Annotated in this window: 52 protein-coding genes (2 of these 52 cut by a window edge); 31 read left to right on the top strand and 21 right to left on the bottom strand. The window is 71.8% G+C overall.

The window, feature by feature from the left end; all coding sequences use genetic code 11:
- On the bottom strand, positions 1-258 hold the 5' end (the start) of the coding sequence (locus NRK68_RS11500) for an MBL fold metallo-hydrolase (protein ID WP_183065331.1). 462 nt of this gene lie to the left of the window's left edge; 258 of the gene's 720 nt are visible here — the first part of the coding sequence; its start codon is at positions 256-258; its stop codon lies beyond the left edge, outside the window.
- A 153-nt stretch (positions 259-411) separates the two neighbouring features.
- Here NRK68_RS11500 and hrcA point away from each other — a divergent pair, with 153 nt between their 5' ends.
- The 12 genes from hrcA (at position 412) to NRK68_RS11440 (ending at position 11021) form a co-directional block, all read left to right on the top strand.
- Positions 412-1428, top strand: coding sequence for a heat-inducible transcriptional repressor HrcA (gene hrcA / locus NRK68_RS11495; protein ID WP_030027783.1), 1017 nt, complete (start codon positions 412-414; stop codon positions 1426-1428).
- Entirely contained in the window at positions 1429-2568 is a 1140-nt protein-coding gene (gene dnaJ / locus NRK68_RS11490) for a molecular chaperone DnaJ (RefSeq protein WP_030840893.1), read from the top strand.
- Positions 2569-2725: 157 nt separating this feature from the next.
- Positions 2726-3817, top strand: coding sequence for a nitronate monooxygenase (locus NRK68_RS11485; protein ID WP_183065329.1), 1092 nt, complete (start codon positions 2726-2728; stop codon positions 3815-3817).
- The gene (locus tag NRK68_RS11480; RefSeq protein ID WP_183065327.1) at positions 3814-4557 is read left to right on the top strand and encodes a 16S rRNA (uracil(1498)-N(3))-methyltransferase; all 744 of its coding nucleotides are present in this window, start codon (positions 3814-3816) and stop codon (positions 4555-4557) included. Before NRK68_RS11485 ends, NRK68_RS11480 begins: the two co-directional genes overlap by 4 nt.
- 78 nt (positions 4558-4635) lie before the next feature.
- On the top strand, positions 4636-4995 hold the full coding sequence (locus NRK68_RS11475; protein ID WP_183065325.1) for a histidine triad nucleotide-binding protein: 360 nt from the start codon (positions 4636-4638) through the stop codon (positions 4993-4995).
- A gap of 3 nt (positions 4996-4998) precedes the next feature.
- Positions 4999-5904 (top strand): ribonuclease Z, encoded by a 906-nt coding sequence (locus tag NRK68_RS11470; protein WP_183065323.1) that lies wholly within the window; start codon positions 4999-5001, stop codon positions 5902-5904.
- A 181-nt stretch (positions 5905-6085) separates the two neighbouring features.
- The gene (locus tag NRK68_RS11465) at positions 6086-7180 is read left to right on the top strand and encodes a PfkB family carbohydrate kinase (protein WP_257855721.1); all 1095 of its coding nucleotides are present in this window, start codon (positions 6086-6088) and stop codon (positions 7178-7180) included.
- Between the two features lie 192 nt (positions 7181-7372).
- Positions 7373-8410, top strand: a complete 1038-nt coding sequence (locus tag NRK68_RS11460) for a PhoH family protein (protein WP_079025385.1) — start codon at positions 7373-7375, stop codon at positions 8408-8410.
- A gap of 13 nt (positions 8411-8423) precedes the next feature.
- A complete protein-coding gene (ybeY, locus tag NRK68_RS11455) occupies positions 8424-8921 on the top strand; it encodes an rRNA maturation RNase YbeY (protein ID WP_030957671.1) in 498 nt (165 codons plus the stop codon).
- Positions 8918-10222, top strand: coding sequence for a hemolysin family protein (locus NRK68_RS11450; RefSeq protein WP_183065319.1), 1305 nt, complete (start codon positions 8918-8920; stop codon positions 10220-10222). Before ybeY ends, NRK68_RS11450 begins: the two co-directional genes overlap by 4 nt.
- Entirely contained in the window at positions 10219-10572 is a 354-nt protein-coding gene (locus NRK68_RS11445) for an MmcQ/YjbR family DNA-binding protein (RefSeq protein ID WP_183065317.1), read from the top strand. Before NRK68_RS11450 ends, NRK68_RS11445 begins: the two co-directional genes overlap by 4 nt.
- Positions 10573-10664: 92 nt before the next feature.
- Entirely contained in the window at positions 10665-11021 is a 357-nt protein-coding gene (locus NRK68_RS11440) for a cytidine deaminase-like protein (protein WP_183065315.1), read from the top strand.
- 166 nt (positions 11022-11187) lie between these two features.
- Here NRK68_RS11440 and NRK68_RS11435 read toward each other — a convergent pair whose 3' ends face one another.
- Entirely contained in the window at positions 11188-12495 is a 1308-nt protein-coding gene (locus NRK68_RS11435; RefSeq protein ID WP_257855720.1) for an MFS transporter, read from the bottom strand.
- 71 nt (positions 12496-12566) lie between these two features.
- Here NRK68_RS11435 and NRK68_RS11430 point away from each other — a divergent pair, with 71 nt between their 5' ends.
- The 3 genes from NRK68_RS11430 to era all read left to right on the top strand — a co-directional run bounded on the left by NRK68_RS11430 (position 12567) and on the right by era (position 16893).
- Positions 12567-13610: a GlxA family transcriptional regulator gene (locus tag NRK68_RS11430; protein ID WP_257855719.1), complete on the top strand. Its 1044-nt coding sequence runs from the start codon at positions 12567-12569 to the stop codon at positions 13608-13610.
- Positions 13611-13726: 116 nt separating this feature from the next.
- Positions 13727-15019, top strand: coding sequence for a WxL domain-containing protein (locus tag NRK68_RS11425; protein WP_257855718.1), 1293 nt, complete (start codon positions 13727-13729; stop codon positions 15017-15019).
- Between the two features lie 923 nt (positions 15020-15942).
- Positions 15943-16893, top strand: a complete 951-nt coding sequence (era, locus tag NRK68_RS11420; protein WP_030649798.1) for a GTPase Era — start codon at positions 15943-15945, stop codon at positions 16891-16893.
- Between the two features lie 34 nt (positions 16894-16927).
- On the opposite strand, the gene NRK68_RS11415 is transcribed toward era, so the two are convergent.
- From NRK68_RS11415 to NRK68_RS11400, 4 genes are all read right to left on the bottom strand, one after another.
- Positions 16928-17629 (bottom strand): SAM-dependent methyltransferase, encoded by a 702-nt coding sequence (locus NRK68_RS11415; protein ID WP_257855717.1) that lies wholly within the window; start codon positions 17627-17629, stop codon positions 16928-16930.
- Between the two features lie 146 nt (positions 17630-17775).
- Positions 17776-18603, bottom strand: coding sequence for a GNAT family N-acetyltransferase (locus tag NRK68_RS11410; RefSeq protein WP_183065306.1), 828 nt, complete (start codon positions 18601-18603; stop codon positions 17776-17778).
- 27 nt (positions 18604-18630) lie between these two features.
- Positions 18631-18900: a protealysin inhibitor emfourin gene (locus tag NRK68_RS11405; RefSeq protein WP_183065304.1), complete on the bottom strand. Its 270-nt coding sequence runs from the start codon at positions 18898-18900 to the stop codon at positions 18631-18633.
- A gap of 10 nt (positions 18901-18910) precedes the next feature.
- The gene (locus NRK68_RS11400) at positions 18911-19984 is read right to left on the bottom strand and encodes a M4 family metallopeptidase (protein WP_183065303.1); all 1074 of its coding nucleotides are present in this window, start codon (positions 19982-19984) and stop codon (positions 18911-18913) included.
- A 405-nt stretch (positions 19985-20389) separates the two neighbouring features.
- Here NRK68_RS11400 and leuA point away from each other — a divergent pair, with 405 nt between their 5' ends.
- Entirely contained in the window at positions 20390-22153 is a 1764-nt protein-coding gene (leuA, locus tag NRK68_RS11395) for a 2-isopropylmalate synthase (RefSeq protein ID WP_183065302.1), read from the top strand.
- 114 nt (positions 22154-22267) lie between these two features.
- Here the strand turns inward: leuA and NRK68_RS11390 are convergent, their stop codons facing one another.
- A complete protein-coding gene (locus NRK68_RS11390) occupies positions 22268-23026 on the bottom strand; it encodes an SDR family NAD(P)-dependent oxidoreductase (RefSeq protein ID WP_183065300.1) in 759 nt (252 codons plus the stop codon).
- Positions 23027-23176: 150 nt separating this feature from the next.
- Between NRK68_RS11390 and NRK68_RS11385 the strand changes: the two genes are divergently transcribed.
- The 6 genes from NRK68_RS11385 to NRK68_RS11360 all read left to right on the top strand — a co-directional run bounded on the left by NRK68_RS11385 (position 23177) and on the right by NRK68_RS11360 (position 29672).
- Positions 23177-23872 (top strand): TerB family tellurite resistance protein, encoded by a 696-nt coding sequence (locus tag NRK68_RS11385; protein WP_183065298.1) that lies wholly within the window; start codon positions 23177-23179, stop codon positions 23870-23872.
- Positions 23873-24419: 547 nt separating this feature from the next.
- The gene (locus NRK68_RS11380) at positions 24420-25943 is read left to right on the top strand and encodes a nucleobase:cation symporter-2 family protein (protein ID WP_257855716.1); all 1524 of its coding nucleotides are present in this window, start codon (positions 24420-24422) and stop codon (positions 25941-25943) included.
- A gap of 186 nt (positions 25944-26129) precedes the next feature.
- The gene (locus NRK68_RS11375) at positions 26130-27431 is read left to right on the top strand and encodes a phospholipase D-like domain-containing protein (protein WP_257855715.1); all 1302 of its coding nucleotides are present in this window, start codon (positions 26130-26132) and stop codon (positions 27429-27431) included.
- A 63-nt stretch (positions 27432-27494) separates the two neighbouring features.
- Complete coding sequence (gene recO / locus NRK68_RS11370) at positions 27495-28241, top strand: DNA repair protein RecO (protein ID WP_183065293.1); 747 nt, start codon at positions 27495-27497, stop codon at positions 28239-28241.
- A gap of 11 nt (positions 28242-28252) precedes the next feature.
- The gene (locus tag NRK68_RS11365; protein WP_183065291.1) at positions 28253-29080 is read left to right on the top strand and encodes an isoprenyl transferase; all 828 of its coding nucleotides are present in this window, start codon (positions 28253-28255) and stop codon (positions 29078-29080) included.
- Between the two features lie 25 nt (positions 29081-29105).
- On the top strand, positions 29106-29672 hold the full coding sequence (locus NRK68_RS11360; protein WP_183065289.1) for a YcxB family protein: 567 nt from the start codon (positions 29106-29108) through the stop codon (positions 29670-29672).
- 85 nt (positions 29673-29757) lie between these two features.
- Here NRK68_RS11360 and NRK68_RS11355 read toward each other — a convergent pair whose 3' ends face one another.
- The 4 genes from NRK68_RS11355 to NRK68_RS11340 are packed head-to-tail and all read right to left on the bottom strand — an operon-like array spanning position 29758 to position 32942.
- Positions 29758-30183: a Fur family transcriptional regulator gene (locus tag NRK68_RS11355; protein WP_308296129.1), complete on the bottom strand. Its 426-nt coding sequence runs from the start codon at positions 30181-30183 to the stop codon at positions 29758-29760.
- A gap of 52 nt (positions 30184-30235) precedes the next feature.
- On the bottom strand, positions 30236-31099 hold the full coding sequence (locus NRK68_RS11350; protein WP_183065287.1) for a metal ABC transporter permease: 864 nt from the start codon (positions 31097-31099) through the stop codon (positions 30236-30238).
- A complete protein-coding gene (locus tag NRK68_RS11345; protein WP_373023512.1) occupies positions 31099-31917 on the bottom strand; it encodes a metal ABC transporter ATP-binding protein in 819 nt (272 codons plus the stop codon). Before NRK68_RS11345 ends, NRK68_RS11350 begins: the two co-directional genes overlap by 1 nt.
- The gene (locus tag NRK68_RS11340; protein ID WP_183065285.1) at positions 31917-32942 is read right to left on the bottom strand and encodes a metal ABC transporter substrate-binding protein; all 1026 of its coding nucleotides are present in this window, start codon (positions 32940-32942) and stop codon (positions 31917-31919) included. Before NRK68_RS11340 ends, NRK68_RS11345 begins: the two co-directional genes overlap by 1 nt.
- 155 nt (positions 32943-33097) lie before the next feature.
- On the opposite strand from NRK68_RS11340, the gene NRK68_RS11335 reads away from it, so the two are divergent.
- Positions 33098-34480, top strand: a complete 1383-nt coding sequence (locus tag NRK68_RS11335) for a glycine--tRNA ligase (protein WP_183065283.1) — start codon at positions 33098-33100, stop codon at positions 34478-34480.
- A gap of 345 nt (positions 34481-34825) precedes the next feature.
- Here the strand turns inward: NRK68_RS11335 and NRK68_RS11330 are convergent, their stop codons facing one another.
- The 3 genes from NRK68_RS11330 to NRK68_RS11320 are packed head-to-tail and all read right to left on the bottom strand — an operon-like array spanning position 34826 to position 36961.
- Complete coding sequence (locus NRK68_RS11330; RefSeq protein ID WP_183065281.1) at positions 34826-35419, bottom strand: TetR/AcrR family transcriptional regulator; 594 nt, start codon at positions 35417-35419, stop codon at positions 34826-34828.
- Positions 35420-35440: 21 nt separating this feature from the next.
- Entirely contained in the window at positions 35441-36529 is a 1089-nt protein-coding gene (locus NRK68_RS11325) for an aldo/keto reductase (RefSeq protein ID WP_257855714.1), read from the bottom strand.
- Between the two features lie 54 nt (positions 36530-36583).
- A complete protein-coding gene (locus NRK68_RS11320; RefSeq protein WP_257855713.1) occupies positions 36584-36961 on the bottom strand; it encodes a DoxX family protein in 378 nt (125 codons plus the stop codon).
- Positions 36962-37019: 58 nt separating this feature from the next.
- On the opposite strand from NRK68_RS11320, the gene NRK68_RS11315 reads away from it, so the two are divergent.
- Positions 37020-37475: a MarR family winged helix-turn-helix transcriptional regulator gene (locus tag NRK68_RS11315; protein ID WP_183065277.1), complete on the top strand. Its 456-nt coding sequence runs from the start codon at positions 37020-37022 to the stop codon at positions 37473-37475.
- Between the two features lie 281 nt (positions 37476-37756).
- Here NRK68_RS11315 and NRK68_RS11310 read toward each other — a convergent pair whose 3' ends face one another.
- On the bottom strand, positions 37757-39214 hold the full coding sequence (locus tag NRK68_RS11310) for an NF041680 family putative transposase (RefSeq protein ID WP_257857822.1): 1458 nt from the start codon (positions 39212-39214) through the stop codon (positions 37757-37759).
- Between the two features lie 304 nt (positions 39215-39518).
- Entirely contained in the window at positions 39519-40967 is a 1449-nt protein-coding gene (locus NRK68_RS11305) for an MFS transporter (protein WP_183065276.1), read from the bottom strand.
- 51 nt (positions 40968-41018) lie between these two features.
- Here NRK68_RS11305 and dusB point away from each other — a divergent pair, with 51 nt between their 5' ends.
- The 3 genes from dusB (at position 41019) to NRK68_RS11290 (ending at position 46621) form a co-directional block, all read left to right on the top strand.
- Positions 41019-42161 carry a tRNA dihydrouridine synthase DusB gene (gene dusB, locus NRK68_RS11300; RefSeq protein ID WP_257855712.1) on the top strand — a complete coding sequence of 381 codons (1143 nt, stop codon included), beginning with the start codon at positions 41019-41021 and terminating at the stop codon, positions 42159-42161.
- Positions 42162-42525: 364 nt separating this feature from the next.
- Positions 42526-45234, top strand: coding sequence for a pyruvate, phosphate dikinase (gene ppdK, locus NRK68_RS11295; protein WP_183065271.1), 2709 nt, complete (start codon positions 42526-42528; stop codon positions 45232-45234).
- Positions 45235-45622: 388 nt separating this feature from the next.
- Positions 45623-46621 (top strand): ArsR/SmtB family transcription factor, encoded by a 999-nt coding sequence (locus NRK68_RS11290; protein WP_079025389.1) that lies wholly within the window; start codon positions 45623-45625, stop codon positions 46619-46621.
- Between the two features lie 108 nt (positions 46622-46729).
- Here NRK68_RS11290 and NRK68_RS11285 read toward each other — a convergent pair whose 3' ends face one another.
- Positions 46730-47890, bottom strand: coding sequence for an alkaline phosphatase PhoX (locus NRK68_RS11285; protein WP_183065270.1), 1161 nt, complete (start codon positions 47888-47890; stop codon positions 46730-46732).
- A 442-nt stretch (positions 47891-48332) separates the two neighbouring features.
- Here NRK68_RS11285 and NRK68_RS11280 point away from each other — a divergent pair, with 442 nt between their 5' ends.
- Positions 48333-48788 carry a group III truncated hemoglobin gene (locus tag NRK68_RS11280; protein WP_183065269.1) on the top strand — a complete coding sequence of 152 codons (456 nt, stop codon included), beginning with the start codon at positions 48333-48335 and terminating at the stop codon, positions 48786-48788.
- Between the two features lie 122 nt (positions 48789-48910).
- Positions 48911-49324, top strand: a complete 414-nt coding sequence (locus NRK68_RS11275) for a VOC family protein (RefSeq protein WP_183065268.1) — start codon at positions 48911-48913, stop codon at positions 49322-49324.
- Between the two features lie 22 nt (positions 49325-49346).
- Here NRK68_RS11275 and nirD read toward each other — a convergent pair whose 3' ends face one another.
- From nirD to NRK68_RS11260, 3 genes are read right to left on the bottom strand one after another with little or no spacing between them, the layout of a single operon-like run.
- Positions 49347-49679 (bottom strand): nitrite reductase small subunit NirD, encoded by a 333-nt coding sequence (gene nirD / locus NRK68_RS11270; protein WP_046774974.1) that lies wholly within the window; start codon positions 49677-49679, stop codon positions 49347-49349.
- Entirely contained in the window at positions 49676-52201 is a 2526-nt protein-coding gene (nirB, locus tag NRK68_RS11265; RefSeq protein ID WP_257855711.1) for a nitrite reductase large subunit NirB, read from the bottom strand. Before nirB ends, nirD begins: the two co-directional genes overlap by 4 nt.
- A gap of 1 nt (position 52202) precedes the next feature.
- On the bottom strand, positions 52203-53486 hold the full coding sequence (locus tag NRK68_RS11260) for an NAD(P)/FAD-dependent oxidoreductase (protein WP_257855710.1): 1284 nt from the start codon (positions 53484-53486) through the stop codon (positions 52203-52205).
- Positions 53487-53643: 157 nt separating this feature from the next.
- On the opposite strand from NRK68_RS11260, the gene NRK68_RS11255 reads away from it, so the two are divergent.
- Both NRK68_RS11255 and NRK68_RS11250 read left to right on the top strand, forming a co-directional pair.
- The gene (locus tag NRK68_RS11255) at positions 53644-54939 is read left to right on the top strand and encodes a ferredoxin reductase family protein (protein ID WP_257855709.1); all 1296 of its coding nucleotides are present in this window, start codon (positions 53644-53646) and stop codon (positions 54937-54939) included.
- 506 nt (positions 54940-55445) lie between these two features.
- Positions 55446-56222 (top strand): sulfite exporter TauE/SafE family protein, encoded by a 777-nt coding sequence (locus tag NRK68_RS11250; protein WP_046774978.1) that lies wholly within the window; start codon positions 55446-55448, stop codon positions 56220-56222.
- Positions 56223-56237: 15 nt separating this feature from the next.
- Here NRK68_RS11250 and NRK68_RS11245 read toward each other — a convergent pair whose 3' ends face one another.
- Positions 56238-56240, bottom strand: the end of a protein-coding gene (locus tag NRK68_RS11245; protein WP_183065264.1) for a class F sortase. 627 nt of this gene lie beyond the right edge of the window; 3 of the gene's 630 nt are visible here — the last part of the coding sequence; the start codon falls outside the window, past its right edge — the gene reads right to left on this strand; it ends in the stop codon at positions 56238-56240.

Here is a 56240-nt window from a genome sequence, read left to right as displayed (position 1 = left end):
CCCCGGGAAGGCCGCCGCACCCAGGACGTGATCGAAATGGCCGTGCGTGAATGCGATATGGGTCACGCTCCGGCCCGTCAGCCGCTCGGCCTCGGCCCGCACCCCGGCACCCTCGCGCAGGCACGAGCCCGGGTCGATCAGGAGCACGGAATCGTCCCCCACCACCAGCCCCACCGTGCAGTCCCACACCGGCAGACGCCGTCGGCCGGCCCGCCCGGTGAGCCGTTCCCAGCCCGCCTCTTCCCATCGCACGTCCATGCCGCGACGCTACCCTGGCGGGCCTCCCTTGCCAGGGTCTTACTACCCGGCCGTACACTGAGCGGGGGCTCTCTGGCACTCGAACCCACAGAGTGCCAACGAACGTCAGAACACGTCGGAACACGGCAACGGATCACGCTGGAGGTGTGCGCGATGCTCAGCGAACGCAGACTCGAAGTGCTGCGCGCCATCGTCCAGGACTACGTCGGGACGGAGGAGCCGGTCGGCTCCAAGGCGCTCACCGAGCGGCACCGGCTCGGCGTCTCGCCCGCCACCGTGCGCAACGACATGGCGGTGCTGGAGGAAGAGGGCTACATCGCCCAGCCCCACACCAGCGCCGGCCGGATCCCCACCGACAAGGGCTACCGCCTCTTCGTCGACAAGCTGGCGGGGGTCAAGCCGCTGTCCACGCCCGAGCGCCGGGCCATCCAGAACTTCCTCGACGGCGCCGTCGACCTCGACGACGTCGTCGGCCGCACCGTGCGGCTGCTCGCGCAGCTCACCCGGCAGGTGGCGGTCGTCCAGTACCCGAGCCTGACCCGGTCGACCGTCCGGCACGTGGAGCTGCTCTCGCTCGCTCCCGCACGCCTGATGCTCGTACTGATCACGGACACCGGACGCGTCGAGCAGCGGCTCGTCGACTGCCCGAGCCCCTTCGGCGAGGCCTCGCTGGCCGACCTGCGGGCCCGGCTCAACAGCAGGGTCGTCGGCCGTCGCTTCACCGACGTGCCCCCGCTCGTCCAGGACCTGCCGGAGTCCTTCGAGGCCGACGACCGCGGCACGGTCTCCACCGTGCTGTCGACCCTCCTCGAAACGCTGGTGGAGGAGGCGGAGGAGCGGCTGATGATCGGCGGCACCGCCAATCTCACCCGCTTCGGACACGATTTCCCCCTGACGATCAGGCCGGTGCTGGAGGCGCTGGAGGAGCAGGTCGTGCTCCTCAAGCTGCTCGGCGAGGCCAACGAGTCGGGGATGGCCGTAAGGATCGGGCACGAGAACGCCTACGAGGGGCTCAACTCCACGTCGGTCGTCTCGGTCGGTTACGGTTCGGGCGGCGAAACCGTCGCCAAACTCGGCGTGGTCGGACCGACCCGCATGGACTACCCCGGAACGATGGGAGCGGTACGCGCAGTGGCACGTTACGTCGGACAGATCCTGGCGGAGTCGTAAGTGGCCACGGACTACTACGCCGTTCTCGGCGTGCGCCGCGACGCATCGCAGGACGAGATCAAGAAGGCCTTCCGGCGCCTCGCGCGTGAACTCCACCCGGACGTGAATCCGGATCCGAAGACGCAGGAGCGCTTCAAGGAGATCAACGCGGCCTACGAGGTGCTCTCGGACCCGCAGAAGAAGCAGGTCTACGACCTCGGCGGCGACCCGCTGTCCGCCTCCGGCGGTGGCGGCGGAGCCGGCGGCTTCGGCGCGGGCGGCTTCGGCAACTTCTCCGACATCATGGACGCCTTCTTCGGCCAGGCCTCGCAGCGCGGCCCGCGCTCGCGGACCCGGCGCGGCCAGGACGCCATGATCCGCCTCGACCTCGAGCTCGACGAGGCGGCCTTCGGGACCACCAAGGACATCCAGGTGGACACGGCCGTCGTCTGCACCACCTGCTCCGGCGAGGGTGCCGCCCCCGGCACCTCGGCGCAGACGTGTGACATGTGCCGCGGCCGCGGTGAGGTCTCGCAGGTCACCCGGTCCTTCCTGGGCCAGGTCATGACCTCGCGCCCCTGCCCGCAGTGCCAGGGCTTCGGCACCGTCGTCCCGACCCCGTGCCACGAGTGCGCGGGCGACGGCCGGGTCCGCTCCCGCCGCAGCCTCACGGTCAAGATCCCGGCCGGTGTCGAGAACGGCACCCGGATCCAGCTCGCGGGCGAGGGCGAGGTCGGCCCCGGCGGCGGCCCCGCCGGCGACCTGTACGTGGAGATCCACGAGCTGGCGCACCCGACCTTCCAGCGCCGCGGGGACGACCTGCACTGCACGGTCACCATCCCCATGACGGCGGCCGCGCTGGGCACCAAATGCCCGCTGGAGACGCTCGACGGGCTGGAGGAGATCGACATCCGGCCCGGCACCGGGTCCGGCCAGGCGATCCCGCTGCACGGGCGCGGCGTCACCCACCTGCGCGGCGGCGGGCGCGGCGACCTGATCGTCCACGTCGAGGTCACCACCCCGACCAAGCTGGACGCCCAGCAGGAGGAACTGCTGCGCCAGCTGGCGAAGCTGCGCGGCGAGGAGCGGCCCATGGGCCAGTTCGCGCCGGGCCAGCAGGGCCTGTTCAGCCGTCTGAAGGACGCGTTCAACGGTCGCTGACCGAAGGCCGCGCACCGCTTCGAGCCCGGTCCGGGGACGCCCCCGGCCGGGCTCTTCGCGTGCCCCCGGCAGCCGCCCGCGGGGCCGCCGGGAGCGGACTATGCCAGGCGAATGCGGTGATTCGGCCCCATGGGCGGGACGTGGCACGATGCAGTGCATGTCCACCGCCGCGAACGGTCTCTCCCCCCACCCGATCGTGCAGGCTCCCATGGCGGGCGGCGCCTCCTGCCCGCCGCTCGTCGCCGCCGTGTGCGAGGCGGGCGGACTGGGCTTCCTCGCCGGGGGCTACAAGACCGCCGACGGGATGTACCAGGAGATCAAACAGGTGCGCGCCCTCACCCGGTACCGCTTCGGCGTGAACCTCTTCATGCCGCAGACCGGGTACGCCGACCCGGCCGCGGTGGAGGCGTACCGCGGGCAGCTGGCCGGCGAGGCGAGCTGGTACGAGATCTCGCTCGCCGAGGAGGACATCATCGGCACCAGCGACGACGGCTACGACGCCAAGCTGGCCATCCTCCTCGAGGACCCGGTCCCGGTGGTGTCGTTCACCTTCGGCTGTCCCGACCCCACGGCCCTCGCCGCCCTGCGCAAGGCCGGTACGTACACCGTCGTCACGGTGACCTCCGTCGAGGAGGCCCGCAGCGCCCAGCAGGCGGGCGCCGACGCCGTCTGCGTCCAGGGCGTCGAGGCGGGCGGCCACCAGGGCACCCACCGGGACGACCCGCAGATCGACGGCACGGCGGCCGTGGGACTGCTCGCGCTGGTGGCGCAGGTACGGGAGGCCGTGGCCCTGCCGATCATCGCCGCGGGCGGAGTCATGCGGGGCGCGCAGATCGCCGCGCTGCTGGCGGCCGGCGCGGCGGCGGCGCAGCTCGGCACGGCCTTCCTGGTGTGCCCCGAATCGGGGGCGGACCCCGTCCACAAGAAGGCGCTGACCGATCCGCTCTTCGTCCGGACGGAACTGACCCGGGCCTTCTCCGGGCGGCCGGCCCGGGGACTGGTCAACCGCTTCGTGCGGGAGCACGGCCCCTACGCCCCGGCCGCCTACCCCCAGGTCCACCACCTGACCTCGGGGCTGCGCAAGGCGGCCGCCGCGGCCGGGGACCCGCAGGGCATGGCCCTCTTCGCGGGCCAGGGGCACCGGCTGGCCAGAGCGCTGCCGGCGGCGCAGCTGGTCGAGGTGCTGGCGGCCGAACTGGCCGAGGCACAGAACACGTTGAAGGACATGCAGATGAGGAGTGCGTCATGACGGCCCCGGTGTTCGTGGTCGAAGAGGTCCCCGCAGGGGCGGAGTTCGTCCTGGACGGCCCCGAGGGCCGGCACGCCGTGTCGGTGAAACGGCTGAACCCGGGCGAGCAGGTGGTCCTCACCGACGGCCGCGGCGGCTGGGCGGAGGCGGTCGTCAAGGCCGCCGAGGGCAAGGACCGGCTCGTCCTGGCCGTCGCCGCCGCCGGGCAGGAGGCGGAGCCCGGCGTCCGCATCACCGTGGTCCAGGCCCTGCCCAAGGGAGACCGGGGCGAGCTGGCCGTCGAGACGATGACCGAGACCGGCGTGGACGCGATCGTTCCCTGGCAGGCCTCGCGCTGCATCACGCAGTGGCGCGGCGACCGCGGGGCCAAGTCCCTGGCCAAGTGGCGGGCCACCGCCCGCGAGGCGGGCAAGCAGTCCCGCCGCGTCCGCTTCCCGGAGGTGGCCGAGGCCATGTCCACCAAGCAGGTCGCCGCGCTGCTGGCCGGCGCCGACCTGGCGATGGTCCTGCACGAGGACCGCGACACCCCGTCGCAGGCCCTGGCCACGGCCGAGCTGCCCGCCTCCGGTTCCGTCGTCCTGGTGGTCGGGCCGGAAGGCGGGGTCTCCCCGGAGGAGCTGGCGGTCTTCGCCGCGGCGGGGGCGCACCCGTACCGCCTCGGCCGTTCCGTCCTGCGGACCTCCACCGCCGGCACCGCGGCCGCGGCGGTCCTGCTCGCCCGTACCGGACGCTGGGCCTGACCGGCCGGAACGCGCGCCCGCGGCGGGCCCCGGCTGGATACGATGCCCGGACCGATCAACATCACGGGAGGGTGAGCAATGGCCGGGGAACCGCAGGCCGACTGCCTGTTCTGCAAGATCGTCGAGGGCGCCGTCCCGGCGACGGTGGTCCGGGAGACCGAGACCACCGTCGCCTTCCGGGACATCAACCCGCAGGCGCCCACGCACGTGCTCGTCATCCCCAAGGTGCACTACCCCGACGCGGCCTCCCTCGCGGCCGCCGAGCCGGGCATCGCCGCCGACATACTGCGTGAGGCCGCACAGGTCGCCGCCGACGAGAAGATCGACGACCACGGTTACCGGATCGTCTTCAACACCGGCTCCGGCGCCGGCCAGACCGTCTGGCACGCGCACGCGCACGTCCTGGGCGGCCGCGGCCTCCAGTGGCCCCCCGGATAGCACGTGTCCGTCAGAGAGTTCGTGGTGCTGGGCACCGCCAGCCAGGTGCCCACCCGCCACCGCAACCACAACGGCTACCTGCTGCGCTGGGACGGCGAGGGCATCCTCTTCGACCCGGGCGAGGGCACGCAGCGCCAGATGCTGCGTGCCGGCGTGGCCGCGCACGACATCAACCGGATCTGCATCACCCACTTCCACGGCGACCACAGCCTCGGCCTCGCCGGGGTGATCCAGCGGATCAACCTCGACCAGGTCCCGCACCCCGTCGCCGCGCACTACCCGGCGTCCGGACAGAAGTTCTTCGACCGGCTCCGGTACGCCACGGCCTACCGGGAGACCGTGGAGCTCCTGGAGGAACCGGTCTGCGAGGACGGACCGGTGGCGCAGGGCGCCTCGTACGTCCTGGAGACCCGGCGGCTCTCGCACCCCGTGGAGTCCTTCGGCTACCGGATCACCGAGCCCGACGGGCGCCGGATGGTGCCCGAGCTGCTCGCCCGGCACGGGATCAAGGGCCCCGACGTGGGCCGGATCCAGCGGGACGGGCACCTCGGCGGGGTCACGCTGGAAGAGGTCAGCGAACCCAGACCCGGGCAGCGCTTCGCCTTCGTCATGGACACCCGGCTCTGCGGCGGCGTGGACGAGCTCGCCGAGGGCTGCGACATGCTGGTGATCGAGTCGACCTTCCTCGACGAGGACGAACGCCTGGCCACCGACCACGGGCACCTCACCGCCGGCCAGGCGGCCCGGGTGGCGCGGGACGCGGGCGTACGCCACCTCGTGCTGACGCACTTCTCGCAGCGGTACACCGACCCCACCGAGTTCGAACGCCAGGCGCGGGCGGCCGGTTTCGAGGGGGAGCTCACCGTGGCCGCGGACCTGATGCGGGTGCCGTTGCCGAAGCGGGGCTGACACGGGCGGCGGCCCGGGGCGCGCACACGCGTCCCGGGCCGCGGCGCGGCTTCCGGGGACCGGCCCGGAGGGCATCGTGCGGGTGATCTGCGCCACACTGGGTTTTGATCCCGCCCGGGGCGGGGAGACCTGGCAGCTTTCACCGAGAAACGGCCCTTCGAGACCGACAGGGGAGACCACCGTGGCCAGTGGGGACCTCGACAGCCGCACCGCAGCCCTGGACCCGCTCGGTCCGCTGCGCGACCCGGAGGAACCGGGCTGCGACGTCTTCCTGACCGGGACGGTCTTCCTCGACATCATCTTCACCGGCCTGGACTCGGCGCCGGTGCGCGGTACGGAGTCCTGGGCGCGCGGCATGGGCTCCAGCCCCGGCGGCGTCGCCAACATGGCCACCGCCCTGGCCCGGCTCGGTCTGCGCACCTCGCTGGCCGCAGCCTTCGGCGACGACCACTACGGCGAGTACTGCTGGGACGCCCTGGAGCAGGGTGAGGGCATCGACCTGGCCATGTCCCGGACCGTCCCCGGCTGGCACAGCCCCGTCACCGTCTCGATGGCCTACGAGGGCGAGCGCACGATGGTCTCCCACGGCCACGAGGCCCCTCCGCCGGCGGGCCCCGGCCCCTTCCCGCAGTGCCCGCCGAGGGCCCGCGCCGCCGTCGCCTCGCTGGAGCCCGGCCGCGGCGAGGAATGGATCGGAGAGGCCGCCCGGCGCGGTTCGCGGATCTTCGCGGACGTGGGATGGGACGAGAGCGGACGGTGGGACCTGGGGGCCCTGGCCGACCTGGAGCACTGCGAGGCCTTCCTGCCGAACGCGGGCGAGGCCATGCGGTACACACGCACCGACTGCCCGCGGGCGGCGGCCCGCGCGCTGGCCGAGAGGGTCCCGGTCGCGGTGGTGACCATGGGCGCGGAGGGCTCGTACGCGGTCGACAGCCGCACCGGGGAGACCGCCCACGTCCCCGGGATCGCCGTGGAGGAGCTGGACCCGACGGGGGCGGGGGACGTCTACGTGGCGGGCTTCGTCACCGGCACCCTGGCGGGCTGGCCGCTCGCGGACCGGCTGGCCTTCGCCGGGCTGACCGCGGCCCTGTCGGTCCAGGAGTTCGGCGGGTCCCTGTCGGCGCCCGGCTGGCCGGAGGTGGCCCACTGGTGGCGGGCCGCCCCGCACGCGCTCCGCGGCCGCTACGGCTTCCTGGACGAACTGATCCCGCCGGCCGCGACCCCGGCCGCCCGGCGCAGAGCTGTGCCGACCATCGGCTTCCGGCACTCCGCGTAGCCGCGGGACCGCGGACGCGGTCCGGGGGCGGGGCCGGGCCGGTGCGGGGCGGGGGCGGGGCGGGGGCCGGGCCGGGGCGGCGCTGAAAACCTCTCGGGGAAGCGGCGGCGGCGACGTACGCTTGGTACTCCGGAGGTCGTCGATCGGCGCGGCCCCTCAGCGGGAGGTATGCGCAGGCCACAGTGCCGGCCCATGACTCAGACATCGACAGCCCACATCCCCGCGCCGGGGCAGGCGCGAGCACATTTCACCGTACCGGCGACACACCCGATGGTGACGGTGCTCGGCTCGGGTGACGCCCTGTTGCGCGTGATCGAGAAGGCCTTCCCGAAGGCCGACATCCATGTTCGGGGCAATCAGGTCAGCGCGATCGGAGAAGCGGCGGAAGTCGCCCTGATCCAGCGACTGTTCGACGAGATGATGCTGGTGCTCCGCACCGGGCAGCCGATGACGGAGGACGCAGTGGAACGCTCGATCGCCATGCTCAAGGCGAGCGGCAACGGCAACGGGCCGGAGGAGACCCCGGCGGAGGTGCTCACCCAGAACATCCTCTCCAGCCGCGGCCGGACCATCCGCCCCAAGACCCTCAACCAGAAGCGGTACGTCGACGCGATCGACAAGAACACGATCGTCTTCGGCATCGGCCCCGCCGGGACCGGCAAGACCTACCTCGCCATGGCCAAGGCGGTCCAGGCGCTCCAGTCCAAGCAGGTCAGCCGGATCATCCTGACCCGGCCCGCCGTCGAGGCGGGGGAGCGGCTCGGCTTCCTGCCGGGCACCCTCTTCGACAAGATCGACCCGTACCTGCGCCCGCTCTACGACGCGCTGCACGACATGCTCGACCCCGACTCGATCCCGCGGCTCATGGCGGCGGGCACGATCGAGGTCGCGCCGCTGGCGTACATGCGGGGTCGCACGCTCAATGACGCGTTCGTGGTTCTCGACGAGGCCCAGAACACGACCACCGAGCAGATGAAGATGTTCCTGACCCGGCTCGGCTTCGACTCGAAGATCGTGATCACCGGTGACATCACCCAGGTCGACCTGCCCGGCGGGGCCAGGAGCGGTCTGCGCCAGGTTCAGGAAATCCTCGACGGGGTACCGGACATCCACTTCTCCAGGCTCACGTCCGAGGATGTCGTCCGGCACAAGCTGGTCGGCCGTATCGTCGACGCGTACGAGAAGTACGACGACGGCCAGCAGGCCGCCAACGGCTACCAGCGGAAGTAGAACCCAGCGCACCATGTCGATCGACGTCAACAACGAGTCCGGAACCGAGGTCGACGAGCAGGCGATCCTCGACATCGCCCGCTACGCGCTCACCCGGATGCGGATCCACCCGCTCTCGGAGCTCTCCGTCATCGTCATCGACGAGGACGCCATGGAGCAGCTCCACATCCAGTGGATGGACCTGCCCGGCCCGACCGACGTCATGTCCTTCCCGATGGACGAGCTCCGTCCGCCGTCGAAGGACGACGAGGAGCCCCCGCAGGGACTCCTCGGCGACATCGTGCTCTGCCCCGAGGTCGCGAAGAAGCAGGGCGAGGAAGCCCCGACGCAGCACTCCATGGACGAGGAGCTCCAGCTCCTGACCGTCCACGGAGTGCTGCACCTGCTCGGCTACGACCACGAGGAGCCCGACGAGAAGGCCGAGATGTTCGGCCTCCAGGCGGCCATCGTGGACGGCTGGCGCGGTGAGCGCGGGCTGACCGGCCCGTCCCCGGCTCCGACCGTCTCGTGAGCGCCCCGCAACTGATCACCGGCGCGGTGCTGCTGGTGGTCGTGGCCTGGTTCGCGGCGTGCGCGGAGTCCGGCATCGCCCGTATCTCGATCTTCCGCGCCGAGCAGGCCGTACGGGAGGGCAGGCGCGGCAGCGAGAAGCTCGCCCAGGTCGCCGGCGACCCCACCCGCTACCTCAACGTGGCGCTGCTGGTCCGGGTCACCTGCGAGATGGCGGCCGGGGTCCTCGTCACCTACGTCTGCCTCGACGCGTTCGGCGAGAACTGGACCGCCCTGCTCGTGGCCATCGCCGTGATGGTGCTGGTCTCCTTCGTCGCCGTGGGCGTCTCCCCGCGCACGATCGGCCGCCAGCACCCGCTGAACACGGCGACGGCGGCCGCGTACGTCCTCGTACCGCTCGCGAGGATCATGGGGCCGATCCCGCAGCTGCTGATCCTCGTCGGCAACGCGCTCACGCCGGGCAAGGGCTTCCGCAAGGGCCCCTTCGCCTCCGAGGCGGAGCTGCGGGCGATGGTCGACCTCGCCGAGAAGGAATCGCTGATCGAGGACGACGAGCGCCGGATGGTGCACCAGGTCTTCGAACTCGGCGACACCCTCGTGCGCGAGGTGATGGTGCCGCGCACCGACCTCGTCTGCATCGAGCGCTACAAGACGGTCCGTCAGGCGACCACACTCGCCCTGCGGTCGGGTTTCTCGCGCATCCCGGTCACCGGGGAGAACGAGGACGACATCGTCGGGATCGTCTACCTCAAGGACCTGGTCCGCAAGACGCACATCAACCGTGAGTCCGAGGCCGACCTGGTGTCGACGGCGATGCGGCCGGCCGTCTTCGTGCCGGACACCAAGAACGCGGGCGATCTGCTGCGCGAGATGCAGCAGGTGCGCAACCACGTGGCCGTCGTCATCGACGAGTACGGCGGCACGGCCGGCATCGTCACCATCGAGGACATCCTCGAGGAGATCGTCGGCGAGATCACCGACGAGTACGACCGGGAGCTCCCGCCGGTCGAGGACCTGGGCGAGGACCGCTACCGGGTCACGGCGCGCCTGGACATCACCGACCTCGGTGAGCTGTTCAAGGTCGAGGCCTTCGACGACGAGGACGTCGAGACGGTCGGCGGGCTGCTGGCGAAGGCGCTGGGCCGGGTGCCGATCGCGGGAGCCTCGGCGGTCGTGGAACTGCCCGACGGCCGTCCGCTGCGGCTGACGGCGGAGGCGCCGGCGGGCCGGCGGAACAAGATCGTGACGGTGCTCGTCGAACCGGTGGCCGCGGCGGAGGCCGCGGGGGAGGAGGGGGAGTGACCCCGGCGCAGCTGCGGGAGTTCTGTCTGGGCTTCAACGCGGCGGTGGAGGAGTTCCCCTTCACCCCGGAGACCTCGGTGTTCAAGGTGAAGGGCAAGATGTTCGCGCTCAGCACGCTGGACGCCGAGCCGCTGAAGGTCAACCTCAAGTGCGAGCCGGAGCTGGCCGTGCGGCTGCGCGAGGAGCACGAGGCGATCACGCCGGGCTATCACATGAACAAGCGGCACTGGAACACGGTGACGGTGGGCGGGATCCCCGACGCGATGCTGCGCGAGCTCGTCGAGGACTCGTACGACCTGGTGGTCGCGGGGTTGCCGCGGGCGGAGCGCCTGAAGCTCGACCGGCCCTGACCCCCGGCCCGATCCGGCCCGATTCGGCCCGCTCCGGGCCGGGGCCGGGGTCGTTGCGCGGCCCGGGCGGGGGGCTCCCTATGCTTTCGACCATGACGGAGAGCACCGGGATCGACCCCGAGGACAGCAAGATCATCACGCTGGCGCGCAGCGCCCGGGCCCGCAACGGGGTGCCCGAGGGGGCGGCGGTGCGGGACGAGACGGGACGGACGTACGTCGCGGGCACGGTGGAGCTCGACTCCCTGAAGCTGAGCGCGCTGCAGACCGCGGTCGCGATGGCCGTGGCCAGCGGGGCGCGGTCCCTGGAGGCCGCCGCCGTGGTGAGCGCGGCCGACGCCCCGGCCGAGGCCGACCGGGCGGCGGTCCGCGACCTCGGCGGCCCGGACACCCCGGTCCTCCTGGCGTCCCCGGACGGCACCCTGAGGTCCACGACCCCGGCCGGTCAGTAGCCTCGGGCCTCCCGGCGACGGTCGCCGGGAGGCCCGCGTTCGGCCGCCGGGCCACATCCAGCCCGGTCGGCGTTCGAGGCGCGGGTCCGGGCGGAGCCCGGTGCCCGGCGGCGCCCGGTGCCCGGCGGAGCCGGGTTTCCTGAGGCGCCGCCCCGGACGCCGCCTCTCAAACGCCGGCGAGGCTGGATCTGCCCGGCCGGCGGCGGATGACCATCGCCATCAGCGCCGCCATCGCGCACAGGGCACCCGACGCGTACCAGACGACGTCGTACGAGCCCGTCAGGTCACGGGCCAGGCCGCCCAGGAAGGCCACCACCGCCGCACCGATCTGGTGCGAGGCCAGCACCCAGCCGAAGACGATCGCGCCGTCGTCCCCGTAGTGCTCGCGGCACAGGGCGATCGTCGGAGGGACGGTCGCGACCCAGTCCAGGCCGTAGAAGACGATGAAGAAGACCAGCGGCGGCCGCACCGACGGCGCCAGCAGGATCGGCAGGAACAGCAGCGACACCCCGCGCAGGGCGTAGTAGACGGCCAGCAGCCGCCGGGACTCGTAGCGGTCCGTGAACCAGCCCGAGGCGATCGTGCCGACGACGTCGAAGACGCCGATCACCGCCAGCAGCCCTGCGGCAGCCGTCACCGGCATGCCGTGGTCGTGCGCGGCGGGCACGAAGTGCGTCCGTACCAGCCCGTTCGTCGAGGCCCCGCAGATCGCGAAGGTGCCCGCGAGGAGCCAGAAGGGGCCGGTCCGGGCCGCGCCGACCAGGACCTTCAGCGCCCGCCGGGCGGCGCCCGGCGCCGGGGCGGGCCTGGGCGCGTACGTGCCGCCGTACGGCGCGAGACCCACGTCCGCCGGATGGTCGCGCAGCAGCAGCCAGACGAAGGGCACGACGGCCAGCGCGGCCACGGCGACCGTCACCGTCGCCGGGCGCCAGCCGTGCCGGTCCACCAGCCACGCCAGCAGTGGCAGGAAGACCAGCTGCCCGGAGGCGCCGGCGGCGGTCAGGATCCCGGTGACCAGGCCGCGCCGGGCGGTGAACCAGCGGCCCGTCACCGTCGCGGCGAAGGCCAGGGCCATCGAGCCGCTGCCCAGTCCCACCAGCAGGCCCCAGCACAGCACCAGCTGCCAGGGTTCGGTCATCCGGACGGTGGCCACCGCACCGCCCGCGATGACGGTCAGGGCCACCGCCACGACGCGCCGGATGCCGAAGCGGTCCATCAGGGCCGCGGCGAAGGGCGCGGTGATCCCGTAGAGGGCCATGTTCACGGAGACGGCCACGCCGATGGTGCCGTGCGACCAGCCGAACTCCTCGTGCAGCGGCTCGATGAGCAGTCCCGGCAGGGAGGCGAAACCGGCGGCGCCGATGATCGTCACGAAGGTGACGGCGGCGACGAACCAGGCGCGGTGGACGCGTGCAGTGCGCGGCGGGGGCGGGGGATGGGGGAGCGTGCCGGGGGCGGCGGCTGTCTGGGTCACGCGAGAAGCTTCCGGCCGGCGGGCCACCGTCCGACAGTGGCCCGACTGTCATGCTTCGATACGATCGGGCCATGGAGCCTTCGCCCCACCGTGTCGTCGTCCTGGCCCTCGCGGGGCTGCTGCCCTTCGAGCTCGGCATCCCGCACCGGATCTTCGGCCGCGCCGAGGACGGGGCCGGGCGGCCGCTGTACGAGATCCTCACCTGCGGGCTCGCCCCCGGCCCGGTCCCCACGGACGCCGACTTCGACATCCACGTCGCACACGGCCCCGAGCTGCTCGCCACCGCCGACACGGTGGTCGTGCCGGCCTCGTACGAGCTGGGCCCGGCCCACGAGGAGGGCAGGCTGACCGAGGAGCTCGCGGCGGCCCTCGCGCACATCCGGCCCGGGACCCGGCTCGTTTCCATCTGCACGGGGGGCTATGTGCTGGCCGCCGCCGGGTACCTGGACGGCCGGAGGGCCACCACCCACTGGGCCTCCGCCGCCCACTTCCAGCGGCTCTTCCCGGCCGTGCGGGTCGACCCCGACGTGCTCTACACCGACGACGGGGACGTGCTGACCTCGGCGGGCGTCGCCGCCGGCATCGACCTGTGCCTGCACATCGTGCGCCGCGACCACGGTGCGGCCGTCGCGAACGACGCAGCCCGGCGGACCGTCGTACCGCCCCACCGCGAGGGCGGGCAGGCACAGTTCATCGAACGCCCGATGCCGGAGCCGCAGCTCGCCACCACCACCGCGGCCCGCGCCTGGGTGCTGGACCGGCTGCACGAGCCGCTCCGGCTCACCGACATGGCCCGGCAGGAAGCCATGTCGGTACGGACCTTCACGCGCCGCTTCCGGGAGGAGGCGGGCATCAGCCCGGGCCAGTGGATCACCGGCCGGCGGGTGGAGCGGGCGCGGGAGCTGCTGGAGCAGACGGAGCTGTCGATGGAACAGGTCGCGCGGGAGAGCGGCTTCGGGACGGCGCAGTCGCTGCGCAAGCACGTGCAGGCGGCGCTCGGGGTGAGCCTGACGGCCTACCGGCGGACCTTCCGGGCCACCGGAGGAGCGGGAGGGAGCGGTGCCACACCGCCATCTCCTGATGGGCCATCAGTTGATGCCGGGTCCTTGCATTGACTTCTCCCGTCGCCCGCTCGTGAATGGCCCCCAGCGCGGGGCGCGGCGCGAGGCAACCCAGGGGGCGGGCAGTGCGGACACGGGCGCGGAACCGGAGATGGTCGGCAGCCGTCGGCATGGCCGCTCTCGCGGCCACGGCCGGGGGCGCTCTCGGCGCACCCGCCGCGGCCGAGGGGGAGACGCCCCCGGGACAGGTGGACTTTCCCACGCAGTGCCTGGAGCCCCAGGAGGCGGGTCTCCCGCCCGCCGACGGGCGGACCACCGCCAGGATCACCGTGGACGACCCGGCGCCCCGGGTCGGCGACACCGTCACCGTGACCTATCAGGTGCTCCGAACCCCGGCCCTGAACCCGGTCGGCGGCGAACTCCCCGCCGACACGCTCACCCCGGCCGGCCGGATCCTGCTGGCGGGCGCCCAGAGCGGCGAGGTCACCGTCGTCGGCGCCCGGCGCAACGACCCCGTCCCGGCCGGCACGCCCCTGCCCGCCGTCATCATGACCGGCACGTTCACCGTGACCGCGCCCGGCGAGATCACCCTGGCCCCGGGTGCCTACAGCCTGCACACCGGCCACCTCGTGGACCTCGACACCACCTGCACCGCCGCCGCCCCGGCCGGCGCGCCCGTCTCCGCGCGCCTCACCGCCACCGGACTGCCCACGGCCAACCTGCGCACCGTCCGCCTGGCCGCCGCCCACGGCAGACCGGGAGCCGGGGTGGAGGTCACCGCCGTCGGCTTCCCGCCGGGCGCGGCCGTGACCGTCGCGGGGCGGGCCGGCGCCGCCCAGACCGCCGACCGGGTGAGGGCCACCGCCGACGACCTGGGCACGGCCGTGGTGGAGCTGCCGGTCACCGACCGGGCCACCACCGCCGTGATCGCCTACGAGGGCGCGGCCTGGTCCGCGGGGCGGGGCTCCGGCCCGGCCGCGTACACGGTCGTCGACGCGGCGCCGCCGACGTCCGGCACGCAGAAGGTCACCGCCACCGTCGAACCGGGCGCGCTCGGCATGACCCAGGCGGGCGAGGAGATCACCCTCGGCACGGTCACGTACGGCGACGGGGGAGCCGCCCCCGGCCGGATCGGCACCGTGACTGTCACCGACGCCCGCGGCGGTCCGGCGGGCTGGTCGCTGACCGGCAAGGTCACCGACTTCACCGGACCGGGCGGGATCCGCATTCCGGGCGCGTCCCTGTCCTGGACCCCGTCGTGCGTGGCGGCCCCGGGCAGTCTCAGCCCCTGTACGCCGGGCAGTGCGGGCGTCGTCGGCCCCCAGGGCGCCCTCCTGGCCGCCACTCCCGACGCCCCGCTGGTCGGCGGCACCTTCACGATCGACGCGGCGGTCACCCTGCACGTGCCGCCGTACACCCCGCCGGGCGCCTACACGGCGGTCCTGACGCTGACCCTGTCGTGAGCCTCCGGTCCCGGACGGCCGCCGTGCTCGCAGCGGCCGTGCTTGCGGCGGCCGTGGCCGCGGCGGGCCTCGTCCTGCTGTCCGCCGGGACGGCAGAGGCCGAGGACGGCCGGTGGTCCGTGCTGCCCGCCGCGAGCACCGTCGGCCGGCGGCCCTGCTTCTACCTCGCCGCCGCCCCCGGCCGGAGCGTCTCCGACGCCGTCACCGTCACCAACGGGACCGACCGCCCCCGTACGTTCCGCCTCTACGCCGCCGACGCCCACCACACCGCCCGCGACGGCGGCTTCGCCCTCCGCGGGCCCGACGAGCCGCGCCGGGCCGTCGCCGCGTGGACGAAGCTCGACCGGGAGCGGATCACCGTCCCGGCCGGTGGCACGGTCCGCGTCGGCTTCACGCTCACCGTCCCCGACCGCGCCGCCCCGGGGGACCACCCCGGCGCCGTCGCCGCCCTGGAGGAACGGCCGGCCGAAGCCGCCGCCCCGCGGGGCATCGGGGTGCGGCAGGCCGTCGCCGCCCGGCTGTACCTGCGGGTCGCCGGCCCCACCGCGCCCGCCCTCGCCGTCCGGGACGTCACCGTGGACCGCCGCGGCGCCGCGGCGGAGGTCTCGTACACCCTCCACAACACCGGCAACGTCACCCTCCGGCCCCGGGCCACCCTCACCGCCTCCGGCGCGCTCGGCCGCCTGCTGCTCCACCGCGGGCTCACCGGGCTGCCCGCCGAACTGCTGCCGGGTCAGGAAGTGCGCCTCGCAACGCGTTGGGACGGGCCGCCCGACGCGGAATGGGCCCGGGTCACGGTGCGGGCGCGGGCCGACGGAACCACAGCTCAGGGCCGTGCCGCCTACGCCGCGCACCCGCCGCTCGCGGCTGTGCTCGCCGTCACCGCCCTGGCCTGGTCGGCGCTGGGAGCGGCATCGGGGAGAATGGCCCGTATGAGCGATCGTTCCCCCGAGTCCACCGCCCCGCACCGTGCGGGCTTCGCCTGCTTCGTCGGCCGTCCCAATGCCGGGAAGTCGACCCTCACCAACGCACTCGTGGGCACGAAGGTCGCGATCACCTCCAACCGGCCGCAGACCACCCGCCACACCGTCCGCGGCATCGTGCACCGCCCCGACGCCCAGCTCGTCCTCGTCGACACGCCCGGCCTGCACAAGCCGCGCACCCTGCTCGGCGAGCGCCTCAACGACGTCGTGCGCACCACCTGGGCCGAGGTCGACGTCATCGGCTTCTGCCTGCCGGCCGACCAGAAGCTGGGCCCGGGCGACAAGTTCATCGCCAAGGAGCTCGCAGGGATCAAGAAGACCCCCAAGATCGCCATCATCACCAAGACCGACCTGGTCGAGTCCAAGCAGGTGGGCGAGCAGCTCATCGCCGTGCACCAGCTCGCCGAGGAGCTCGGCTTCGAGTGGGCCGAGATCGTCCCCGTCTCGGCGGTCGGCGACAGCCAGGTCCAGCTGCTGGCCGACCTGATCGCGCCGCTGCTGCCGGAGAGCCCGCCGCTGTACCCGGAGGGCGACCTCACCGACGAGCCCGAGATGGTCATGGTCGCCGAGCTGATCCGCGAGGCCGCCCTGGAAGGCGTACGGGACGAGCTCCCGCACTCCATCGCCGTGGTCGTCGAGGAGATGATCCCGAGGGAGAACCGCCCGGCCGACCGCCCGCTGCTCGACATCCACGCCAATGTCTACATCGAGCGGCCGAGCCAGAAGGGCATCATCATCGGCCCGAAGGGCTCCCGCCTGAAGGAGGTCGGGATGAAGTCGCGCAAGCACATCGAGGCGCTGCTCGGCACCCCCGTCTTCCTCGACCTCCACGTGAAGGTCGCCAAGGACTGGCAGCGGGACCCCAAGCAGCTGCGCAAGCTCGGCTTCTGACCGGTCGCCCGGGCCCGCCCCCGCCGGACGCCCCCTAGGCGAGGCGCCGGATCTTCAGCGCGTTGTCGGGACGGGTGCCGGGCCGGCCCTCCGGGTCGGTCATGGGCTGCACGTGCTCGGCCGCGGTGAGGACCTCCCAGCCGCCCTCCGGCAGCTCCAGCTGCGCCAGGACCTCGTGCGGGGTGGGGAAGTGGATGTCGGCGAGGGCCTCCGGGTTCCACGACGGCCCGCCCGCGTGGCCCACCACGAGGAGGGTCCCGCCGGGGGCCACCGCGGCGGCGGCCCGGCGCAGGATCCGCTCGCGCGGGAAGTCACCGTAGCTGTGCAGGAAGCACGCCGAGACGAGGTCGAACTCCCCCTCGGGGAAGGTCTGCGCGAAGTCGTGCTGCTGCCAGTCGACGAGGTCCCCGACCCCGGCCTCGGCGGCGTGCTCGGCGGCGCGGCCGAGGGCCACCTTCGAGATGTCGGTGGCGGTGACCCGCCATCCGCGGCGGGCCAGCCAGACGGTGTCCGCGCCCTCCCCGCAGCCGAGGTCGAGGGCCCGGCCGGGGGTGAGGTCCTGGGCCTCGCGGACCAGGAGGGCGTTGGGATTGCCGCTCCAGATGCGCGTGCTCTCGCCGTAGCGCTCGTCCCAGAACTCCGCGCCACCGGCGACGGGCCCGTTCCCGTCCGTCCCGTGCGTCCCGTGTGTCCCGTGCGTGTGCTCGTGCGTGTGCTCGTGGTCGTGCGTCGCCATGGGGGCCTCTTCCGCTCGCGGTCTTCGTGCCCCCGATGCTGCGCCCACCCCGCCCCCCTCGGCAAACAAAGTTGCCGACCCGGCAAACGCCGGCCCCGCCCGCCGGTCGGCGCGCCCGCGGCGCGGCGGCAGCCGGAGCAGGCCGGTCATGCCCCGGGCTCGGCGGGGGGTTCGGCGATCAGGGCGGTGCCCACCCGGCGGAAGCCGGCGCGGCCGTAGATCCGGGCGACGTCCTCGTCGCCCGCCGAGAGGAAGACCGTACGGGCGCCGCGTGCACGGGCCTGCGCGACGAGGGCCGAGGTGACCCCGAGGGCCAGGCCCTGGCGGCGGGCGGACGGGAGGGTGCCGACGCCCACGACCTCGGCGACGTCCCCGACCGGGTTGAACATGCCCGAGCAGAGCACCACACCGTCGCGTACGGCCGCGGCCATCCCCGAAGTGCCCGCCGCCAGCTTCGCCGAGACGCTCGCCCGGCGGGTCTCCACCGACGGGTCCTCCAGCGCGGCCGCCAGCTCCGCCGGTCCGGCCTCGCCCACCGCCGTGCCCGGGTCCGCGAAGGCCAGCGAAGGTACCGCCAGCGCGGCCGACAGCAGCGGGTCCTCGGCGTCGAGCAGCCGGACCTCCGGATGCGGGGGCAGCTCCTCGGAGGCCTCCAGCACCATCAGCGGGTGCGCGTGGACGTGCAGCCCGGCCGCCTCCGCCGCGGCGCGCAGCGCCGGGGTGGTCTCGGCGACCCACTCGAAGGACTCGGGCACGCCGAGTTCGCGCTGGCGGGCGAGGACCCGCTCCACGTCGGCGGGCGTCGCGTCGGAGCCGCCGAGCGCGGGCCGCGCGTAGTACGGCCAGCCCGCGCCCTCCTGGACGAACAGGGTCAGCGGCCCGAAGTCCTCGGCCCGGGCCCCGCCCACCCGCGGCACCGCGTCGTAGTACCGCTCCAGCTCGGACAGCGGCGAATCGATCATGTGATTGGTCATCCGGCCATCCAAGCAAAGGGCCGGTGGTCAGGCACCCTCTTTCAGGACCCGGGAGATCAGCGCCCGCTGCGCCTCCGACAGTCGCGGCTCGGCGCAGGAGACCGTCCGGCCGTCCACCGTGATCCGGTAGGCGAAGCCGTCCCGCACCCGGTCCGCCGGGTCGCCGGGCGGACCGGGCCGCAGCGCGAGCTGGGCCAGGGCCTGCCACTCGGCCTCGTCCGGCAGGCCGGAGGTGTCCACCTCGGCCCGTCGCTCGATGCCCGCGAAGCCGCCCGTCCGTACCACCAGAATCCGCATGGGAGCCGTCCTACCCCGAGAACGGGACGCCCACCACCGACCATGCCTTCTGGAGTGCCTGGTGCTCCGCCCCGCCGTCCCCGTAGCGGGTGGCGGCGGCCGCCGTCGAGAGCCGGGCGAAGTCGGCGAAGTCCGCCTTGGGGGTGAGGTCCCCGCCGGTCAGGGTGTCGTACCAGATCTGTCCGGCCCGCTCCCAGGCCTTGCCGCCGAGCTCGGTCGCCGCGATGTAGAAGGCGTGGTTGGGGATGCCGGAGTTGATGTGGACGCCGCCGTTGTCGCTGTGAGTGTTGACGTAGTCGTCCATGGTGGCGGGCTGCGGGTCCTTGCCGAGCTCGTCGTCGTCGTAGGCGGTGCCCGGCGCCTTCATGGAGCGCAGGGCGACCCCGGTCACGTTGGGGCCGAGCAGTCCGGCTCCGATCAGCCAGTCGGCCTGGTCGGCGGTCTGTTCCAGCGAGTACTGCTTGATCAGGGAGCCGAAGACGTCGGACATCGACTCGTTCAAGGCTCCCGACTGGCCGCGGTAGCGCAGGTTCGCCGTGTACTGGGTGACGCCGTGGGTCAGCTCGTGCCCGATGACGTCCACCGACACGGTGAAGTCGAGGAAGAGGTCCCCGTCCCCGTCGCCGAAGACCATCTGCTGCCCGTCCCAGAAGGCGTTGTTGTAGTCCTCGCCGTAGTGGACGGTGGCGTCCAGCGGCAGGCCGGAGTCGTCGATCGAGCGGCGCCCGAAGCCCTTCAGAAACAGCTCGTACGTCGCCCCGAGGCCCGCGTAGGCGCGGTTGACGGTGGCGTCCTTGCTCAGCGGGTCGCCCTCCTCGCGGACCTTCGTCCCGGGGAGCTGCGTACGGTGCTGAGCGTCGAAGATCGTCCGCTGCGGATCGTCGCCCGCCGGTGCGGCGAGGGTGGGCACGATCCCGCGCACGGCGGTGACCCGGCGCCGGGTGCGCAGCAGGGAGTCGCGCTCGAGGGTGCGCTGGGCGAGGTCGGCGCGCCGGGTGTCCGGGGACAGCGCGGCCTTGTCGAGGAGGTGTGGCGGCACGACCGTGCAGAAGACGGGGTGGCGGTGAGTGTGGGAGGCATCCATGCCCGGCAATGTGGCACCGAGTCACCGACATGTCACCAGTTGCAACCATGATTCATTCGGTTGTGTCACCTTCCGCCGCCGCAGAAACGTGTCTGGTGTCTTCGCACGGCCGGACCGGGGTGCTTTGGGGGGATCGCCCCGACCTGGGAGCGAAAAGGAGGCTTGGCTCACATTTGGTGCAAATCGGACGCGCGGGTCTTGCATACTGAAACAGGTCCTCGCGTTACGGCGCGGCTCGGCTAGGCTCGGCCCATCATGCGTTTCGGGCTGCTTCTCCTTAGCTGCCGCGGCGAGGGTCTGTAGTCGTAGGCCGGCCCCCTCCCCGCGGAGTTTGGTGTTGCGGTTTTCACTACCGCCGTCGGCCGTCCCAGCGAACTACCGCGGACACGCGAGGAGCCCAACGCCATGAGCCAGCAGCCTTTTGTCGGTCGCCCCACGCCCATCACGAACGCGACCCACACCCAGAAGCCCTCCGGGATGCCGATCCACAAGTACGGCGCGTACGAACAGGTGGACATCCCGGACCGCACCTGGCCCGATGCCCGCGTCACCAAGGCCCCCCGCTGGCTGTCCACCGACCTGCGGGACGGCAACCAGTCGCTGATCGACCCCATGACCCCCGCCCGCAAGCGCGAGATGTTCGACCTGCTGGTGCGCATGGGCTACAAGGAGATCGAGGTCGGCTTCCCGTCCTCCGGCGAGACCGACTTCGCCTTCGTGCGCTCCATCATCGAAGAGGGCGCGATCCCGGACGACGTCACCATCTCCGTACTGACCCAGGCCCGCGAGGACCTGATCGAGCGGACCGTGGAGTCCCTGGTCGGCGCCAGGCGCGCCACCGTTCACCTGTACAACGCGACCGCGCCGACCTTCCGCCGGGTCGTCTTCCGCGGCTCCAAGGAGCAGATCAAGCAGATCGCGGTCGACGGCACCCGTCTGGTGATGGAGTACGCCGAGAAGCTGCTGGGCCCCGAGACCACCTTCGGCTACCAGTACAGCCCGGAGATCTTCACCGACACCGAGCTGGACTTCGCCCTGGAGGTCTGCGAGGCCGTCTGTGACGTCTGGCAGCCGTCCGAGGGCCGCGAGATCATCCTGAACCTGCCCGCCACCGTGGAGCGTTCGACGCCGTCCACGCACGCGGACCGCTTCGAGTGGATGGCCCGCAACCTGACCCGCCGCGAGCACATCTGCATCTCCGTGCACCCGCACAACGACCGGGGCACCGCCGTCGCGGCCGCCGAGCTGGCCCTGATGGCCGGCGCCGACCGCATCGAGGGCTGCCTGTTCGGACAGGGCGAGCGCACCGGCAACGTCGACCTGATCACGCTGGGCATGAACCTGTTCTCCCAGGGCATCGACCCGCAGATCGACTTCTCGCAGATCGACGAGATCCGCCGCACCAGCGAGTACTGCAACCAGATGCCGGTCCACCCGCGCCACCCCTACGCGGGCGACCTGGTCTACACCGCCTTCTCCGGCTCCCACCAGGACGCCATCAAGAAGGGCTTCGACGCCATGGAGGCCGATGCGGCCGCCCAGGGCAAGACCGTCGACGACATCGAGTGGGCCGTGCCGTACCTGCCCATCGACCCCAAGGACGTCGGCCGCTCCTACGAGGCGGTCATCCGGGTCAACTCGCAGTCCGGCAAGGGCGGCATCGCGTACGTCCTGAAGAACGACCACAAGCTGGACCTGCCGCGCCGCATGCAGATCGAGTTCTCGAAGATCATCCAGGCCAAGACCGACGCCGAGGGCGGCGAGGTCACGCCGAAGGCGATCTGGGACATCTTCTCCGACGAGTACCTGCCCAACCCGGAGAACCCGTGGGGCCGCATCCAGCTGCGCTCCGGCTCGACGGCCACCGACAAGGACGGCACGGACACGCTGACCGTCGAGGCGGTCGTGGACGGCGTGGAGACGGTCCTGAACGGCACCGGCAACGGTCCGATCTCGGCGTTCTTCGACGCGCTGGCCGGCATCGGCGTCGACGCCCGCCTGCTGGACTACACCGAGCACACCATGAGCGAGGGCGCGTCCGCCGTGGCCGCCTCCTACATCGAGTGCGCGATCGACGGCCGGGTCCTGTGGGGCATCGGCATCGACGCCAACACCACCCGCGCCTCCCTGAAGGCGGTCATCTCCGCCGTCAACCGCGCGGGCCGCTGACCGCTCGTACGAGAACCCCGCTCCTCCTTCCGGAAGGGGCGGGGTTCCGTCGTTCCCGGGGCGCCCGGGCGCCCGGGCGGCCCCGGGGCTCGCGGGCATCCCGGGCGGGCAGCCTCAGCGGGCCAGGTAGCCGCCGTCCACCGGAAGGACCACGCCCGTCACGAACGAGGCCGCGTCCGAGGCGAGGAAGGCGATGACCCGGGCCACCTCCTCCGGCTCGCCGAGCCGCCCCATCGGGTGCGCGGCCGTGACCTCCGCCAGGTACTCCGGTCCACCGGGCTCGTCGTCCAGCGCGATCACCCGCTCCGTCCGGATCGTTCCGGGAGCCACCGCGTTGACGCGGATCCCGTGCGCCGCCCACTCGACCGCGAGGTGCTTGGTCAGCCCGGAGGCGACGAACTTCGCGGGCCCGTAGGCCGCCTGGCGCGCCTGCCCGGCCACGCCCGAGATCGAGGACACGCAGACCACAGCCCCGCCGGGGCGCGGCTGCGCGGTCATCGCCTCGATGGCGTACTTGCACGTCAGGAACATCCCGCGGCCGTCGACCGCCATGACGTGGTCCCAGTCCTGCGGGGTGGTCTCCCGTACATCCGAAAGAGGGAGTACTCCGGCGTTGGCCACGGCGACGTCGAGGCGTCCGTGGGCGTCCACCGCGGCGGCCACCATCGCCCGGTTGTCGTCCGGATCGGAGACGTCACCGCGCACCACGGTGATCGTGTGGCCCTCGGCGGCCAGATCCGTACGCAGCTGCTCGACCCCGGGGCCGTCGATATCGGCCGCGGTCACCCGGGCGCCGGAGCGGGCCAGCAGCACGGCGGTGGCCCGGCCGATCCCGCTCGCGGCCCCGGTCACCAGACACGACTTCTCGTTCATGCGGCAGACCATAAGCGGAACCGTGGGTGCAGATCGGCCAACTCCCGAGCGCGGGACATGTTGTCTTGTCGCACGACTGACGCAGCCTCACCGATGTGGCTAACATCACGCCAACCCGGCGATGCTGCCGGACGACCACGGAGGTGCGACGTGCTGCCAGTTCGGGGTGGGGACGGCCGGAAGCTGACGGTCTGGGGCATCCGTACCACCTGGAGCACCGTGGGTGACGGGGAGTTCTTCTGCCCGGACTGCGGTGGGGACCGCAACTACCGCAGGCGCACCGGCCGCCGCCGGTTCGCCGTCCTCGGGGTACCGCTGCTGCCGCGCGGGCAGGCGGGGCCCGTCGTCGAGTGCCAGGGCTGCCGCGAACGCTTCGGCACCGACGTCCTGGACCACCTCACCACCACCCGGTTCACGGCGCTCCTGCGGGACGCCGTGCACACCGTCGCCCTGGCGGTGCTCACCGCGGGCGGGACGGCCTCGCGCAGCGCGCTGGAGGCCGCCGTGTGCGCCGTACGGGCCGCCGGCTTCCAGGAGTGCACCGAGGAGCAGCTGGAGTCCCTCGTGGAGGCACTGTCCACGGACGAGGGCCGGCTCGGGCTGTACGACATCCCGGAGTGCTGCGGGGCCGCGCTGTCGATAGAGCTCCACGAGGCGCTGGAGCCGCTCGCCCCGCACCTGGCCGGTCCGGGCCGCGAGTCGATCCTGCTGCAGGGTGCCCGGATCGCCCTCGCGGACGGCCCGTACATCCCGGCCGAGCGCGAAGTGCTGGCCACCGTCGGATCGGCGTTGCGGATCGGCGCGGACGAGGTGGCGCGGCTGCTGTCGGCGGTGCGCGCGCCCTGAGCGGAGCCGCAGCCGTTCCGGAACCGGCCGGAACACCACGGTCCGACGTAACGATCCGGCCTCGCGGGGGCCAAAATCTCGCCTGGTGAACACCTTGTGAACAGCGGAGCCGATGACTCCGGGCCCGTTCAGGCCGCCTCCGAGGCCGCCGGAACGGGCCTGTTCTTTTTGCGTCGCCGAACGGCCGCAAAGTGCATCATGGCAGGTCGTGACAGGTAGTGGCCGATGTGCTTCGCACTCGCACGGCCGGAACGGCCTTCTCCGGAAGGTCCGGCCCATACGCCTGCGCCGGTTCCGCCACCACTGGAGAAATCTACAGATCTGAAGCCGGGGACGGTCAACAGTTTGTAGAAGTCGACGATATCTGTGAGGCCTCCCACAGGCGTTCAATTCCGGTCACACGCCGAGAAGCCGCCGCCCCGCACAGCGGGACTTCGACCCACGTGAACGTACTGAAAACCCTGGCGAACCAACGGGTTAACGACCCACTTCGCCCAGGGATAACCAGATCTCCTCTCACTTACCTACCTTGAAGGGCAAGGCTGAGATGGCACGTGTCGCCGCCCGGCTTTCCACCGACGGAAAGCAGAGCACGCACCCGGTCGACGAGGTGCTCCCCGTCCCCAAGCTCGCGCTGTACGGCTTCCAGCACGTACTCGCCTTCTACGCCGGCGCGGTGATCGTCCCGATCATCGTGGGCAGCGCACTCAAGCTGAGCCCCGAACAGCTGGTCTATCTGATCAACGCGGACCTCTTCACCTGCGGTATCGCGTCGATCATCCAGGCCTGGGGCATCGGCCGGATCGGCGCGCGACTGCCGCTGATCCAGGGCGTGACCTTCACCGCCGTGTCCCCGATGATCGCCATCGGCCTCGGCGCGGGCGGCGGAACGGCCGCCCTGCTGGTCATCTACGGCGCGGTCATCACGGCCGGTATCGCCACCTTCGCCTTCGCCTGGCTGCCGGCCAAGGCGTTCCGGATGGTCATGCGGCTCTTCCCGCCGGTCGTCACCGGCACGGTGATCACCGTGCTCGGCATCGTCCTGATCCCGGTCGGCCTCAACGACGCGGCCGGCGGCCTCGGCAGCCCCGACTTCGGCGAGCCGAAGAACTTCGCCTACGCCGGCGGCACGATGCTCTTCATCCTGATCCTGATGAAGCTCGGCAGGCCGTTCCTCTCCAGCATCGCGATCCTCCTCGGCCTGGTCGTCGGTACGGCAGTCGCCTTCCTCCTCGGCGACGCGAAGTTCGGCGACGTGGGCAAGTCCGACTGGATCGGCGTCACCACGCCCTTCCACTTCGGTGTCCCGAAGTTCGAGTGGTTCCCGATCGTCCTGATGCTCATCGTCATGCTGATCACCATGGTCGAGACGACCGGTGACACGTACGCCGTCGGCGACATCGTCGGCAAGGAGGTCGACAGCGAGACCGTGGCCCGCGCCCTACGCGCCGACGGCGCCGCCACCGCCCTCGGCGGCGTCCTCAACTCCTTCCCGTACGTCGCCTTCGCCGAGAACGTCGGCCTGGTGCGGATGACGAAGGTGAAGAGCCGGTTCGTGGTCGTCGCCGCGGGTGTCTTCATGATCATCCTCGGTCTGCTGCCCAAGGCCGCGGCGATCGTCGCCGCCGTCCCGCACGGAGTCCTCGGCGGCGCCGCGACCGTCATGTTCGCCATGGTCGCCCTGGCCGGTATCCAGACCCTGGGCAAGGTGGACCTGAAGGAGGAGAAGAACGCGCTGATCGTCGGCATCTCCCTCGCCTTCGCCCTGCTCCCGGCGACCGTCCCGGTCTTCTTCACCAAGCACATGGACGCGGACCTGTCCTCGTTGCTCAACAGCGGTGTCACGCTGGGTGCCACGGCCGCCATCGTGCTCAACCTCATCCTCAACGGCCCGGCGAAGGACGACGCCCACGACACCCCCGCGGCCGGAACCCCGGCGGACGCCCCGGCGGCCGCCCCGGCCGAGGACGCCAAGGTCCCCGCGGCGGTGCCGGCCCAGGCCGCCGCCCCCGCCCCCGCAGCCGAGAAGGCGGACGACGCCGACCCCTCGCCGTCCCCGTCCGCCCCCTGACCCTCCCAAGGGGTGCCGACCCCTCGTCCGGACCGACGTCCGGACGAGGGGTCGTCGCTGTCCCCGCTCCGTCCCCGTCCGGAAAACCGCTACGGCGGAGCGGCCCCGGCTTCTTAAGATCATCTTCGCTCCGCGCGGAGCCTCCCCCCACGAAGCCCGCATCTTTCCGGACGAACGGACCCGCACATGCGCATCCGCGCACTCGGCCGCACCGCGGCCGCAACCGCCCTGGCCACCCTGGCCGCCCTGCTGACCACCAGCGGTGCGGGGGCCGCCGAGGACCCCCTCCGCAACCCGGCGTACAAAGTCCCCACCCAGGCGACGGCGGTCTTCAACGACCCCATGTCGGCGGACGCGGGCAGGCGCGACGCCGTACGCAACGAACTCGTCGACCTGATCCAGCGGGCGGACAACGGCTCCGAGATCAACGGCACCGTCTTCCTGTTCAACGACGAGCCCGTCGCGACCGCCCTGATCCGCGCGGCGGCCCGGGGCGTCAAGGTCAGGATGATCGTCGACGCCAAGGCGCTGGAGCAGAAGGACTCCCAGGTCCCCAGGCTGCGTGAGGCGCTCGGTACCGACACCACCGCCGGCTCCTACCTGTTCGGCTGCCCGGCCGGCCGGGGCTGCATCGGCACCCGCACGGGCCTGAACAGCGCGCCGATCAACCACAACAAGTTCTTCCTCTTCAGCAAGGTCGCCGGCGCGGAGAACGTGGTCTACCAGTCCTCCGCGAACCTCACCGAGAGCCAGCGGAACAACCTGTACAACAACGCCGTCGTCATCCCGCACGCCGGTCTCCACGCCACATACCGCAAATACCACCAGGAGCTGGTGACCCGCGGACAGGGCCCCGGCCTCACGCACTACTACAAGACCCGCCAGGACGGCCCCTACGAGACGTTCTTCTTCCCCCGCCAGGAGAAGCAGGGCGCTCCCGTGACGGACCCGTCCACCGACACCGTGGTCTCGGTGCTCGACAACGTCCGGTGCCTGCCCGACCAGGGCACCAAGGTCCGTGTCGCCATGTTCGCCTTCACCCGCGAGGAAGTGGCCAGGAAGCTGGCGTCGCTGCGCGACCAGGGATGCCACGTCTATGTCTTCTACAACGGCTACACCAAGACCGACGAGGGCAGCTCCGTCAGCGGTGACGTGATCCGCGCCCTCGACAGCGGCAAGGTCCGCAAGCTCAGCGCCCGGGCCGCCTGCGTGGCCGACTCGCCCAACCAGCCCGGCCAGGGCGTGGGCCTGCACTCGAAGTACCTGCTCATCGAGGGTGCGTACGGGGACGTGGACGACGCCGCCCTCGTCTTCACGGGCAGCGCCAACTACACCGTCCCGACCCTGCGCGGTCACGACGACACGCTCCTGAAGATCTCCGACCGCACCGTGTACCAGCAGTTCGAGAACAACTTCGACGACGTGCTCAGCGGTACGGGAGACAAGAAGGGCATCTGCGCACCGCCCGAGGCGGTCCCCTTCCAGTAGGACCCGCCCGTCGGGCGGTGGCCGGCGCCCGTTGTCCCGCATCCGGTGCGGGACAATGGGCGCATGAGTCTGTTCCGCGACGACGGCATCGTGCTGCGCACCCAGAAGCTCGGTGAGGCGGACCGCATCATCACGCTGCTGACCAGGGGCCACGGCAGGGTGCGGGCCGTCGCCCGCGGGGTCCGGCGCACGAAGTCCAAGTTCGGCGCCCGGCTGGAACCTTTCTCCCATGCCGACGTGCAGTTCTTCGCCCGCGGCAGCGAACTGGTCGGCCGCAGCCTCCCGCTCTGCACCCAGACCGAGATCATCGCCCCGTACGGCAACGGCATCGTCACCGACTACGCCCGCTACACCGCCGGCACCGCCATGCTGGAGACCGCCGAGCGGTTCACCGAGAACGAGGGCGAGCCCGCCGTGCAGCAGTACCTGCTGCTCGTCGGAGCCCTGCGCACCCTCTCGCGCGCCGAACACGAGCCGCACCTCATCCTGGACGCCTTCCTGCTGCGCTCCCTCGCCGTCAACGGCTACGCGCCCAGCTTCGAGGACTGCGCGAAGTGCGGCATCCACGGACCCAACCGGCACTTCTCCGTCGCCGCGGGCGGGGTCATATGCGGGGACTGCCGGGTGCCCGGCAGCGTCGTACCCTCGTCGGAGGCCATCGCCCTGCTCAGCGCCCTGCTGACGGGCGACTGGGGGCATGCCGACGCGTGTGAGGCGCGTCACGTGCGGGAGGGCAGCGGGCTGGTCTCCGCCTATTTGCACTGGCATCTGGAGCGCGGGCTACGCTCCTTGCGATACGTCGAGAAATAGGAGCTGGGCACATGGCACGACGCGGGATTCTGGGACGCTCTCGCCGGGAGTACAAGGTTCCCGAGCCGCACCCCTCCGGTGCGGTCCCGCCGAAGATCCCCGGCGAGCTGGTCCCGAACCACGTCGCCGTCGTCATGGACGGCAACGGCCGCTGGGCCAAGGAGCGCGGCCTGCCGCGCACCGAGGGGCACAAGGTCGGCGAGGGCGTCGTCCTCGACGTGCTGAAGGGCTGCCTGGAGTTGGGCGTCAAGAACCTCTCCCTGTACGCCTTCTCGACGGAGAACTGGAAGCGCTCGCCCGACGAGGTCCGCTTCCTGATGAACTTCAACCGCGACGTCATCCGGCGCCGCCGCGACGAGATGAACGAGCTCGGCATCCGCATCCGCTGGGTCGGCCGGATGCCGAAGATGTGGAAGTCGGTCGTCCAGGAACTCCAGGTCGCGCAGGAGCAGACCGTCGACAACGACGCCATGACCCTGTACTTCTGCGTCAACTACGGCGGCCGCGCGGAGATCGCCGACGCGGCGCAGGCCATCGCCCGGGACGTGGCGGCGGGCAAGCTCGACCCCTCGAAGGTCAACGAGAAGACCTTCGCCAAGTACATCTACTACCCCGACATGCCGGACGTGGACCTGTTCCTGCGCCCGAGCGGCGAGCAGCGCACCTCCAACTACCTGCTCTGGCAGAGCGCGTACGCCGAGATGGTCTTCCAGGACGTGCTGTGGCCGGACTTCGACCGCCGCAACCTGTGGGCGGCGTGCCTGGAGTACGCCCAGCGCGACCGCCGCTTCGGCGGCGCGGTCCCCAACCAGCCGGAGGGCCCGGGTACGGCCTCCTGACACCCTGCGCCTAGGATCCCCGCTCATGGACATCACGGGCGGGGATCCGCTGTATCGGATACACGGAACGGCGTCGGCGGGGCAGGTGGTCGAGCTGCGCTACACGCCGACGGTCGCCGACATGGCCGAGGGCCTGCGGCCCTACGGCCGGTCGAGGGCGGGGCGCCGTCAGCGCCTGCCGTTCGTTCTCATCGGTCTGGTGGGGCCCGGGTACGCCGCGATCATCGTGGCGCAGGGCGGCGAGGCCCTCGGGTCGGCCGCGGCGCTGTCCGTGATGGGCCTCTTCGGCTGGGCCTTCGTACTGTTCGGCCACCGGATCATGGCCGGGACGACGCGCGGGCTGCTGGCGGCGGCGGGGGAGTGCCGGGCGGTCGTCGACGGCGAGGGCGTCACCGTCGACTCCGCGCAGGGCTCCGTCCACCTGCGCTGGACCGCGCTGTCGTGCTACGCGGAGACCCCCGCGACCTTCATGCTCTACTCCGGCGACAAGCGGGTGCTCGGCGGGGCGCTGCTCCCCAAGCGCGGCCTCGCGGACCCCGGCGAGCAGGACGTCCTGCGGGCGCTCCTGGACGGGAAGCTGGAGCGGATCTAGACCGGCGCGGGGTCCCGGCCGGGTGCGGGCAGGGCCCGCCTGCCGACCGCGGGCCCGGGACCGGCTCCGCCCGCTCCGGCGGTCCTCAGACCTTGGCGCAGTCGGCGCAGGTGCCGAAGATCTCCACCGTGTGGGCGACGTTCACGTAGCCGTGCTCGGCGGCGATGGACTCCGCCCACTTCTCCACGGCCGGGCCCTCCACCTCGACGGCCTTGCCGCACTTGCGGCACACCAGGTGGTGGTGGTGATCGCCGGTGGAGCATCGGCGGTAGACGGACTCGCCGTCACTGGTGCGCAGGACGTCGACCTCGCCCGCGTCCGCCAGGGACTGCAGGGTGCGGTAAACGGTGGTCAGGCCCACGGAGTCACCGCGGTGCTTGAGCATGTCGTGGAGTTCCTGGGCGCTGCGGAACTCGTCCACCTCGTCCAGCGCGGCCGCCACCGCGGCCCGCTGGCGGGTGGATCGTCCTCGTACTGGCGCGGTATTCATCTCGCCAGGCGCAGTCGCCACCGGTTCCTCCTCGTATAGGGCCTGCCGCCATTGTGCCAGCCCTTCAAGGCCCCTAGACCTTCACATCGTCGCGCGTGCAGACCTCTTCGGCCGTCTGCGCGGCCTTGGCCCGGCGGCGGGCCAGGGGGGCGGAGAGGGCGGTCAGCACCATGAAGACGCCGATCGCGAGCAGCACGATCGTCGCGCCCGAGGGCACGTTGATGTAGTAGGTCGCAGCGGTGCCGGTCAGGGAGACGGTCACGCTGATCGCCATGGCCAGCCCCAGCGTGGTGGCGAAGCTGCGGGTGAGCCGCTGGGCGGCGGCGACCGGGATCACCAGCATCGCGCTGACCAGCAGCAGGCCGACGATGCGCATGGCGACGGTGACGGTGACCGCGGCGGTGACCGCCATCAGCAGGTTCAGGGCGCGTACGGGCAGTCCGGTGACCCGGGCGAACTCCTCGTCCTGGCAGACGGCGAAGAGCTGCCGGCGCAGGCCGATCGCGACGGCGAGGACGAAGGCGGCGAGGATCGCCATCGCGGTGACGTCCTCGGCGGCGACCGTGGTGATCGAGCCGAACATGGAGCCCAGGAGGCTGGCGGTCTGGCCGCCGCCGAGGTTGATGATCATGACGCCGCCGGCGAGGCCGCCGTAGAACAGCATGGCGAGGGCGACGTCCCCGCTGGTCCTGCCGCGGGTGCGGATCAGTTCCATGCCGACGGCGCCGATGACGGCGACCAGGGTCGCCATCCAGACCGGGCTGGACTGCAGCACGAAGCCGAGGGCGACACCGGTCATGGCGACGTGGCCGAGGCCGTCGCCCATGAGCGCCTGGCGGCGCTGGACGAGGTACGTGCCGATGGCGGGGGCCGTGACGCCGACCAGGGCGGCCGCGATCAGCGCGCGCTGCATGAAGGCGTAGTCGAGGATGTCCATCAGCTCAGCAGTCCCGTCCGCAGGGGCTCGGCGTCGTGCGCCGCGTGGGGGTGTACGTGGTCGTGGCCGGGCAGGGCGTGCTGGCCCACGGCCTCCGGGGGCGGGCCGTCGTGGACGACGCAGCCGTCGCGCAGGACGACGGCGCGGTCGATCAGGGGCTCCAGCGGGCCCAGCTCGTGCAGGACGAGCAGGACGGCCGAGCCGGCTTCGACCTGCGTGCGCAGGGCGCTCGCCAGGACCTCCTGGTTGGCGAGGTCCACACCCGCCATCGGCTCGTCCATGATCAGCAGTTCGGGTTCGACGGCGAGCGCCCGGGCTATGAGGACGCGCTGGTGCTGGCCGCCGGAGAGGGCATCCACCGAGACGTCGGCGTGCGCGTCCATGCCGACGAGCGCCAGGGCGTGCTCGATGGCGGCCTTGTCGGCCTTGCGCAGGAGGCCGAAGCGGGAGCGGGCGAGGCGGCCGGAGGAGACGACCTCGCGGACGGTGGCCGGGACGCCGCCGGCGGCGGTGGTGCGCTGCGGGACGTAGCCGATGCGCGACCAGTCGCGGAAGCGCTTGAAGTCGGTACCGAAGAGGCTGAGGGAGCCGTCGGTCAGCGGGACCTGCCCGACCACGGCGCGGACGGCCGTGGACTTGCCGGAGCCGTTGGCCCCGAGCAGGGCGACGACCTCGCCGCGGTGGACGGCGAGGTCGATTCCGCGCAGCACGGGGCGCGAGCCGAGCGAGGCCTTGGCCCCGCGCAGGGATATGACGGGCCGGTCGTCGGCCGGCCGGGGCGTGGACTGCATGGCTCGCGCCTCCGTTGCTGCTGTCATCACTTGGCTCCGAGTGCCTTCTGGAGGTTCTTCAGGTTGGACCGCATGACCTCGAAGTAGTCGGTGCCCTGGGACTTGTCGGTGATGCCCTCGAGGGGGTCGAGGACGTCGGTCTTCAGGCCGGTGTCGGTCGCGAGGGTCTTCGCCGTCTTGTCGCTGGCCAGCGTCTCGAAGAACACGGTGGTGACATTGTCCTTCTTCGCGACGGCCTGAAGATCCTTCATCCGGGCGGGGCTGGGCTCGGACTCGGGGTCGACGCCGGCGATGCCCTCCTGGTGGAGGCCGTAGCGCCCGGCGAGGTGACCGAAGGCGGAGTGGGTGGTGATGAAGGTCCGGGAGGCCGTGTTCTTCAGGCCGTCCTTGAACTCGGTGTCCAACGCGGCCAGCTTGCCGACCAGTTCGTCGGTGTTCTTCCGGTAGTCCGCCGAGTGGCCGGGGTCGGCCTTCTCCAGGGCCGCGCCGAGGCCCTTGGCGATCTCCGCGTACTTCACCGGGTCGAGCCAGACGTGGGGGTCGGTGCCGTTCCCGCCGTGGTCGTGGCCCTCGTGCTCCCCGGCGTGCTCACCGGTCTGTTCTCCGGCGTGCTCTCCGGCGTGCTCGTCGCCCTCCTGGTGCGCGTGGCCCTCCTCGCCGTGGCCCGGCCCGGCGCCGTGGGCCTCCGGCGAGGTGAGGGTGGCGGCGTCGACGATGTTCTTCACGCCGGACTGGGCGACGGCCTTGTCGACGGCGGGCTGCAGGCTCTTGAGGTAGAGGACCACATCGGCCTCACCGAGCTGCGCGGTCTGCTTGGGCGTGATCTCCAGGTCGTGCGGTTCGACGCCCGGCTTGGTCAGAGCGTCGACCTTCACGTGCTCCTTGCCGATCTGCTCGGCGAGGAACTGCAGCGGGTAGAACGACGCCGTCACGCCGAGCTTGCCGTCCTCGCCGCCGGTGGCGCCCGCTCCGGAGCAGGCGGTCAGGGCCGTGGCACCGAGGGCGACGGCGCCGGCGAGGGCGGCGGTGGGTATGAGGCGTCGTACGTTCATGACATCCATTTTCATCAAAGATGGAAACGGTTGTCAAAAACCCAGGTGGGGGAGCTGGGTAGGCGGCCGTGGAAGGGGAACCGATTTGAAAGGGGGGGTGCGGGCGCCGGTAACCTAAGGACTTCGCCGTTCGTCCTCGTAATGAAGAGAGCACCGTGGCCGCCGACAAGATCGACACCATCGTCAGCCTGAGCAAGCGCCGTGGCTTCGTTTTCCCGTGCAGTGAGATCTACGGCGGCTCCCGGGCTGCCTGGGATTACGGTCCGCTGGGTGTCGAGCTCAAGGAGAACATCAAGCGCCAGTGGTGGAAGGCCATGGTCACCGGGCGTGAGGACGTCGTCGGTCTCGACTCGTCCGTGATCCTGGCCCCCGAGGTCTGGGTGGCCTCCGGCCACGTCGCCACGTTCTCGGACCCGCTGACCGAGTGCACCTCCTGCCACAAGCGCCACCGCGCCGACCACCTGGAAGAGGCGTACGAGGCCAAGCACGGCCGCGTGCCCGCCAACGGCCTGGCCGACATCAACTGCCCCAACTGCGGTGTGAAGGGCCAGTTCACCGAGCCGAAGCAGTTCTCCGGCATGCTGGAGACCCACCTCGGCCCGACCCAGGACACCGGCTCCAAGGCGTACCTGCGCCCCGAGACCGCCCAGGGCATCTTCACGCAGTTCGCCCAGGTCCAGGTGACCTCGCGCAAGAAGCCCCCCTTCGGCATCGCGCAGATGGGCAAGTCCTTCCGCAACGAGATCACGCCGGGCAACTTCATCTTCCGCACCCGCGAGTTCGAGCAGATGGAGATGGAGTTCTTCGTCAAGCCCGGCGAGGACGAGCAGTGGCAGGAGTACTGGATGCAGGAGCGGTGGAACTGGTACCGCGACCTCGGCATCCGCGAGGAGAACATCCGCTGGTACGAGCACCCGAAGGAGAAGCTGTCCCACTACTCGAAGCGCACCGCCGACATCGAGTACCGCTTCAACTTCGGTGGCAGTGAGTTCTCCGAGCTCGAGGGCGTCGCCAACCGCACGGACTACGACCTCAAGGCGCACTCGGCGGCCTCCGGCCAGGACCTCTCCTTCTTCGACCAGGAGGCCGGCGAGCGGTACACCCCGTTCGTCATCGAGCCGGCGGCCGGTGTGAACCGCGCCATGCTCGCCTTCATGCTCGACGCGTACAACGAGGACGAGGCCCCCAACGCCAAGGGCGTCATGGAGAAGCGCACCGTGATGCGCCTCGACCCGCGCCTTGCCCCGATCAAGGTCGCCGTCCTGCCGCTGTCCCGCAACGCGCAGCTGTCGCCGAAGGCCAAGGGCCTCGCCGCCGACCTGCGCAAGAACTGGAACATCGAGTTCGACGACGCGGGTGCCATCGGCCGCCGCTACCGCCGCCAGGACGAGATCGGTACGCCGTTCTGCGTCACCGTCGACTTCGACACCCTGGACGACAACGCGGTGACCGTGCGCGAGCGCGACACCATGAAGCAGGAGCGCGTCTCCCTGGACCAGATCCAGGGCTACCTCGGCAGCCGCCTGCTCGGCTGCTGACGACCGTCGCACGAACGACCGGTGGCCCGGTGCGCACGCTGCGCACCGGGCCACCGGCCGTTCTCCCCGCCGCTGCGGTCAGGCCGCCGAGGCCTGAACGTCAGCGGCCGGGGTGCGGCGGGGTGGCCAGGGTGATGACGGAGAATTCGTCGAGCGTGCGGCGCAGGGCCGGATTGATCGCTGCCGGCACGGGCCACGCGCCGGCTGAGCAGGAGCGCGCCGAACTCGCTCCGGCCGTGGTCGCTCAGCTGCTGGTCCGTGATGACCGGCGCGATCGCGTCGAGCCCGATGGTCGGGATCCTCCGAGGCGTGACGGACGGCCCGTTCGGGACGATCGGGCGCGGGTCAGGCCCGCAGGCCCCGGATCACCAGAGCCGTGACCGCCTCGAACTCCGCGGTGATGGTGGGGGAGAACCACTCCGCCGCGTACTGCGGGTCGTGGAAGCGGCCGGTGGCGTCGAAGACCGCGCGGGCCGCAGCCGGCACGTCGCGGGCCGCGAGTGAACCGTCGGCGACTCCCTGGGCGATGATCCGCGCCAGTTGGTCGATCAGCTCGGTCAGATGCTGCTCCACCGTCCCGCTGTTCTCGGCGAGGAGCACCGTGTACGTGGCGAACAGCTCGGGATCGTCGCCGGCCTTGTGGCGCTTGGCCTCGAACAGCGCCTCCAGCCAGGCCTCCAGCTTGCCGGGCGCGCTTTCGGCGGGGGCCGAGGTGATCTGCTCCAGCATCACGACGCTCTTGGCGAGCCACCGGTCCGTGACCGCCTCGCGCAGCGCGGCCTTCGAGGGGAAGTGGCGGTAGACGCTGCCGTGGCTGACGCCCAGGGCGCGCGCCACGTCCACGACGGTCGCCTTGGTGGGGCCGAAGCGGCGCAGCACCTCCTCGGTGGTCTCGAGGATGCGCTCGGGGGTGAGGGGCTCGGCGGCAGCGGGTGGCATGGGTACGACCGTACCGCCCGCTCAGTGCTCGCTGTCGAGGTGGGCCATCTGCGCCGCGGGATACCGGTCGCCCGCTGCCGCACCGGCGGGCACAGCCGCCTCGATGGCGGCCAGGTCCGCCGGGCCGAGGTCTATCCGCAGCGCACCCAGTGCCTCGGTGAGGCGGTCCCGGCGCCGGGCGCCCACCAGCGGCACTATGTCCGCACCGCGCGAGAGCACCCAGGCGATGGCGGTCTGGGCGACGCTCACACCCTTGTCGTCGGCGACCTTGCGCAGGGCGTCGACCAGGTCCAGGTTGCGGTGGAGGTTCTCGCCCTGGAAGCGGGGGCTCATCCCGCGGAAGTCGCCCGGGGCCAGCGCCCGGTCACGGGTGAAGTGGCCGCTGATCAGACCGCGGGACAGCACCCCGTACGCCGTGACGCCGATGCCGAGCTCGCGCGCGGTCGGCAGGATCTCGTCCTCGATCCCGCGCGAAATCAGCGAATACTCGATCTGGAGGTCGGAGATCGGGGCCACGGCAGCGGCCCGGCGCAGGGTGTCGGCGCCGACCTCGGAGAGGCCGATGTGACGCACGTGCCCGGCCTCGACCGCTTCGGCGATGGCCCCGACGGTCTCCTCGATCGGCACGTCCGGGTCCACCCGGGCGATCCGGTAGACGTCGATGTGGTCCCGGCCGAGCCGCTGGAGCGAGTAGGCCAGGAAATTCCTGACGGCCTCGGGCCGGCCGTCGTATCCGGTGAAGCCGCCCTCGACCGTGCGCAGCGCGCCGAACTTCACGCTGGTCAGCGCCCGGTCGCGGGCCGCAGCGGGTGCCGTGCGCAGAGCCTCGTGGATCAGCAGCTCGTTGTGGCCCATGCCGTAGAAGTCGCCGGTGTCGAGCAATGCGTTCACGCCCTCGGGGACCGCGTCCAGGTACGCGTGGATGGTCGCGATGGACTCGGAGCGGTCGGCCTCCCCGTAGAGGGCGGACATCCCCATGCAGCCCAGCCCGATCGGGAAGACGGCGGGGCCCGTGCTCCCGAGGCGCCGGCGGGCCGTCGTGGTCGGGGCGGCGGTCGTGGTGGTGGTCGGGGTGCCGGTGGTCGCGTCGAAGCGCTCGTTCGTGGTCATGGAACGAGAATGACATGACGGGTGACAGATTTCAATATCTGTCACCCGTCGGTGTCACGCCAGGACCCGCAGGGTCAGCGCCGCCGCCGCGACCAGCGTGAGGACGGCCGCCGGCGCCAGCTCGTAGTCCCTGACCCGCAGGTGGCTGATGACGGCGCCGATGAAGTAGAGGGTCACGCCGACCGCCGCGGCCACCCCGAGCGGGGTGATCCACAGGCCGGCTATCAGGCCGATCGCGCCCGCGGCCTTGAGGGCGGCCAGTCGCGGCAGCCAGGAGTCGGGGACCTGGACCTTCCGCATGCTCGCGACGATCTGCTCGTTGCGCTGGAGGGAGAAGGCGGCGGAGGCGGCCAGGGCGAGGGCGAGCAGGCCGCCGACGATGGCGTAGGCGATGAACATGAAGCGCTCCAATGATTGGGTGTACCAGATCATTGAATAGCATCAACGATATGCCCTTAGCAATCATTTCCTGGTTGCTACGATGTGGACCATGACGGCAGACCAGGACGGATCACACCCCCCGCAGCGGCTGGGCCTGCTGCTGGCCTGGCACGGAGCGGTCACCCAGACCCGCATGAAGCGCGCCCTCGGCGCGGCCGGGCTCACCCCGCGGCACGCGATGACGCTGATGCACCTGGAGGGCGGCCCCATCAGCCAGCGGGCGCTCGCCGACCGGCTGGAGGTGGACCCGAGCGTCCTCGTCGGGGTTCTGAACGACCTGGAGGGCGAAGGCCTCGCCGAACGCCGCCGCGACCCCGCCGACCGCCGCCGGCACAACGTGGCCATCACCCCCGCCGGTGAGGCCGCCCTGACGAAGACGAACGCCGCCCTCGACGAGGTCGAGGACGGCATGTTCGCCGGCCTGTCGGCCCAGGAACGCGACCACCTGCGCGCCCTCCTCGACCGGGTCAACGCCTCGGCCGAGGACTTCGCCTGCGACGAATGACCGATGCCCAGGCCGTGACCGGCAGGACCCGGAGAGGCGCGCCCGGGGGCGCGTCCGCGACGTAGCCCCGGCCGCCCGGTGGTGCGGGCCCGGCGGCGTCCGGCGCCATGGGGCCTCCGGGCCCGCCGGCCCGGGGGGAAGCCCCGCCCGGCGGAGCGCCGCCGCGTACGGGACCTACGCGCGCCCCGGCAACGCGGCGAGGTGCGGGGCCGGGCGCCGCGGGGCAGGCGGGACCAGGCCCGGGTCGACCCCGATCCCCCGGGCGGTGCCTAACTTGATCTTTAACCTGTGCGGCGTGGGCGAGGAGTCGTTGGCTTTTTCGTTTTCGGTTTCGTGGTGTCGGGTTTGCGGACTGTGTGCACGTCGTGTCGTGGGGTGGGCCGAGTGTTCTTGCGGCCTGGTGGCCTGCCGGGGCCGGGGCGGGAGGGTTTCGGTGCACCGGCCGGGCAGGTGGTCTTCGGGCGGATGTGCCGGAAGTCTCGGCGGACGCGGGCGGGCGTGAGGCGTTCGACGGGTGCGGGCTTCTCCCAGGGCCGACGCAGGTCGGCTGCCAGTGGCCGGGCGAGACGGAGCTGGGTGTAGGCGGCGAGGACCAGCCAGGTCCACCGGTCCCCCGCCTCGGGGGTGCGGATCTTCGGAGAGGTCCAGCCGAGGGTCTGCTTGAACAGGCGGAAGGTGTGCTCGATGTCGAAACGCCGCAGGTATGCCTGCCAGAGGCGGTCGACGTCAGCTGCCTCCGCGTCGGTGCCGGACCACCACAGCCAGACCGGCTTGGGGGTTGCTCCGCTGGGCAGGTGGTCGATGTCCAGACGGATCACCGTCCCCTCGACGATCGGGAGGGTGCCGTCTGCTCCGGCCCAGGAAGATCGGTGGGTCAGCTTGGGGTGGAGCCGGTCCCAGCATCGGGCGTTGGCGGTGCCGTATAGGCGCGTGTCGGTGACGGACTCGGCGTCCGGGGTGCCCCAGGTGTCGGGCTGCCCGAAGACGAACTCGCTGCCGTGCCGGGGAGGGCGCCCCATGATGTGGGGCTGTCGTGGTGGGGCGGCTCTGCGCAGGACACGGTCCGAGCGCATCCGTGCCAGGACCTGGACCGGCAGGTCCCGCAGGAGGTGGGCCAGGCGGGGCGCGTCGTATCCGGCGTCCGCGACGACGAGGACTTCCGGGTCACCGACCTGCCACTGGCCTGCGGTGATCAGCCGCTCGATCAGCTCGCGCAACTGTCGGGCGGTGATGGTGGCCGTGTCGTCCCCGGGTGCCAGACGCAACGCGTCCAGCGGGGCGGTCCACGAGCTGCGGCCGGGCTCCAGCGCGCAGATGATCGAGTACGGCCAGCCGGGGACGGGAATGTGCTGGTCTTTGCCCCGTCCGTAGGTGTGGCACAGGATCCGCTGGGGTGAGGTGTGGGCGTCGGGCCGCAGCCAGCAGGTCACGTCCACGGCCAGTACCAGCCGCCCGTCGGCGGCCCGCGGAAGCGGCACCGAGGCCAGGACCTGCCGCATCCGGTCCGCGTCGAGCCGGCCCTGGGCGAGCGCGGCATAAAGCCCTCCGTGACCGCGCCGGTGTTCACCTACCAGTGACAGCTCGGCCAGTGATCGCACCGGCCCGTCGCCGCACAGAACCGCGTCGGCCAACTCGAACAGCGCGTCCGAACGAGCGGTGAGACAGGAGTAGAACTCGCCCCGGAAGCGTGACAGTTCCGCCAACGGCTCCCGCCGGCCATCACGATGCAGCAGACTCATCCCCACGGCCTTCGCGCTGGACATGTGTGTTCCTTGGTCGGAACACATGATCCAGACGAAGGCCGCTTCCGCGTACGGCGGTTACCGAACCGAGTGATCAAGTACGAGGCATCGTTCGACCTCGGACGTTAAAGATCAAGCTAAGGGCTGTCCCGTAATCCCCGGCGGGCGCACGACGACAGCTACGGCACCTCGCTGCGTTGTCGGAACGCCCGAATACGCCCAGTATGAGGACGCCCCTCCGCCTTGCGATGCACCGCATCTGACGCCGCGCGCTGATCCACCGGGGATTACGGGACAGCCCTTAGCCGCGCGGGGACCCCACGGGTGCCGTGGGGCCCGCCGACTCCTCCAGCCTGCGCGCCGTGCGCTCCGCCGTCCCGCGGGCCCAGGGGCCGCTCGTCGCCGCACCCACGACCAGGACGAGCAGCCCGCACAGCGTGATGATCCACCAGGCCGGCTGGGCCGCCCCGGAGAAGTCGGCGCCGCCGGCCAGCCCCGCCGCCAGGACCGAGCCGATGACCGCGACGCCCAGCGTGCCGCCCGTCTGCCGGCTGGTGGAGGCGATGGCCGCCGCGACACCCGCCTGGGAGCGCGGCATCCCCGAGACCGCCGTGTTGGTGATCGGCGCGTTCACCATGCCGAAGCCGAGCCCGAACAGCATGTACCCGGTGAAGAGGAGCGGGTTGGACGTCTCCGCCTCGAACAGGGCGAACAGCAGCCCGCTCGTCGCCATCGCCACCCCCGCGATCAGCAGGCAGATCCGCGGCCCCCGGCTGCCCACCAGCCGCCCCGCCAGCGGCGCGAACAGCACGGTCAGGCCGGCCATCGGCAGCAGGTACAGCCCGGCGTGCAGGGCGCTGAGCCCCCGTACGTCCTGGAGGTAGAGGGTGTTCAGGAAGAGGAAGCCGGCCAGCCCGGCGAAGGCACTGACAGCGATGATCGTCGAGCCGCTGAACGGCGCGCTCCGGAAGAACCGGAGGTCGATCAGAGGCTCCGCGCACCTGGGCTCGTGCACCAGCAGCCCCACGAAGGAGGCGACGGCCACCACCGCGCACCCCATGATCAGCGGCGAGCGCCAGCCGGCGGCGGGCGCCTCGATGATCCCGTACGTCAGGCTGCCGAGGAGCGCGATGACCAGTACCTGCCCCAGCGGGTCCGGGCGGCGCGGGCGGGCCGCCCGGGACTCCGGGATGTGGCGCAGGGTCAGCGCGAGCGCCGCCAGGCCGATCGGCACGTTGATCAGGAAGATCGAGCGCCAGCCCACCGAGTCCACCAGCACCCCGCCGATCAGCGGGCCCGCCGCCATGGAGATACCGCCGACCGCGCCCCACACACCGATGGCCCGGGCCCGTTCGGCCGGGTCCGTGTAGGTGTTGGTGATGATCGACATCGCGACCGGGTTGAGCATCGCGCCGCCGACCGCCTGCACCATCCGGAAGACGATGAGCCAGCCGAGGCTCGGCGCCAGCGAGCAGAGCAGGGAGCCCAGGCCGAAGGTCAGCAGACCGGCGACGAACACCTTGCGCCGCCCGATCCGGTCGGCCGTGGACCCCGCGAGCATCAGCAGCGAGGCCAGGACGAGCGTGTACGCGTCGATGGTCCACTGGAGGCCCGCGACCGAGGCGTCCAGCTCGCGGCGCATCGACGGGAGCGCGACGTTGAGCACGGTGTTGTCGAGGCTGACGATGAGCAGGCTCATGCAGCAGATCGCCAGGACGATCGTGCGCTGCCGGTGACTCGGCTCGATCATGCGCCGATGCTACGTCCGCCCGACCCCCTCGGCATGCGGGACAATGGGCGGATGACCATGCTCCCCCCGCCGCTCGCGATCGGCCCGCACACCGTGCAGCCCCCGGTGGTGCTCGCGCCCATGGCCGGCATCACCAATGCCCCGTTCCGTACCCTCTGCCGGGAGTTCTCGGGCGGCAAGGGGCTGTTCGTGAGCGAGATGATCACGACCCGCGCCCTGGTCGAGCGCAACGAGAAGACCATGCAGCTGATCCACTTCGACGAGACCGAGAAGCCCCGGTCGATTCAGCTGTACGGGGTCGACCCGGTGACGGTGGGCAAGGCGGTCCGCATGATCGTCGAGGAGGACCGCGCCGACCACATCGACCTCAACTTCGGCTGCCCGGTCCCCAAGGTCACCCGCAAGGGTGGCGGCTCGGCGCTGCCCTACAAGCGCAACCTGCTGCGCGCGATCCTGCGCGAGGCCGTCGAAGGGGCCGGCGACCTGCCGGTGACCATGAAGATGCGCAAGGGCATCGACGACGACCATCTCACCTACCTCGACGCCGGCCGCATCGCCGTCGAGGAGGGGGTCACCGCGATCGCCCTGCACGGGCGAACCACGGCGCAGCACTACGGCGGCACCGCCGACTGGGACGCCATCGCGCGGCTCAAGGAGCACGTGCCGGAGATACCGGTCCTGGGCAACGGCGACATCTGGTGTGCCGAGGACGCGCTGCGCATGGTCCGCGAGACCGGCTGCGACGGCGTGGTCGTGGGACGCGGCTGCCTGGGGCGGCCGTGGCTGTTCAACGACCTGGTGGCGGCCTTCGAGGGGCGGCCCGAGGACTTCCACCGGCCCGCGCTGCGCGAGGTCGCGCAGACGATGCACCGGCACGCCCAGCTGCTCGGCGAGTGGATCGGCGACGAGACGCGCGGCGTGATCGACTTCCGTAAGCACGTCGCCTGGTACCTGAAGGGCTTCTCGGTCGGGTCCGAGATGCGCAAGAAGCTCGCGGTCACCTCGTCCCTGGCCGAGTTGAACGCTCATCTGAGCGAGCTTGATCTGGATCAAGAGTGGCCGGAGAGTGCGGACGGCCCGCGCGGCCGGACGTCCGGAAACAACCGAGTTGTCCTGCCGGACGGCTGGCTGAAGGACCCGTACGACTGCGCGGGCGTGAGCGAGGACGCGGAACTGGACACCTCCGGAGGCTGACAAATCGCCCTCCGTGGTGCGTGATATACGCCACGCATGGGAGAGGTTTCGCTCAGATGAGCGCGTAAGTCACGGGTAAGACTTTCAAAGGGTGGCACTGGGTGCCACCCTTTGTGTGTTCAACACTTGAACGCAAATGTATCGATGATCGCTCATCCGAGCGTGAACAGGCCTCAGAAGCACCGTGCCCCTTCGGGATCTGAACGCTCTTCGTACTTTCTGGTTACCCCTGAGTTACTTTCGATCTGCTGGCGCACGGGTGGTTACGTCCGTATGACGGCCAAGTGGACGTACCCAGAAGCCTTCGATCTGGGTATGTTCCTGGCCGTCAGGGCAGCCACCGAGCCTCGAGGAGTCGAGACCCGTGTCGGAAAACAAAGATCAGAAGTTCGTCTACGACTTCACCGAGGGCAACCGCGACCTCAAGGACCTTCTCGGCGGCAAGGGTGCCAACCTCGCCGAGATGACCAACCTGGGTCTGCCGGTCCCTCCCGGCTTCACCATCACCACCGAGGCCTGCAAGGTCTACCTCGAGAGCGGCTCGGCCCCGGCCGCGCTGCGCGACGAGGTCAGCGCCCACCTTGCCGCCCTCGAGTCGAAGATGGGCAAGAAGCTCGGCCAGTCGGACGACCCGCTGCTGGTCTCCGTGCGTTCCGGCGCCAAGTTCTCGATGCCCGGCATGATGGACACCGTCCTGAACATCGGCCTTTCCGACGAGTCGGTCACCGGCCTCGCCTCCCAGGCCGGTGACGAGCGCTTCGCGTGGGACTCCTACCGCCGCCTGATCCAGATGTTCGGCAAGACCGTCCTCGGCGTCGAGGGCGAACTCTTCGAGGACGCCCTCGACGAGGCCAAGGCCGCCAAGAAGGTGACCGTCGACACCGACCTCGACGCCGCCGACCTGAAGAAGCTCGTCAAGGTCTTCAAGAAGATCGTGGCGAAGGAGGCCGGCCGCGAGTTCCCGCAGGACGCCCGCGAGCAGATGGACCTCGCCGTCGAGGCCGTCTTCAACTCGTGGAACACCGACCGGGCCAAGCTGTACCGCCGCCAGGAGCGCATCCCGAGCGACCTGGGCACCGCGGTCAACATCTGCTCCATGGTCTTCGGCAACCTGGGCCCCGACTCCGGCACCGGCGTCGCCTTCACCCGTGACCCCGCCAGCGGCCACGCGGGCGTCTACGGCGACTACCTGCAGAACGCCCAGGGCGAGGACGTCGTCGCGGGCATCCGCAACACCGTGCCGCTCGCGGACCTGGAGTCCATCGACAAGGCCTCGTACGACCAGCTCATGACGATCATGACGACGCTGGAGACCCACTACAAGGATCTCTGCGACATCGAGTTCACGATCGAGCGCGGCCAGCTGTGGATGCTCCAGACCCGTGTCGGCAAGCGCACCGCCGGCGCCGCCTTCCGCATCGCCACCCAGCTCGTGGACCAGGGCCTGATCGACGAGGCCGAGGCCCTCCAGCGCGTCAGCGGCCACCAGCTGGCGCAGCTGATGTTCCCCCGCTTCGACGAGGGCGCCAGGACCACCCTCCTCGGCCGCGGAATCGCCGCCTCCCCGGGCGCGGCCGTCGGCAAGGCCGTCTTCGACTCCTACACGGCCGTCAAGTGGTCCCGCTCCGGCGAGAAGGTCATCCTGATCCGCCGCGAGACCAACCCCGACGACCTGGACGGCATGATCGCCTCCGAGGGCATCCTGACCTCGCGCGGCGGCAAGACCTCCCACGCGGCCGTCGTCGCCCGCGGCATGGGCAAGACCTGCGTCTGTGGCGCCGAGGAGCTCGACGTCGACACCAAGCGCCGCCGCATGACGGTCGGCGAGACGGTCATCGAAGAGGGCGACGTCGTCTCCATCGACGGCTCCACCGGCAAGGTCTACCTCGGCGAGGTACCCGTCGTACCCTCCCCGGTCGTCGAGTACTTCGAGGGCCGCATGCACGCCGGCGCCGACGACGCCGACGAGCTCGTGGCCGCCGTGCACCGGATCATGGCCTACGCGGACCGCGTCCGCCGCCTGCGGGTGCGCGCCAACGCCGACAACGCCGAGGACGCGCTGCGCGCCCGCCGCTTCGGCGCCCAGGGCATCGGCCTGTGCCGCACCGAGCACATGTTCCTCGGTGAGCGCCGCGAGATGGTCGAGCGCCTGATCCTCGCCGACACCGACGGCGAGCGCGACGAGGCACTCAGTGCCTTGCTGCCGCTGCAGAAGAAGGACTTCACCGAGCTGTTCGAGGCGATGGACGGTCTGCCCGTCACCGTCCGCCTGCTCGACCCGCCGCTGCACGAGTTCCTGCCCGACATCACCGAGCTGTCGGTGCGCGTCGCCCTCGCCGAGTCCCGCAAGGACGCCAACGAGAACGACCTGCGCCTGCTCCAGGCCGTCCACAAGCTGCACGAGCAGAACCCGATGCTGGGTCTGCGCGGTGTCCGCCTGGGCCTGGTCATCCCCGGCCTGTTCGCCATGCAGGTCCGGGCGATCGCCGAGGCCGCGGCCGAGCGCAAGAACGCCAAGGGCGACCCCCGCGTCGAGATCATGATCCCGCTCGTGGGTACCGTCCAGGAGCTGGAGATCGTCCGCGAGGAGGCCGACGCGGTCATCGCCGAGGTCGAGGCCGCCACCGGCACCACCCTCAAGCTCTCCATCGGCACCATGATCGAGCTGCCGCGTGCCGCGCTGACCGCCGACCAGATCGCCGAGGCCGCGCAGTTCTTCTCCTTCGGTACGAACGACCTGACCCAGACGGTGTGGGGCTTCTCCCGCGACGACGTCGAGGCCAGCTTCTTCACCGCGTACCTGGAGAAGGGCATCTTCGGGGTCTCGCCCTTCGAGACCATCGACAAGGACGGCGTCGGCTCGCTGGTCCGGCACGCGGCCAAGCTGGGCCGGGCCACCCGCCCCGACCTCAAGCTCGGCGTCTGCGGCGAGCACGGTGGTGACCCCGAGTCCGTCCACTTCTTCCACGAGGTCGGCCTCGACTACGTCTCCTGCTCGCCCTTCCGGATTCCGGTGGCGCGCCTGGAGGCCGGCCGTGCCGCCGCCGAGGCGAAGGGCAGCGACAGCCGCTGACCCGCCGGCCCCTCACAAGGGCCCCACAGACCGCGCCTGTCCCCGGGTTCCCTGACTGCCCGGGGGCGGGCGCGCCTCAATTTCTTTGTTCAACAAGTCTTTACGCCAGCAGGCGGTGGACGGATCCCCACCCGTCCACCGCCGCTGTCATTCTGCCGGGCACGTCGGCGCTTCCCAGTGCGACCGACCGCCAGGCCCCGCAAAGCCCCCCACGGCCTTCGCGGAGCGTTTCGGTCGCACCGGAGTGTGCCCGGCGGAGTACAGGATTTCGGTTGTCACGCCCCTGCCGAAAGGGGTTTCAACTGTGGCCGAAAGGGCGTGGTGACCACGTGTGACTGCGTGCATACTCATGGGGCGGGGGGATTGCGGTTGCACAGGTGGGGGTTCGGTGCTGCGTATCCATTTCACTGGAGTGGACCTGGCACGCGTACGGATGGCAGGGCGTCCCGATGCGTTGTGGGAGACGATTCTCAGCTTTCACCGCTTAAGAGACCGGCGCGATGCCCGGTTGTTCGGTGAATGGCGTACGGAAACCCGGAGCAGGTTGAATAGTGAAACACGCACGCTCGGTATGCTCATACCGAGCCGCGGTTATTTCCCCGATTTCCTGACCCCTGTGGAGGGGCAGTACGGGTGGGACGTGGGCCTCGACGCGTTGCGCGGGATCCGTCCCGAGCGCATGCGCCGGGAGCTCCAGCTGCTGGGCGCCGGAGCGCCCACGACACCACGGCTGCGGGACTTCATGGAGGGCGGCACCAAACAGCTCCCACGGCTGATGGGCGAGCTGCGTGCCTACCACCGGGCCGCCGTGGAGCCGTACTGGACCCACATACAGGCCCAGATAGAAGCCGAACGGGCGGCACGCGGCCGCGCGTTGCTCGACGGCGGAGCCGACGAGCTGCTGGCCTCGCTGCCGCCCATGCTGCGCTGGCGGGCCCCGGTACTGGAGTGCGACTACCCGGTGGACCGGGACGTACGGCTGCGGGGGCGCGGGCTGCTGCTCCAGCCGTCCTTCTTCTGCCGGCGCACCGCGGTGACCCTCCACGACCCCGAGCTGCCGCCGGTGCTGGTCTACCCGGCCGCCGCGCAGCTGGCCTCCGCGCCCGGGAGCGGCGAGGCGGCCCGGCCCGCCGAGGAGCAGCGCCAGCGCACCCTGGGCAAGCTGGTCGGGCACACCCGCTCGGTCGTGCTGCGGGCCATCGGGGACGGCGCCACCACCAGCGAGCTGGCCCGCCGGGCCGGGGTCTCGCTGGCCTCCGCCAGCCAGCACGCCTGCGTGATGCGCGAGGCGGGCCTGGTCACCACCCTGCGCCACGGCAACGCGGTCCTGCACACCGTGACCCCGCTGGGAGCGGCGCTGCTCAAGGGCGGGGCCGTGGCCTCCTGAGACGCCGACGGCCCCCGGCCCGGGAAGCGCCGGGGGCCGGGGGCCGAGGACCGAGGCCTGGAGCCCGGGCGCCCGGGGGCCGGGGCCCGGGGCCGCCGGGTACGTCCGTCAGGTCCGGAACGGGCCCGTCACCTCGTAGGTGATGCCGCCGGAGGAGCTGCCGCTCGTACCGCGCTGGCTGGAGAAGTAGAACCGGTTACCGGCGGGCGAGAAGGCCGGGCCGGTGATCTCCGAGGAGGACTGTCCGGTGATCCGCAGGAAGGGCGCCACCACGTCGTCCGGGGTGATCACGCAGATCTCCATGTTGCCGCCGTCCTCCGCGACGTACAGGTCGCCGTAGGAGGAGCCGGTGACGTTGTCGACGCCCGTCAGCGGGGCCGCGCCGCCGGGTACGAGCGAGTCGTCGTAGGCCAGCTCATAGGTGTTGTTCGTGAGGTTGAGCTGCCAGACCCGGTTGTCGCCCTTGGTGGTGAACCAGACGGTGTCGTTGGCGTAGTGGCAGCCCTCGCCGCCGTTGAACTTCTTGGAGCCGGAGACCTGGCTGCGGGTCGCCGTCGGGGAGCCGTCCGGGTCCGGCACGTTCTGCCAGGTGAAGGAGCCGGAGGTGGCCGTACCGGCCTTGAGGACCTGGAGGGTGCCGGAGGAGAGATTGCCCCAGGTGGTGGGGACGAAGCGGTAGAAGCAGCCGCTCGACTCGTCCTCCGTCAGGTAGATCACCCGGCGAACCGGGTCGGCGGCGGCGGCCTCGTGCTTGAAGCGGCCCATCGCCGGGCGCTGGACCGCCGCGTTCACGCCGTACGGGTCGGTCTCGTAGACGAAGCCGCGGTCGACCTCCTCGCAGGACAGCCAGGTGTTCCACGGGGTCGCGCCGCCCGCGCAGTTCTGCCGGGTGTTCGACAGGATCCGGTAGGCGCCGGTGACGGTGCCGGAGGAGTTGAACTTCACCGCGCTCGCGCCGCCGGAGGGGTTGATCTCCGAGTTCGACACGTAGATCCAGCCCGAGCCGTCGGCGTAACAGGCGCCGCCGTCGGGGGCGCTGTGCCAGGTGTACGAGGTGCCGCTCACGGTCTGGCCCGAGCGGGCGATCACGCGGCTGGTGAAACCGCTCGGGAGCATGATGCCGTTGGCGTCGGCGGCGCCCAGCGCCCCGTAGGGACCGGCACCGGGCTGGGCGGGCGCCGCGTAGGCCGCCCCGTGCATCAACGTGCCGCCGAAGGCGGCGGCCGACGAACCGATCACTGCGCCGCGCAGGAAGGTACGACGTTCCACGGTCACTCCTGTGGGAGGAAGGCCCCGCGGCCGGTCGGACGCGGGGTCGCACGCGTCGAGGAACCTAGAAGACGCCAGTTGACGTGGCGCCAAATCCTCATTACGCCCGAGCGACCGCTCGGCGTTCAATCCCTCGGCGGGGATTTCCGCGCCGCCCCGGCTTTCTTTCCCCGGGGCTCTTCCGGCCCGCACGGCATCGGCACCGGCGGGATTCCCGCGCCCGGGCCGGCGTACGGCCGACGGCGTTCGCACAGCGCCGCGTCCGCGAAGACACCGCCGGCCCGGCGCCCGCCGTGCGTCCGGACCGGTGCGCCGCACCCGCCAGTTCCGGCCTGTCTCGGCCGCCGGGGTTTAGGAGGTGTCCGCACACGGTGGCGTGAAATCACCCATGACGGGACCTTGGGCCCTGGGAAGGTGCCGGAGGGAGGAGGACGGTGGAGGCATGAACCGTTTCGCCGCGGACATCTCGGGCCGTGCCGACCTCGACATCGTGCTGCGCCGCTTCTACACGGCCGCCTTCGCCGACCCGCGGATCGGCCCGTACTTCACCCGCATCGCGGGCACGGACCTGGAGGCCCACCTGCCCCGGATCACCGATTTCTGGGAGCGCTCCCTCTTCCGCACCGCCGCCTACCGGCGCAACGCCTTCGCTCCGCACGCCGCGCTGCACTCGGTACGGGCACTGACCGCCGCCGACTTCGGCCGCTGGGTCCAGCTGTGGCACGCGACGATCGACGGGCTGCACAGCGGGCCGAACGCCGAGCGGGCCAAGGCCCAGGGCGAGCGGATCGCGCTGACCCTCCACCGGCGCCTCGCCGGCCCGGACGCCGATCTGCGGGGCGAAGGCACCACGGGCTTCGTCCCCCTCGCGGCGCTGGAGCTGCGCTCGGCCGCCTGACCTGCGGTTTCGCCGGCCGGTAAGAAAAATTCAAAAAACTTCGCGCGGGGCGATGAGTTTTCCGCGGCCCCTCGGTCTACCTCTCGAAAGCACCGACCGAGCAGCAGGAAAGAGAGACCTCGATGTCCGCGACCATGATCTTCGTCAACCTGCCCGTCAAGGACCTGGACGCCAGCAAGGCCTTCTGGGGCAAGCTGGGCTACTCCTTCAACGCCCAGTTCACCGACGAGAACTGCGCCTCCATGGTCATCAGCGACACCATCGTCGCGATGCTCCTGACCGAGGCCCGCTACAAGGACTTCACCCACAAGGAGATCGCGGACGCCACGAAGACGTCGGAGGTCCTCCTGTGCCTGAGCGCCGAGAGCCGTGCCGCCGTCGACGAACTGGTGGACGGGGCCCTGGCGGCCGGCGCCACCGAACCCCGCCCGGCCCAGGACCACGGCGTCATGTACGGCCGTGCCTTCGACGACCTCGACGGCCACACCTGGGAGATCATGTGGATGGACCCGGCCGTGATCCAGAAGCAGGACTGACCGCCCGGCCCACCCCCTTGCGTCAGGAGGTCGCGGCGGTCCGCACCGGGTAGGTGCGGACCGCCACCTCCTCGTCGTCCAGGCAGCGCCCCGTCTCCAGGTCGAAGCGCTGCTTGAGCAGCGGGGAGGCCACGAAGGGCCGGCCCGCCGCCGCCCCCACCAGGCCGCGCGAGAGCACGTGCGCGCCGGTGAAGGGGTCCTGGTTGCCGATGGCGTACGCCCGGCCCGCACGGTCGACGAACACCGCGGCCTGGCTCCCGTCGGGCAGCAGTGCGGCGACCCCGCGCCCGGGGACCAGCGCCGAGAGCTCGCACACCGTCAGCCAGCCCTGCGCCACTTGCAGTTCCACGGTCATCGGACGGAGCCTCCTATGGTCAGGACGGCCAGGTCGGGCTTGACCTGGTCGCGCTCGGGGACGAACTTCACGGTGGGGTCGGGAGCGCCCGGCGCGTTGACGAAGGACACGAACCGGCGCAGCCGCTCCGGGTCCTTGAGCGTCTCGGCCCATTCGTCCCGGTAGTGCGCCACGTGGTCGGCCATCAGGGACTCCAGCTCCGCGCACAGCCCCAGCGAGTCGTGCACGACCACGTCCCGCAGGTGGTCCAGGCCGCCCTCCAGCCGCTCCAGCCAGGTGGAGGTCCGCTCCAGCCGGTCGGCGGTGCGGATGTAGAACATCAGGAACCGGTCGATCAGCCGGATCAGCTCCGCGTCCGACAGGTCCTGGGCGAGGAGGTCGGCGTGGCGCGGAGTGGCGCCGCCGTTGCCGCCCACGTAAAGGTTCCAGCCGCTGGCCGTCGCGATGACCCCGAAGTCCTTGCTCTGCGCCTCCGCGCACTCGCGGGCGCAGCCGGACACCGCCGACTTCAGCTTGTGCGGGGCGCGCAGTCCCCGGTAGCGCAGCTCCAGGTCGATGGCCATCCGCACGCTGTCCTGGACGCCGTAGCGGCACCAGGTCTGCCCCACGCAGGACTTCACCGTGCGCAGGGCCTTCCCGTAGGCGTGACCGGACTCGAACCCGGCGTCGACGAGCCGTGCCCAGATCCGCGGGAGCTGGTCCACGCTCGCGCCGAAGAGGTCGATCCGCTGCCCGCCGGTGATCTTCGTGTAGAGGCCGAAGTCGCGGGCCACCTCGCCGATCACGATCAGCTTGTCGGGGGTGATCTCACCGCCGGGGATCCGCGGCACGACCGAGTACGAGCCGTTGCGCTGCATGTTCGCGAGGAAGTGGTCGTTGGTGTCCTGGAGGGCGGCCTGCTCCCCGTCCAGGACGTAGCCGCTCGCCCCGAGGGTCGCCGCGAGCGAGGCGATGATCGAGCCGACGGCCGGCTTGCAGACCTCGCAGCCGTCGCCGCCGCGGGCCTCGGGGCGGCCGTGGCCGTCGAGGATCTCCTCGTACGAGGTGAGCCGGCGGGTGCGGACGATCTCGTAGAGCTCGGCCCGCGTGTACGGGAAGCAGCCGCACAGTCCCTTGTCGGCGGCGGCCGGGAGCAGCTGTCCGATCACCTTGATGCAACTGCCGCAGCCGGTGCCCGCCTTGGTGCACTTCTTGACCTCGGGGAGCGTGGAGCAGGCGGTGATGGCCTTCTTCGTGACGTTGTGGCAGGAGCAGATCACCGCGGTGTCGGGGAGGGCGGACGGGCCCAGCGCGACGGGTGCGCCGATACCCGCGGGCAGGACCAGCTGTTCGGGGGCCACGGGCGGGACGCTGCCGGTGAGCGGGCGCAGCAGGCCGTAGGCGTCGGCGTCGCCGACCAGGACCCCGCCGAGGAGGACCCCGTCGGGGGAGACCACCAGCTTCTTGTAGATCCCGGAACGGGAGTCGGACCAGACGACGTCGAGGCTGTCGGGGGTGCTGCCGTGCGCGTCGCCGAAGGAGGCCACGTCCACGCCGAGCAGCTTCAGCTTGGTGGAGAGGTCGGCGCCGGTGAACTCCTTCTCCCGGCCCAGCAGGTCCTCGGCGGCGGTCTCGGCCATCTCGTAGCCGGGGGCGACCAGGCCGTAGACGCGGCCGTCGACGGCGAGGGCGCACTCGCCGATGGCGTAGACGTGCGGGTCGGAGGTGCGGCAGTGGGCGTCGACCGCGATGCCGCCGCGCTCGCCGACGTCCAGCCCGGCGTCGCGGGCCAGCTGGTCGCGGGGGCGGACACCGGCGGAGAAGACCACGAGGTCGGTGGCGACGACGGAGCCGTCGGAGAGCCGCATTCCGCTGACGCGGCCGTCCTCGCCGGTCACCACCTCCTGGGTGCCCACGCCGGTGTGGACGGTGAGGCCCATGGACTCGATGGTGCGCAGCAGGGCGGCGCCGCCGCCCTCGTCGACCTGGACGGGCATCAGGCGCGGGGCGAACTCGACGATGCGGGAGGCGAGTCCGAGCCCCTGGAGGGCGCCGGCGGCCTCCAGGCCGAGAAGTCCGCCGCCGACGACCGCTCCGGTCGTCTTGTCCTTCGCGTACTCCTCGATGGCGAGGAGGTCCTCGATGGTGCGGTAGACGAAGCAGCCGGGGGCGTCCTTGCCGGGGACGGGCGGCACGAAGGGGTAGCTGCCGGTGGCCAGGACCAGCACGTCGTACGGGAACACCTGCCCGGAGCGGGAGGTGACGGTGCGGGCTTCCCGGTCGATGTGCTCGGCCGGGTCGTCGAGGTGGAGGGAGATGCCGTGCTCCTCCATGAACCCGGCGGGCGTCATGGAGAGGTCCTCGGGGGTGCTGCCGGAGAAGTACGAGGTCAGGTGCACGCGGTCATAGGCGGGCCGGGGCTCTTCGCAGAGCACGGTGATCCGGTGCGTGGCGGTGACCCCGCGCTCGGCGAGCGCTTCGAGGTAGCGCTGGCCGACCATGCCGTGCCCGATGAGCACGATCGTGGGCGAGGGCTCGGTCATGTCAGTGGCCTCCGTCGTCGGTGAGCAGGTGGAACAGGTCGTGCGGTGCTTCCCCGCCCTCCCATGTGCGGGCGAGGGCCCCCACCGTGGAGAGCTCGCCGAGCAGGACCCCGCCGACGAGGCGGTCGCCGCGCAGGACGACCTTGCGGTAGGTCCGCCGGGTGCCGTCGGTGAGGCGGACCACGTCGTCGCCGGGGAGGGGGGTGGTCTCGCCGAAGGCGGCGAGGTCCAGGGAGCCGTCGCCGGTTCCGCCGAGGGTGAGGCGGGTGAGGGCGCGGGTGCCGGTGTACGGGGCGGAGCCGCCGGTCAGGACCGCGGCGAGGGCGTCGGCCTGCTCCAGGGCGGCGCCGGCCAGGCCGTAGACCTGCCCGGCGTGCTCGGCGCAGTCGCCGATGGCGTAAATGCGGGGGTCGCTGGTGCGGAGTTCGTCGTCGACGACGATGCCCTTGCGGATCTCCAGACCGGCGGCCTGCGCCAGGCCGGTGCGGGGGCGCACGCCGCAGGCGAGGACGACGACGTCGGCGTCCAGCCGGTAGCCGTCGGCGAGCTCGACGCCGGTGACGCGCCGCTGCCCGGGTGCGGCGCCGTTGCCGGGGGCTCCGCCCCCGGACCTCCGCGCCTCGAACGCCGGCGGGGCCGGAGTGGTCGTCGTCAGCCCGCGGACCCGGCATTCGGTGTGGATCTCCACGCCGAGCCCGGTCAGGTGCGTCGCCAGCAGGGCGGAGGAATCCGCGTCCAGCTGGCGTTCCATCAGGCGCTCACCCTGCTGGGCCAGGACCACCACCGCTCCGCGCGCGGCGAGCGCCCGGGCGGCCGAGACGCCCAGCAGACCCCCGCCGATCACCACCGCCCGCACCCCGGGGCGTACGGCTGCCGAGAGCGCGAGGCAGTCATCCATCGTGCGGAACGCGTGGACCCCGTCCGGCAGTTCCCGCCCCCCGGGCTCGAACAGTCCGCGCAGCGGCGGGAGGACCGCGTTCGAGCCGGTGGCCAGCACCAGCGTGTCGTAGCCGGCCACCGTGCCGTCGTCGCAGTGCACGGCCCGCTCCGCCCGGTCGACGCGCACGGCACGGACCCCGCGCCGCAGCACCGGGCCGGGGGCCGGCAGGGCGGTCACCTCCGGCGCGTACCGGCCGGCCAGGACCTCGGCGAGCAGCACCCTGTTGTACGGGACGTGGGACTCCTCGCCGAGGACGGTCACCGCCGCGGCCGGGCCCAGCCGGTCCGCGAGCCGCAGGCCCGCGAGGCCGCCGCCGATCACCACCACACGCTCTTCCGAGGTCATGCCATGAGGGTGCGCGGCCGCTGTTTCCCCACCGCATCGCCTCTGTTACCCGGACGGAACGCCGACCTCAGCGTCCGGTTTAAGGGTCGGTGAGGCCTTCCTCAAGGCCGCCTTAAAGCCCATCGGGGCCGCTGCCTGGGCCCTTAGCGTGATCCGCATGCGAGATGCGGCGGTGCGGGTCAGGGGCGGGATCCTGGGCGGGGCGGGGGTGGTGGTCCTGCTCTGGGCGGTGCAGGTCCGGCCCTCGGCGCGGCCCGACGCGCTCTTCGCCACCGCCGCGCACCTGACCGGTCTGCTCGCCGGTTACGGGGTGCTGGTGCTGCTGTTCCTGATGGCCCGGGTGCCCGCGGTCGAGCACGGGGTGGGCGCCGACCGGCTCGCCCGCTGGCACGCGTTCGGAGGCCGCCACGTCCTGCTCCTCTGCTTCGGCCACGGGCTGTTCGCCCTGCTCGGATACGCCGTGCACACGGGGGCCGACCTGGTCCGCACCGTCCGGGAACTGCTCGGCTACCCCGCCATAGCCGCCGCCGCGGCCGGGACCGTCCTCCTGGCCGCGGTCGGTGCGACCTCCGCCCGGGCGGTACGCCGCCGGATGTCGTACGAAACCTGGCGCGGGGTGCATCTGCTCGTATACCTCGCGGCCGCCCTCGGCTTCGGCCACCAGCTCGCCGGGCCCGACCTCGCCGCCGCGGCCTGGTTCTGGGCGCTCGCCCACACCGTGGTCGCCGCGCTGCTGGTCTGGTACCGCGCGGTGGTCCCCGTACGGCAGGCTCTGCGGCACGCGCTGCGGGTCGCGGAGGTCCGCTTCGAGGGACCGGGGGTCGTCTCCGTCGTCGTCCGGGGCGAGCACCTGGCGGAGCTGCGCGCGGAGCCGGGGCAGTTCCTGCGCTGGCGGTTCCTGCAGCGGGGGCTGTGGCCGACCGCCCTGCCGTTCTCCCTGTCCGCGCCCGTCCGCGGGGACACACTGCGGATCACCGTCAAGGGGCTCGGCGGGCACTCCCGCCGCATCCGCCGGCTGCGTCCGGGCACACGGGTCCTCGCCACCGGGCCGTTCGGCGCGCTGACCGCGGCCCGGCGGACCCGGCCCAAGGTGCTGCTGATCGCCGGCGGGGTCGGGATCACCCCGATGCGGGCGCTGTTCGAGACGCTGCCGGGCGGCCCGGGGGACGTCACCCTGCTCTACCGGGCCGGCGCCGAGGAGCATCTGGTACTGCGCGCCGAGCTGGAGGCCATCGCCGCCGAGCGGCGGGCGGGGCTGCACTACCTGCTCGGGCCGTCGGGCGCCGCCTACGACCCGCTGGCCCCGCAGGCGCTGGCCGCGCTGGTGCCCGACCTGGCCGAGCACGACGTGTACCTGTGCGGGCCGCCGGGAATGGCCGAGGCGACGCGGGGCGCGCTGCTGCGGGCCGGGGTGCCGGGCGGCCGGATCCATACGGAGTGCTTCAGCTTCTGAGCCGCGCGCGGGCGCGCCCCGTGCCCCCGCGCCCCCTTGCCCCCGGCCCCGCGCCCAGGGCCCCCGGGCCCCGCGTCACGCCGTCCCGCGGCACCGTCACACCGCCGTCCCCCTGCCGTTCCGCCGCCGTTCCCGCGTCCCCGAGGAGTCACCGCCCCATGCGTCATCCGCTGCACGTCGCCCTGTCCGTGCCTGTCGGAGTCCAGGCCCGGGCTGCGGCCCCGGCCCGGGCTGCGGTCCCGGCGAAGGCCGCCCGGCACCGTAGGCCGCGCAGACCCTCGCCGGTGCGGAGCGCGCTGGCCGCGCTGGCCCTCGTACCCCCGGCGGGGCGGCTCGCGGCGGGGCTGGGGGCGGCCAGTGTGCTGGCCGCCACCGCGCTCACGGCGGTCGTGGAACCGGCCGCTCCGGTGGCTCCGGACCGGGTCCCGGCCCGGCAAAGCTCAACCTTTGCGCAACTTTCCGGGAATTGAATGGTCGCTGCACCGACAGCTCCATAGGGTCGGTTCGTGCCTGACATATCAACGACCATGATCATCGTGCTGTGTGTGGCGGCCGCGGCCGCGGGCTGGATCGACGCGGTGGTGGGCGGCGGCGGCCTGCTGCTCCTGCCCGCGCTGCTGCTGGGCCTGCCCAACGCCCACCCCGCCACCGTCCTCGGCACCAACAAGGCGGTGGCCATCGTCGGCACCGCCGGCGCGGCCGTGACGTACGTCCGCAAAGCCCCGGTGGACGTGAAACTGGCCGTCCGCATCGGCCTGGCGGCGCTCGCCGGATCGATGGGCGGCGCCGCGCTCGCCGGGGGCATCAGCAAGGACGCGCTCCGACCGATGATCATGGTGGTGCTCGTGATCGTCGCCGGTTTCGTGCTCTTCCGGCCCGGCTTCGGCACCGCCCCCTCCACCTCGCCCGTCAGCCGTGCCCGGGTGCTGCTCGCCATCGCTCTGGCCGGCCTCGGCATCGGCTTCTACGACGGCCTCATCGGGCCGGGCACCGGCACGTTCCTGGTGCTCGCCCTCACGGCCCTGCTCCACCTCGACCTCGTCGCCGCCTCCGCCACCGCCAAGATCGTCAACTGCTGCACCAACGCCGGGGCGCTCGCGATGTTCGCCTACCAGGGCATGGTGCTGTGGCAGCTCGCCGCCCTGATGGCGGTGTTCAATCTGGCCGGCGGCATGATCGGCGCCCGTATGGCGCTCAAGAAGGGCAGCGGCTTCGTCCGCGGGGTGCTGCTGACCGTGGTCGGCGCGCTGGTGGTCAAGCTCGGCCTGGAGCAGTGGGGCTGACCGGCCCCGGGTCGCTCA

It is taken from the genome of Streptomyces yangpuensis (genome assembly GCF_024666385.1).
Taxonomy (GTDB): domain Bacteria; phylum Actinomycetota; class Actinomycetes; order Streptomycetales; family Streptomycetaceae; genus Streptomyces; species Streptomyces yangpuensis.
Note: the sequence above shows the minus strand (reverse complement) of the source record. Positions and strands in the feature narration are given on the sequence as shown.

Excerpts from the sequence above, each read along its gene's own strand:
- hrcA (WP_030027783.1), top strand. The coding sequence starts at position 412 with ATGCTCAGCGAACGCAGACTCGAAGTGCTGCGCGCCATCGTCCAGGAC.
- NRK68_RS11485 (WP_183065329.1), top strand. The coding sequence starts at position 2,726 with ATGTCCACCGCCGCGAACGGTCTCTCCCCCCACCCGATCGTGCAGGCT.
- NRK68_RS11480 (WP_183065327.1), top strand. The coding sequence starts at position 3,814 with ATGACGGCCCCGGTGTTCGTGGTCGAAGAGGTCCCCGCAGGGGCGGAG.
- NRK68_RS11475 (WP_183065325.1), top strand. The coding sequence starts at position 4,636 with ATGGCCGGGGAACCGCAGGCCGACTGCCTGTTCTGCAAGATCGTCGAG.
- NRK68_RS11460 (WP_079025385.1), top strand. The coding sequence starts at position 7,373 with ATGACTCAGACATCGACAGCCCACATCCCCGCGCCGGGGCAGGCGCGA.
- ybeY (WP_030957671.1), top strand. The coding sequence starts at position 8,424 with ATGTCGATCGACGTCAACAACGAGTCCGGAACCGAGGTCGACGAGCAG.
- NRK68_RS11440 (WP_183065315.1), top strand. The coding sequence starts at position 10,665 with ATGACGGAGAGCACCGGGATCGACCCCGAGGACAGCAAGATCATCACG.
- NRK68_RS11430 (WP_257855719.1), top strand. The coding sequence starts at position 12,567 with ATGGAGCCTTCGCCCCACCGTGTCGTCGTCCTGGCCCTCGCGGGGCTG.
- NRK68_RS11425 (WP_257855718.1), top strand. The coding sequence starts at position 13,727 with ATGGCCGCTCTCGCGGCCACGGCCGGGGGCGCTCTCGGCGCACCCGCC.
- era (WP_030649798.1), top strand. The coding sequence starts at position 15,943 with ATGGCCCGTATGAGCGATCGTTCCCCCGAGTCCACCGCCCCGCACCGT.
- NRK68_RS11415 (WP_257855717.1), bottom strand. The coding sequence starts at position 17,629 with ATGGCGACGCACGACCACGAGCACACGCACGAGCACACGCACGGGACA.
- NRK68_RS11410 (WP_183065306.1), bottom strand. The coding sequence starts at position 18,603 with ATGACCAATCACATGATCGATTCGCCGCTGTCCGAGCTGGAGCGGTAC.
- NRK68_RS11405 (WP_183065304.1), bottom strand. The coding sequence starts at position 18,900 with ATGCGGATTCTGGTGGTACGGACGGGCGGCTTCGCGGGCATCGAGCGA.
- NRK68_RS11400 (WP_183065303.1), bottom strand. The coding sequence starts at position 19,984 with ATGGATGCCTCCCACACTCACCGCCACCCCGTCTTCTGCACGGTCGTG.
- leuA (WP_183065302.1), top strand. The coding sequence starts at position 20,390 with ATGAGCCAGCAGCCTTTTGTCGGTCGCCCCACGCCCATCACGAACGCG.
- NRK68_RS11390 (WP_183065300.1), bottom strand. The coding sequence starts at position 23,026 with ATGAACGAGAAGTCGTGTCTGGTGACCGGGGCCGCGAGCGGGATCGGC.
- NRK68_RS11380 (WP_257855716.1), top strand. The coding sequence starts at position 24,420 with ATGGCACGTGTCGCCGCCCGGCTTTCCACCGACGGAAAGCAGAGCACG.
- NRK68_RS11375 (WP_257855715.1), top strand. The coding sequence starts at position 26,130 with ATGCGCATCCGCGCACTCGGCCGCACCGCGGCCGCAACCGCCCTGGCC.
- recO (WP_183065293.1), top strand. The coding sequence starts at position 27,495 with ATGAGTCTGTTCCGCGACGACGGCATCGTGCTGCGCACCCAGAAGCTC.
- NRK68_RS11365 (WP_183065291.1), top strand. The coding sequence starts at position 28,253 with ATGGCACGACGCGGGATTCTGGGACGCTCTCGCCGGGAGTACAAGGTT.
- NRK68_RS11360 (WP_183065289.1), top strand. The coding sequence starts at position 29,106 with ATGGACATCACGGGCGGGGATCCGCTGTATCGGATACACGGAACGGCG.
- NRK68_RS11350 (WP_183065287.1), bottom strand. The coding sequence starts at position 31,099 with ATGGACATCCTCGACTACGCCTTCATGCAGCGCGCGCTGATCGCGGCC.
- NRK68_RS11345 (WP_373023512.1), bottom strand. The coding sequence starts at position 31,917 with ATGACAGCAGCAACGGAGGCGCGAGCCATGCAGTCCACGCCCCGGCCG.
- NRK68_RS11340 (WP_183065285.1), bottom strand. The coding sequence starts at position 32,942 with ATGAACGTACGACGCCTCATACCCACCGCCGCCCTCGCCGGCGCCGTC.
- NRK68_RS11330 (WP_183065281.1), bottom strand. The coding sequence starts at position 35,419 with ATGCCACCCGCTGCCGCCGAGCCCCTCACCCCCGAGCGCATCCTCGAG.
- NRK68_RS11325 (WP_257855714.1), bottom strand. The coding sequence starts at position 36,529 with ATGACCACGAACGAGCGCTTCGACGCGACCACCGGCACCCCGACCACC.
- NRK68_RS11320 (WP_257855713.1), bottom strand. The coding sequence starts at position 36,961 with ATGATCTGGTACACCCAATCATTGGAGCGCTTCATGTTCATCGCCTAC.
- NRK68_RS11315 (WP_183065277.1), top strand. The coding sequence starts at position 37,020 with ATGACGGCAGACCAGGACGGATCACACCCCCCGCAGCGGCTGGGCCTG.
- NRK68_RS11310 (WP_257857822.1), bottom strand. The coding sequence starts at position 39,214 with ATGAGTCTGCTGCATCGTGATGGCCGGCGGGAGCCGTTGGCGGAACTG.
- NRK68_RS11305 (WP_183065276.1), bottom strand. The coding sequence starts at position 40,967 with ATGATCGAGCCGAGTCACCGGCAGCGCACGATCGTCCTGGCGATCTGC.
- dusB (WP_257855712.1), top strand. The coding sequence starts at position 41,019 with ATGACCATGCTCCCCCCGCCGCTCGCGATCGGCCCGCACACCGTGCAG.
- NRK68_RS11280 (WP_183065269.1), top strand. The coding sequence starts at position 48,333 with ATGAACCGTTTCGCCGCGGACATCTCGGGCCGTGCCGACCTCGACATC.
- NRK68_RS11275 (WP_183065268.1), top strand. The coding sequence starts at position 48,911 with ATGTCCGCGACCATGATCTTCGTCAACCTGCCCGTCAAGGACCTGGAC.
- nirD (WP_046774974.1), bottom strand. The coding sequence starts at position 49,679 with ATGACCGTGGAACTGCAAGTGGCGCAGGGCTGGCTGACGGTGTGCGAG.
- nirB (WP_257855711.1), bottom strand. The coding sequence starts at position 52,201 with ATGACCGAGCCCTCGCCCACGATCGTGCTCATCGGGCACGGCATGGTC.
- NRK68_RS11260 (WP_257855710.1), bottom strand. The coding sequence starts at position 53,486 with ATGACCTCGGAAGAGCGTGTGGTGGTGATCGGCGGCGGCCTCGCGGGC.
- NRK68_RS11255 (WP_257855709.1), top strand. The coding sequence starts at position 53,644 with ATGCGAGATGCGGCGGTGCGGGTCAGGGGCGGGATCCTGGGCGGGGCG.